We start from the raw sequence: 56,328 nt of genomic DNA on the forward strand, positions 1-56,328 counted from the left end.
TCGTCCTGAGCCAGGATCAAACTCTCCATAAAAGATGGAAGGTTCCTGCCACCCGAAGGCGGTAGGTTTTCCATTTGAAGTTAAGTTTGTGACTCATTTTGAATCTGACGAGATCGGAGCGAAATTCAAATCCACATGGATTTGAATTTCATCCCCAATGTATCTCATTTATTTCTCACTCGTTGTTCAGTTTTCAAAGATCAAACCAGCGATTTCACTCGCCTTTTATTCTTCACCGCATCTCAGCGGCGACTTTTATAATATATCACATTGCCGTCTAAATGGTCAAGCATTTTTTTGAGAAACTTTCCTGTCCAGAAGGCTAAACTCAAAAATTTAGGCTGCCCATTTTTAGCGGCGAGATATAATGTAACACATGCTTAATAACTAAGTCAACCGATTATTGAATCAATCCGCCCGAATCAAAATTCCTTCCATTTAGACCCCATGATTTAAGCCCAATATAAAATTCCTTGACCGGCAGCCTCCCTAATCTTGCTGCTTGTAGTTTGCTTAACAACCGAACGGCAAACCAGCTTACGCAGAACCATCGGCAGCTCCTCCCTTATCTCCTGCAGTTCTGCTCTATGCATAAGCTCCTGAAGGCTCCAGGGCTCCTTGCGGCTGCGTAGAATGCGAAGAAGCATGACGCAGCTGTCCGTCATTTTCGAGGTTGTCGAAAATTCAAAAGCAAGCAGGGCTAACTGAAGGCGCTGCTCCAGCGTCTCCATGCTGCAGCTCATTTCCGAATATAATTTATAAGAAGGCGTATTTAGCGCATGAAGCTGATCCCAGATCTGCTCTTCCGCGCGGATATTTTTCTCAAGAAGCTCTAAACGACCCAAGTGCTGCAGCCCCCGTACCACCGCTGCATAGGCGTCCAAGAAATGCCCGCTTTGATTTAAAGCTTTAGCTTCATTATAAAATCTCAAGAAACGGGCAAATTCTTTAAGTTTGCGTTTCTCGCGTACCGTTAGTTCAAAATCGATAATTCGTCCTCTCAATTGCTTCAGTTCCTCCCGCTCATCCCAAATAATCTCCCCCTGCAAAAAACAGCTTAGCAGCCAGGGATTCTCTCCGGAAATTACCCATCTCTCCAAATCATCGCTTGTTACATATACCAACTGATAATCAAGCAATCCGAATTGGGCATGCTCCGGGTCAGGTTTCTCTTCAATATCCTTGCATACAATCAAAATCAGAAAATCAAAATCCATCATAATTGCGTCATGGATGCCATTCGCGGATTGGCGAAAACCGACTGCCCCAAAGGTATGTTGACCTATTAACTCCTCGTTAATAAACAATGATTTCACGGTCCCCTCCATTACGGTCCGGCTTCGTATCGCAAAATCGTTAATATAAAAATTCTACAAACCGTGTAAGTTTCCTGCTTTCTTTCAAACAAAACCCCGCAAAGAAGGCGAATGTTTATTCGCCTTCTTGCAGGGTACAGATTAACCGCTATAAAAAAAGAACAACGTCAATTATTTAGAATTCACTTGGCCCAGGACCGTCCAGGCCTCGGCGGAGCCGAAGCTCCGGCTCCAGGAGGCGATCCCGGCCAGGTTCAAGCTTTTTACAAGAGCTACCCGGCGGGACAAGGAGTCCTCATCCTCCAGCCAGATCTTTTTCACAGCTCCGTCTTCTTGGTACTGTACATAGTTTTGACCGGTATCGGACGAAGCTTTGGGAGTTAAACCAAATTGTTTAATGATGCTCTGCGCTTTATTCATGCTGATCGCTTTCGAGCTGACCTTCGTTTTGCCGTCTTTCGTCGTTTCGCTCCAAACGCGCGTATAAAGAGGGACACCCAAAATCAGCTTGGACGGAGGAACCGCATCTTCAGTCAAAATCTTGTCCACGGCCGCTTCCGCCCACGGCAGCGAAGCAACCGATCCCGCGACCGGACTGGCCGCCCAATGCTCGTCATAAGCCATAAGCGCCATGTAGTCGATCAATCCGCTCAAAGCCCGGCGGTCGAGGAACTTCGACCAGAGCTCGCTATCCGATTTGGGCGTAACATCCATCGAAATGATCAGTCCCTGGGCGCGGGCCAGCGGCCTCAGCTCTCTGACGAACTGGGTGACGTTATCGCCGTCCGATGTTTTTACATTTTCAAAATCGAGGTTGATGCCGTCCAGCTTAAACTGCTTGGCATAACCCAATACCTGTTTAATGGCCTGTATTCTCGTTTCAAAAGTGGCAAATGCTTTGGTCGTCAGTTCGGGACTAAAGCTGTTGCTGTACGAACCCCATACCTCCACGCCCCGGCTGTGCGCGCTTGTTACGTAATCCGCATGAGCTTTGCTTGAGACATTGCCTTTGGCGTCCGCAAGCTGGAACCAGGTAGGGCTGACCACATTAACGCCCGGCAGTTTGCTGAGGGTATCCGGACTTGCCGGCACCTCATATACAGCTTCCCAAGTCATATTGATCCGTTTGCCCTGCCACGCCTTCACGGCCGGCAGAACTTCAGGTTCCTGCTTGGGAACGGAATCTTTTTCACCAGTGATGACTAAATTGGAACGGATGAAACCCGTATAACCGCTGTCCGTCTGGGCGTAATCCCATTCCCCTTCGCGGTTCAGAATACGCAGATTCGCTCCCGGCGGCACATCCTGCAGGATCGGTGAATGAATGGAGGCCCCCAGGCGCAGCGGAGAGGTCTTTCCCTTCTTGTCCGGTTTGACTTTAGCGCGCTGTATGCTCTCTCCCGGCAAAAATACCCTGACGGCACCAGAAGGTTTGTCCTCTTCCACCTGAATGCCGTAAGTCTGCTCAAGCAGGCCGGCGGGCACATAAACCACTCCGTTTTGTTCGGAAGGCGCGGTATCCAAGCTCAAGGAGGCATTGTTCAAAGATCCTTTGGTTTTGCCTACTTGTACACGGACCAGCTTGTCCGCCGTTGCCAGAATAACGGACTTCGTGCCTTCCTCATATCTCGCCGCTTCGTCGATTTTGGCCTGAACGACCGGCAGCGGGAGACTGAGAGACGGGCCTGTCCCTGATGCCGAGTATTTTTCCACTTCATCGGAGAAAAAGATCGGCTTCGCCATCCCTTTCCATTCGGGATCGATATGCTTATAGCTGGGAACAAAGAGACGATAAACGATAAAGGCGGATAATAGGAAAACAACCACCAGCCCCAGCTTGCGCCAAGGCTTCTTTCTGCTGGAAAATTGGTTTCTGCGGCTCATTTTGTGCTATAACCTCCGTTATTGACGCTAAACATACTAGCAAACTAGAGTGACTCTTCCAAAAGAACCAAATCTACTAATAGTTTATTCGGGTTATGTTACATGAATGCGTAAATTTTTAATTTATAAACTAGTTTATTTCCGTTACTAGAATTGTAATGCGTTTTAACCCTATAAAAAAGGAAAGACGCGAAGAACTCCCCCGGGAATTCCGCACGTCCTTGTTCACATCCAAAATATACCCTAATCTAAGGTTTTACTAAAATGAATGCTGCGTTCCGCCTAACTCATTTCGCCAGGCATTCCTGGCAAACGCCATACAGCTCAAGCCGATGGCCGTACACCTTAAACCCGGTGGCCCGCTCAGCAGCCTCCTCCACTTCGTGCAGGGAAGGATACATAAAATCTTTAATTTTGCCGCACTGCTGACAAACTACATGATAATGGTCGGAAACATCCGCATCGAACCGACTCGAGCTGTCGCCGTAAGTGAGTTCGCGTACCATTTTGGCTTCTATAAATACTTTAAGATTGTTATATACGGTGGCTACGCTCATGTTGGGAAACTTGGGTGATAGCGCGCGATATATTTCATCTGCCGTGGGATGCTCCATCGACTCCATTAAAAAAGCAAGTATGGCGTGGCGCTGCGGCGTAATGCGGACACCGTTCGTTTTAAGCTGCTCCAAGGCATGCTGCACCTCTGTAGACATGATGTCCACCGCCTTTTAAATAATTTGGAAAGTCAAAATCTGATTAATTTTATTGTACGTTTCCGTTAAATCTTTTGTCAACGCAAAGCCAAAACCCGCCTCAAAATGGAAATTATTCTTGAACCGGCAGCAGATCCGGGACATCGGCGGCCGTTTTGTAAATGAGCACGTTGCTGTTGCCGTCTAGATTCACTTTATATTCCCCCGTCCCCCACGTGCCTTTTATCGTTTTATCCTCGATCGGGAAAGGCAGGTTGGTTTCGATCCCCCCGTATCCACTGGAGCCTTCAAGCGTATAATCCGCCTGGTCGGGCAGCGTAATATCGAGTTCGCCAACCGCGCTGTAAACGTCCCAATCCCCGCCGATGACGTTTGATTGTATAGTGATCATACCGTTCAGGGTTTGAGCCGAAAGCTTTTTAAAAGGATCTTCAACGTTGAGGTCGCCGTTTTTGGTATAGACGTCGATGTCTCCCGTAGTCGTTTTAACGGCAATATTCCCGACCAGCGTGGATAACTTCAAATCCCCCTGGACGGCGTCAGCCGATAAGTTTCCCCCCTGGCTGTCAGCCGTAAGCTTGCCCTGCAGTCCCGAAACGTTAACGTCGCCGTTTAGCGTATCGGCTTCAAATTCGCCGGATAAATTTCTCAGCTCGATTTTGCCGTTACCCGTTTCAAGCAGAGCGTTGTCAGCGGCCAGGTTTTTCACGAGCAGATTCCCGTTGGTTGTATTAACCTTAAGCGTCAATCCGCTGTTAAAAGGAACAATGATGTTCATGTTGACCTTGGGATGCCGTTTGCCCGATGCCCCGTAGCTGGTGTCCTTGACCGTTATGCCCAGCGTTCCGCCTTCGCTGATCTCCACATTGGTTTTATCCGCTACTTCGCCTGCTTCCGCCGGATCGGCCTGATCTACAAACACTTTATATTGCACCTGAAGATCAAAAACAGCTTCCCTGCTGATCGTAATATTCCCGTTTATCCCGTCAATGGATAATTTGCGGGTTTGCGGGTCCAAAGGAACCTCGAGAGCGGGTTTGATCAGGGAATATCCCTTCTCTTCGCTGAATTCCATGCTGGCCGCCGTTAAATCGAGGCTGACTTTCTTCCAGAGCTGCACATAATGATCCTGCTGGGTAATCGCGAATACCGAAACGGTCGCCGCAAGCGTCAGCAGCAAACCTTTTAAATCGAACCGGATCCGCCTCATCGAGCCTTTACGCCGGCTCCTCCTTGTACGGAGAATGTTGAAAATGGCTTCGCAGCCCAGCAAAATAAGCAAAACCGGCCACCATCTCAGCAAAAGAAGCATGGCGTCCCTGTCCAGATAAAGATCCAGAATCAGCAAAACGCCTACACTGCCCGCGAACAACGCAGCCGTTAAACGGCCTGTACGTTTGAATGTTCTTCGGAATTCGAGGACTGCCAGAACTACCCCTACGGCCAGAAACAAAACAGCAACCGTATATCCGCCGTAATCACGGGTAAAGGTGCTTAACCAGGAAGGCATCTGCCTCAACAAAAAGAGGACCACGCCTCCCCCGATCAGCATCGCTCCAAGTCCGAGTCCCCGCCAAAAAGGGTGCGCGGCCGATCGATTCGCCTTTGGCGCATTTCCGGCCCGCCTGGCATTCCAAAAGTCCGTAGACTGAAGGACATTGTATATGCTGTAAAAATAAGCAACAGGAATCAGGACGGCAAGCAGGATCAATAAGGGAACATTAATATGCATCCTTACGGAGGAAAAATAAACAAGGGCGGCAGCATCGATCAAAATAAAATAGATAAGGGCGATCCCTTTTTCAAGCTGCCTCAAATAAAGATGTCCTAGTCCCGGAAAAAGTGCCGTAAGCAGCACCGAGATCCATTTGAGCTTGCGTCTCCTTGACTTGTAGCCGGTGCTTTTGGCGCTGCTGCTTGCATGCTGCTTTGAATCCATTGAAGCTTGCGTATGTGGGTTCCCGCCTTGCGGGAGAGAATGGTCTGTCATGCTGAACTCAACTCCTATACGTGGCCATGCCTTACCGTTATAATACCCGATTTCGCAAAAGTCCGTAACCAAAGGTTCCCGCAGGAGTTCGAAATAGAGTTGTCTCTTCATCAAAAACCAGGGGACTCAAAGGAGCGAGGGTGCGTTTCTTCACCATTCATTCGCTGAACTGATATTTGCGGGACCCTTAAACAAAGCTTTGAATGACCAAAGCAGCAGACATGATGATCCCGCACCACATCGAAGCTTTCAGCGAAGCGCCCATCAGCGGTAAATAAGCCACGGAAGGGTTTTGTACGGCAAGTCCCCGGTACACCCGGTAAAGAGGCAGCACCGAAAACAGCGCCACTACAGCATAAAAAGGAAGTGCGCGAGCGAAGATACAGACCAACAGCAGCACATAAGACATCAGGGTCATCACTCGGGAAAGCACAAGCGCTTTTTGCTCGCCCCATACGACGACCAAGGTCCGTTTGCCTACCTGCCGATCGCTTTGCCAATGCAAAAAATGATGGTTAAACAGCAGCAGCGTCGTCAAAAGCCCGACTGGCAGGGACAGCAATACGGAGCGCAAGCTGAATTCCCCGGTCTGTACGAAATAAGAGCCGGCAACCGGCATGATGCCAAAAGCGAACAAGATCGCCACTTCGCTGTAGCCTTTTCCGCGGTAACCGAACCGAAGCGGCGGCGCCACGTAAAAATAAGCGATAAGCGCCCCAGCCACCACGAAATAGAGCAGCTCCCAACCGCTGAACACGCACAGCAATACGCCGCAGGCCACGGCGAAAGCGAGGAAAAGCCAGGTAAGGGCCGCAAACGTTTTTTCCGACACAATACCGCCCGTCAGCAGCCCCGAGTGGGTGGATACCAAATCCGAGTTCTCCTGGGCCGCCGTATCCGTACCGTTGCGGTAATCCCACAAATCATTAATCATATTGGAAAAGAGATGGGCCGCTCCCGCTCCCAGAAACGCAAGAATAAATAAAACCGGATGAAACTCTTTCTCCCACACATAAGCTGCGGCCGTTCCCAGAACAACCGGAACCAGCATCACGGGAAGTGAGTAAAACCGGGTAGCTTTAAGAAATAACTGCCATTTGCTCATAGCCACCTCAGGTGCCTCCATTCTGATCTGAAATAAAAGAATCACAATATATGATTATACAACATGCCAGAGGGACGGGGACACGGAAAGGTTCTTCAAACTCCCCCAGCTACTGGAAAACCAAACGGAACAAACTGAACGCAACAACTCAAAATCCCCTGCCAAGCGGGTTTTATCTTACAGGAATGCTGGAATGAAAAAAGTGCCCCCGCTGCCGCGGAGACACTTAAAGTTTGCTGTCATGGGTTCAGCTCGCTCTGAGAGCGGCCTCTGAAGCTGGAGTCGAAAATAAAAAGCTAGCTTACGCTTCCTTCAAAGCCTCGACCAGCAATTTGTTGGCAAGGCCAGGGTTGGCTTTGCCTTTGCTTCGTTTCATGACCTGGCCGACCAGGAAGCCGATCGCTTTCTCCTTGCCGGCTTTATAATCGGCTACCGAAGCCGGGTTATCGGCAATGACCTCTTGAACGATCGCCAAAATAGCGCCTTCGTCGCTGATTTGTACCAATCCCTGCTCCTCGACGATCTGCTGCGGCAGCTTACCGCTCTGCAGCATTTCTTTGAAGACGGTTTTGGCGATTTTGGAGCTGATCGTGCCTTTCTCGATCAAGCCGATCATTTCGCCGAGACCTTGACCGGTGAGCTTGACGTCAGTCAGCTCAAGGTTATTGCTGTTCAGGTAGCCGAGCAGGTCGCCCATGATCCAGTTCGATACGGCTTTGGCGTCGGAAGTGAACTGCAGGCTGCTTTCGAACAGATCAGCCAGCAGCTTGGACGAGGTAATAACGCCGGCATCGTAGTCCGGCAGGCCAAGCTCCGAGGTGTAGCGGGCTTTGCGCGCATCCGGCAGCTCCGGAATGGAGGCGCGGATCCGCTCCTTCCACTCGGCGTCGATATGCAGCGTGACCAGGTCCGGGTCCGGGAAATAGCGATAGTCATGCGCTTCTTCTTTGCTGCGCATGGTCAGCGTTTTGCCCTGGGCTTCATCCCAGCGGCGCGTTTCCTGCACGACCTGACCGCCTTCGTCCAGGATTTCGGCCTGGCGGAGCTGTTCGTACTCCAGGCCGCGCTGTACGCCGCGGAAGGAGTTCATGTTTTTCAGCTCGGCTTTGGTGCCGAGTTCCTTCTGTCCGTGCGGGCGAAGGCTGATGTTCGCGTCGCAGCGCAGCGAGCCCTCCTCCATCTTTACGTCGGAGACATCGCAGTATTGCATGATGGCGCGCATCTTTTCCAGATAAGCCCGGGCTTCCTCAGGCGACGAGATATCCGGCTCGGACACGATTTCGACGAGCGGCGTGCCGACGCGGTTAAAGTCGACCAGGGAAGCGTAACCGCCGTCCACGTGGGTCAGTTTACCGGCGTCTTCCTCCAAATGAAGGCGGGTAATGCCGATGCGTTTGGTTTTGCCGTCCACTTCAATGTCGATATACCCGTTCAGGCCGATCGGCTGATCAAACTGGGAAATCTGATAAGCTTTGGGCGAATCGGGATAAAAATAGTTTTTGCGGTCGAATTTGCTGACGTCGCCGATCTCGCAGTTCAGGGCCATAGCCGCTTTCATTGCGTAATCGACGGCCTGGCGGTTCAGTACCGGCAGAACGCCGGGATGTCCGAGGCAGACTGGACAGGTATGGCTGTTGGGCGGCGCGCCGAATTCGGTGGAGCAGCCGCAGAAGATTTTACTCTTCGTGTGCAGCTCTACGTGCACTTCCAGCCCGATGACGGTTTCATATTTGGATGTTGACATAAGAACCTCCTACTTCACTTAAAGCGACGGGCGCCGCTTATGGTGCTCCGTATGAATTTCAAAGGCATGCGCGGTGCGCAGCACGGTGCTTTCGTCAAACGCTTTGCCGATGATTTGCAGGCCGACCGGAAGTCCGTCCGCAAAACCGCAAGGCACGCTCACGGCAGGTACGCCGGCAAGGCTGACGGGAATCGTCAGGATGTCGTTGAGATACATCGTGAGCGGGTCGTCTACCTGGGAGCCGATCGGGAAAGCCGTCGTCGGAGCTGTCGGCCCGATGATGACGTCGTATTTATCAAACGTTTGGTCGAAATCCTGCTTAATCAGCGTACGTACCTTCTGAGCCTTCAAATAATAAGCGTCGTAATAACCGGAACTGAGCGCATAGGTGCCCAGCATAATCCGGCGTTTCACTTCCGGACCGAAGCCCTGGCTTCTGGACTCATGGTACAGTTCCAGCAAATTGCCACTGTCCGCGCGCACGCCGTATCTCACGCCGTCAAAACGCGACAGGTTGGAAGACGCTTCGGAAGAGGCCAGCAAATAATAAGCGGCCACGGCATATTCCGTATGCGGCAAGGAAACTTCTTCCCATACTGCGCCAAGCGATTCCAGCACTTTCAGCGCTTCCAGCACGGATTCCTTGACCTTGGGATCGATGCCTTCCATGTATTCCTTCGGCACCGCAATACGCAGCCCTTTCACATCGCCGCTGAGCGCGCTGACAAAGTCAGGCAGCTCCACGTTCGCGGAGGTGGAATCTTTGGCGTCATAACCGGAGATCGCCTGCAGGACGTAAGCGGCGTCTTCAACGTTTTTAGTGATTGGGCCGATCTGGTCCAGAGAGGACGCAAACGCGACCAGCCCGTAACGGGAAACACGGCCGTATGTAGGCTTAAGTCCGACAACCCCGCAGTAAGAGGCCGGCTGGCGGATGGAACCCCCGGTATCCGAGCCCAGCGAAAAATAAGCTTGTCCGGAAGCGACCGCCGCCGCCGAGCCGCCGCTGCTGCCGCCCGGAACGCGGGACAGATCCCACGGATTGCGCGTTACCTGGAAGCTGGAATTCTCATTGGAGCCGCCCATGGCGAATTCATCCATGTTCAGCTTGCCGACCGTAACGGCGTCAGCCGCCTTCAGCTTGGAAACGACGGTGGCGTCGTAAATCGGATCGTAATTTCTCAGGAATTGGCTCGCGCAGGTGGTGCGCAGGCCTTCGGTCACCATATTATCTTTAATGCCGACCGGCAGTCCGAACAAAAGCCCGCGCGCCTCCCCCTTGGCCAGCTTCTCGTCCAGCTCGGCCGCCTTTTGTCTGGCGCCTTCTTCATTTAAAGTCAGGTAAGCCTGTATACGCTCGTCCCGTTCTTTAATCGCGGAGAAAGCTTCTCCCACAAGGTCGGCGACGGACAGCTCTTTGCCATGAAGCCGGTTATGCAGCTCCTGAAGCCTTAAATCAAATAACGTCAATGCCTTTCCCTCCTAATTGCTTCTAATATCTGATGGCTGCTATTCCAGTACCGCAGGCACTTTAAATTGTCCCTCTTCTTCCTCCGGCGCATTGCGGAACACTTTCTCCGCTGGAAGGCTTTCCTGCACTACGTCGTCCCTCATCACATTGCTAAGATGCAGCACATGGGTGGTCGGTTTTACGTTCTCCGTATCCAATTCGTTTAACTTCTCCGCATATTGTAAAATCGCGTTCAGTTGTTCCGTGAACATTTCCTGTTCTTCATTCGTCAAATTCAGACGGGCCAGCTTGGCGACATGCTGGACGTCTTTTGCCTGAATGGACATAGAGTCCGCCCCTTTCCTTCTTTGGGTAATAAATTCATTCTATCAGACCTTAAGACTGTTTAAAATTATATTGCAGAAAAATCCGCAATTCAATCCTGTAAAGCGAAAGAGCGCCGGACTCCGAAATTTGGAACTGCTCTGATTCCTCGCACAAAAAAAAGCCGGTCAGCGGCATTCTCCGCTGCTCCGGCCTTTACTTTTAAATCCAAGCCCGCAAATTTACCTGTTTGATAAAATCGGCTGTGGACATCGCTTCCTGTGTTGGTTCTTGTGCTTCGGGCTGCTCGGCATCACCGTTCATAATTTGAAAAAAAAGCTTCTCGTTATGAGTGGCCAAGGCGAAATCCAAAAGCGCTTCACGTTCTACCCGATCTACTTCCTGCTTAATCAGCTGCTCCTCGGATTCGATATCCCCCGCTGGAACAAAAAAATTCCGGCCCGCTTTAGGCAAACGGACAACGTAATCAAACGCGTTATCCGGATTACGGTCATAAGCAATGATGTAGCCGTATTCCCCAACAGGAAGATTCTGCTCGAAAGCATCATCGACGATAACAATTCTTTCTCCCAAACGAAGCATCGTCTACCTCCCTGAAACTATGACTTATTTATTTAATCTCTATCCTACTAAAAATAGTAGACCAAGGTCAAGGAAGCCTGCTATCATTTTTTCAGTTTGTGACAAATCCAAAGTATACCGCGATCCCCATAAAGGTTACTTTCGCTGCTTATGCTCGCTAAGCCGCCGGAACCAAGGCTGGTCGATGCCCTGATCACCAAGTCTCACGCGGCTCCAGAAATCGCCGGTTTGATTGGGTTTGTCCGTTCCTCCGCCGGTGCGCTGCTCCGAATTTCTCCGGACGATGGCCCTATCCATGCGTTCCCTCCTTCTCCGAAGCGGTCGCAGCGAACCGTAGAAATCGTGAAACTTTTCCATCCTCAAATCTCCTTTCCTTCTAAATAGTTCCCCGACAAAATAGTTCCCTGAAACAACTCTACTCTATTAGACAAAAAAAGAACGCAAACCGGGAGTAAACTCCAACAGCTTGCGTGCTTCGCAATGTTAACAAATTCAATTAAATACATCCTAACAAAAGACGACAGGCCTGTCTACCCTTTTTTACCGGATTCGTCATTTCGCGCGCCTAAATCTCCCGGACATACGGATTTCGGCTGCGTTCGTGGCCGATGGTCGTTCTCGGGCCGTGGCCGGGATAAACTTTGACATCATCCTCGAAGCGGTATAAGGTGCCGCGAATCGAGTCGAACAGATCCCTTTCGCGTCCGCCCGGCAGGTCGGTTCTTCCCACCCCTTCGCGGAACAGCACGTCCCCGGAAAATAAATGCTTGCCGCATAAAAAGCTAACGCTGCCCGGCGAATGCCCCGGCGTATGGTACACCTTAAACGTCTCTCCAAGCAAGGTCAAGGTCTGCCCCTGATCCAAATCGAATTCGGCCGGCTCCGTAACAACAGGGGCCGTCACATCGGGCCACATCAGGGAGCCGTTCAGCTTCGGCGAAGAAAGCCATTCGGCTTCCAGGGGATGAAGGTAAACCGGGCACCCTTTCAGTTTGCGGATTTCGTCGACGCCGGCGATATGGTCGAAGTGGGCATGCGTCAGTAAAATCGCCTCGACCTCCAGCTGCTCGATCCGCCGGATCAACGCCGCAGGATTAGAGCCCGGATCGATGATGACGACTTTCCCCTCCTCTTCGTTCTGCAGGAGATAAGCATTGGTTTGCAGGGCCCCAAGCGCAAAGGAGTCGATCTTCAACATCCCTTATACCCCCGACAACAGATCGCGGATTTCCGACACTACAAAGGGATGAACCGTTGTGCCTTGCCCGTAGGCTTCGCCCATTTTCCGGCGCGTTTCGGCCATGCCTTCCTGCCAGCCCGGAGCTTCCCTGTCCGGATTGGCGGTTTTGAACACCGCCATGATCTCCTGGACATGTTTCGGGCGCGGTCCCCAGAAACCAAGCACAGATCCGCCGGTGTCCGCCACGATCACGATCGGAATGGAGCGGCCCCCCAGCGTCATATATTCATCCATCACTTCGGGATGTTCTTCCAAAATCAGCACTTCGGACGGAATTTCGGCAGCTTCCAGCAACCGGAACACAACCGGAATGTTGCGGATTACGTCTCCGCACCAGTCGGCGGCTACGATTAAAACGCGCAGATCATCACGAAATTTCAGGCTTTCAAAAAATTCGCGGTCTTCCTCGCTTGGCCAGGCAAAGCTATCATAACCTTGGATAAACGTTTCCTTGTTTTGCGTCATAGCCTCAATAAACTGCTCGTGGCTGATTCCTTTGCCGAATTTATGGGCGACATTGCTTTTTTTGCTCATGGTCTGGGTCAGGCCCCTTTCTTCCTTTTATTTGAATAGAACCATTTAATCAACACGTAAGCGATCAGAAGCGCAAGCGCAACCAGCAGGATCGGCATGAGATAGGGCTGGGCCTTTTCGTCGATATTCTCCCACTGTTCACCCAGCACCGTTCCGAGATACACGAACAAAATGCTCCATGGAACGCTGGCGAGCGTGGTCAGCAAAATAAATTTGCCGAGATTCATCCGGGCAAGCCCAGCCGGAATCGAGATGGCCTGTCTCGCCACCGGCACAAACCGGGCGAAAAACACCATGCCGGAGCCGTATTTCAGGAACCAGGCCTCGGAGGCGTCGATATGTTTTTTGGTCATAAAAATATATTTTCCGTATTTATCCAGCACAGGTCTGCCCCCGTAACGGCCGATCCAGTAGAGGAAAATCTGGGCGATCAAAGCACCCAGCGTTCCGAAAACAACGGCCCCTGCAAAAGAGATTTCCCCCTGGTGAACCAGGTACCCTGCATAAGCCAGCACGATTTCGCTCGGTATGACCTCGACCATAAGACCCAGCATAATGCCGAAATACCCCAGCCCTTCAATCCAATGCAAAAGATTGCTTACAATGTCCGATAACACAGTTGGCCCTCGCTCTCCGTAATTATTCTTTTTTACCCTCTTTATAAACTCAATCTACCATACCATCAAGACGACGGGAAAACGAATGGTTCCGAAGAAGCGATCGTCTCGGTCCTGCTTCCCAATTTCATCCTTGGAAGGTTAATCCGATGCGTCATTGCGGGTCTTTGGACGCTCTGCGCCAATCTGTCCGCGAAGGGCATCAAACCTTCTATGAATAAAGCCAGCCGCCAATCTCCAGTCTATTCTAGCATAGGAGCGGACATGCATTCTACTTTGCGCCGGGCGGTACCGTTCAGGACAGCAGCGCATATGCTGTGGGAGTAGAAAGGAGTGAACGGCATGCCTTTGCAGGGACCCAAACCGAAACATCAAAACGCGCTGCCGACCGCGCGTAAAATCCGCCGAAGCTGCAGCAAAGAGCTGTACCGGACGGTAAAACGGATGAACCTTTATATTCCGGCCGAAAAAATAGCGGAGGGCGAAACCTTATATTATAAAAAGGTCATCGGCAATCTGGTCTGGATCGGGGAAAACCAATCCAACCGCAAGCTGCTTGCGGACTGGTGGGACGAAGCGGTCAGCGCGGAACTCGCCGAGCTCTGGGAGGTGGACCCGGAGAAGCTGAGGCAGGCTTTCCGGGCGGCTTTTTGCGGGGCATAGAAACCGCCAGGTCAAGTTAAGGCGAACGCGGCGGAGCCCTGCTGCATGGCCGTTCTGGGGCTGAGTTCCCTTCCAAATTGCCGTTCCAACACGGCGGCTTGCTCGCGGGCCTGCTCCGTCATGTAAAATCCGCGGTCGTTGCGGACCACGGCGGCTGAAAGGCTTTTATCCAAAGCAGTATAACGGCCATATAAAAAAAGCCCGGCTTTGGCGGCCTGCTCCGCCGCGGCCTCCTCACCCCTGCCGCGCTTTAGCTGCGCAAGCGCGGCCAGGCTGCGAAGCGCTTCCGTCTGCTTGACCCGGTCAAACCGGTCAAGCCGCAGCGCTTCGGCCCACAATGCGGCGGCCCGTAAATCTCCGCCGGAGGCGGATAAGACGGCCAGCCGGCTGTACAGCTCGGGACTGCGCGGCGTATAGCGCAGGCCCGAGCGCAGCAGCAGGACGGCTTCCGGTTGCGGAAGCCGGTCGGCCAGCGCCGTCCGCACCGCCGGACGGAGCGGGTTCAGCTGCAGCGATCTCTGCAGCTCAGAAACGGCTTCGCCCCGGTTTATGCTGCCGAGCGCCTGGCGGTACAGCCCGTCGGCCATAAACAGCCGCCAGCAGGTAAGGCCTTCCGCAAACAAACATGCGGTTAAAGCCAGTCCGGGGAGGCTGCGGAGAAAAAAGGCGGCTGAAGCCGAAAGGCCGGTCCTGGTTCGGGAATTAGGATTTTCCGCTTCCCTTTTGCGTCCACTTAAAGACTTGGACAAGCCTGGATAGAGATAGGCGTCTTCTTCGGGTATTCCGGCTTCCGCTTGGGCCATCATCCAAATCAGCAGCAGGCCATAGATACCGAAAGCGAAATCAAAATCTATGGCAGCGTGCAGAACCAAAAGCAAATAAGGCCAAAAGCTGTCGCTGCGGGCCTTGACCAGCACGTATCCCTGCCAGACCAGCCAGCCCAGCCAAACTACACTGCCGGTCAGTCCCAGATTCAGCAGCACATCAAACGGGCCGCTGTGCATCACCGAACCGACGTACGGCCCGCTCTGCACGCTCCGGTAAGCGGACCGCCAAACCTCGCCGCCCTGCCCCCACCAGGGTGCCTCTTTAAATAAGTTATAGGCGTCCCGGAACATCAGCAGCCTTGCAGCGGCCGTAGAAGGTCCGGTTCGCAGCAGCGCTTGGGCGCCGGTTTCGCCTAGGGGAACATAAACAGCAGCGAGGATTAAAACGGCCGTCGCAAAGCCGTGCAGCAAACCGCTGGAACCGAAAGGGACGGACGGAAGCGCTTGCCGCAGCAGCGGCAAGCCGCTGAGAAATCGGCCCGCTGCCTGGAGCAGCAGCGGCGCCAGCAGCGCTGCAAGCATGGCCGCCGCGAGTTCGGCCAGCCCGGGCAGCGCAGCGGGCGCAAGCTCCGCCTGGGCGAGGCGGCGGTAAAGCACGATGGCGCCGGCCAGCGTCCAGCCGGTGCCGGCAAGGAGCCGCCCGCGCGCCGCGCCGCGGGCGGTCAGCACGGCCGCCCCCCAGGCGGCCGCCGCGGCGAGCCAGGCGCCGCGGGATTCGCTCAGCAGCAGGCACAGCCCGTAGGGCAGTGCCTGGGCTGAGGCGGCAAGCCGCCCCGCCGGGCTGGCGGCTTGGGGCGGCCGGGCAAGGCGCAGCAGCTGCAGCACCAGGAAGGCGCCCATCAGGGCGCCGAACGTGTTCGGGTACTGCAGCAGCCCGCCGAGCCGCGCGCCAAACGCGGCTGTGCCGTTGTCCGCTGTCCGCAGCACCGCGTGCGGCAGCGGAAAAAGGCCGTACACCGCCGCCAGGGCGGTGTACGCCAGCACCGTGCCGATGAGGTCCCATCCGGCACGCAGGAGCAGACGGCCGCTGGGCCGGGCGGCCGTCCAGGCCAACGCGGCTGCCAGCACGGCCAGCCAGCTCCAGCGCAGCGCCGCCTCCAGGGTGGCCTGCATGGACAGCGGCGAGCCGCCCAGCCGCAGGGCGTACAACAAAGCTAGGGCGGCAGGGCCGGCCGCCGCCGCTGCCATTCGCCGCGGCACTCTTCCCCGCTGCTCCCTGCCTTCAGCCGGCTTTCCGCCTTCGGCCTGTTCCGCGAAGGCAGCCCCCGGTTGGCCCCATGCTCGTTGTCCACATAAGAATACTCGGCGCGCAAGAAGCGTCCGCCATAACCCTATCGCCGCCGCTCCCAACAACCAGCAGGCGGCAGGCACATAAAACGACCGGTTAAAATATAGTCCGGTCTGCAGACAAACCCACAATCCCGTAAGGATTAACAGACCCGCAGACCCCACTGTTCCAACCGTTTTCGCTTTTCCCTCTGTTGTCCGGCCTTTTTCCTGTTTCATCCTGCCTCCCCCGCTTCCCTTCATAACTTGAATAAACCAAAAAAGCCAACCTGCCCGGGAAACATTCCCCTAACAGTGTTGGCTTTTTTGAGACCCGTCAACCCTCGGCAGGCCATGGCTTCAGCTTGTTTGCAGTCTATTCTCCCTGCGGCAGCAGGTCCCGGCAGGCGTTCTCCAAATAAGGCGAAGCGCTGAGGAAGCTGCGAAACGCCGTATATTCCCGCCACAGGCGGTCCGTTTCGCCGGAGGAGCCTTTAACGGCGCGGATCATAATATTTTTAGGCGTATGCTCCATATCGATGAACTCCAGCAGCTGGGTTTTGTAGCCCAAAATGTCCAGCAGCTTGGCGCGGATCGCATCCGTCGCAAGCGCCGAGAAACGTTCCTTGAGAATACCGTGCGCCAGCAGCGGCGCCAGCTCCGGAGCTTCCACCTGGCCAAACAACTCGTGCTGGCAGCAGGGCACCGACAGAATTACCGATGCGTCCCAGCGAACCGCCTTTTCCAATGCGGCATCGGTGGCCGTATCGCACGCATGCAAGGTCACGACCATGTCCACCCGGCTTAATTCGTCATAGTCCGCAATGTCGCCGACAAGAAACCGCAGATTTTTATATTCGAGTTTGTTCGCCAGCATACTGCAGTGTTCGATCACGTCCGCCTTCAGATCCAATCCGACAACCTTCAGCTGCATGCCCCGTTCGATTGACAAATAGTGATATAAAGCGAAAGTGAGGTACGATTTACCGCAGCCAAAGTCGACGATGGTCACCGGACGGTCCTGGGGGAGTTCCCCAGCCACGTCTTCGATCATTTCGAGGAAACGGTTGATCTGCCTGTACTTATCGTACCGCTTAGCGAATACCTTGCCCTCCGGGCTCATGATGCCGAGCTCCACAAGGAAAGGAACCGGCTTTCCTTCCTCCAGGATATACTGCTTTTTCCGGTTGTGGCTGAGGGAAGCCGCCTGCTTCGAAGCCGCTTTTTTCAGGATCGAGACCTTAAATTTCTTGCTGATCAGCACCTGATAATCGGCTGCCGGGGTGTTAAACAATCCCTGCCGGAAGGTGGTTTCGAAATGCTCCATCAGCCGCTCCTCCAGCTGCCCGGGCAAAAGATTGTCGTGAAGAACTTTATTGGCGTAATGATAAGCCAGCTGATAATGAAGTTTGCCTTTCAGCTCAATCGGCTTTACCTGGACTTTCGTATATTCCTGTCCGTCCGCTTTGCTGCGGCGCTGGCTGATCGTAGCCGTAACGAGGCCGTCTTCGCCCGTTCCAGCCGCTACGATATCCTGAATGAGCTTTCGTATAGATTCCATTGCAATACCGCTACCTTTCATCAATCAAAGTGTATATAAGGAGCCTTAGAAGGAGGCCAGAAAAGAGGCGTCCAGCTTCCCGCGCAATACGGTGACGGCCGGACCGGCTATTTTGACCCGGTCTTCCTCCAGCTCAAGCTCCAGTTCCCCGCCTCTTGCTGAGGCCTGGAACGCTTTTAGTTTACTTTTTCCAAGTTTTGTTGACCAATACGGAGCGATTCCGCAATGGGCGGAACCGGTAACCGGATCTTCATTGACGCCCACGGCCGGGCAAAAAAAGCGGGATACGCAGTCAAAACCGGCGCCTTCCGCGGCAGCGGTGACGGTGACGCCGCGAACCTCGATATCCAGCAGAGCCCGGAAGTCAGGGGCCAGCTTCCGTACCGCCGCTTCCGAATCCAGTTCAGCCAGCATGTCTTCGCCGTAACGGTAAAGGGCGGTAAGGTTTTTTTCCTGGAGTCCCAAAGCGGCGGCAAGCCGCTGCTTCACTGCGGGGCTGCTTTCCTGGACGGGGCGATGCACGGGGAAATTGAGTTCGATCAGGCCGGCCCGTTTCCGGGCCGTAAGCAGGCCGCTTAACGTCAGAAAACGCGCTTCCTCGCCCGCTCCAAGCCGTCCTGTCTCCCACAAAATATGGGCGCTGGCCAGCGTAGCGTGACCGCATAGCCTTACTTCGGCCGCGGGCGTAAACCAGCGGAGACGGTACCCGTCTTCCACTTTGGTTAGAAAAGCGGTTTCCGACAGGTTCATTTCCTGTGCGATCTGCTGCATCATGGCCGATTCGAGCGGCTGCTCGCAAATACAGACGACAGCCGGATTGCCGCCGAAAGGACGGGAACTGAATGCATCCACAATATATAACTCCACCCTTATTCCTCCTTCAAGTCACCGCTTAACGGTCCTCAATCAAGCCTTATTAGACGCTTCATTCCCGTTCACCAGCCCGAGTCCTTCAAGCACCTCTTCCCTCGGAAGTCCACCCTGTTCAAGGGTTTCATCATCAAGCTCAAGCAATCTTCTGTAAAAGGCCGCACTTTCCTCGTCGCCGATCTCCCCGTCTTTACGCAGGCGGAACAGGCAGTCTTCGGCTTTGTCAAACCGTCCTTCCTGCTCTTCATAGCTCAGCAGCAGCTTTTCGGTATCGGCCGGCAGCCGGTAGCCTTTGACCGCGGCAAGCACCTCGCCCACCTCTTTGTCTACGCCCCAAAGCTCCTTGTCCGCTCCGTGAAAGACGGAGTAAATAAACAGATGGAGAGCCTTCATTAAACGTTTCAAGCCTTCATCCGTGTTGTTCAATTCTAGATAGATGAGTCCCTCTTCCTTCATCAGCCTGGCCATGCTTTGAAGCTTGTCCGCCTCCACTTTGTCGCCTAGCCGGAACATATCGATAATATCTTTAACGGACAACGAATTGAGCAGCTGGCTGTTCAGGCGGAAATGCCGTTTAAACAAGTCGTCCAGCTCCCACAAGGCTTCGGTGTGTTTCTTCTGCTGCTTCAAGCCGAACACGGACGCCACCGCTTCCGTCATATCTTCAATCATGCGAACCAAATAATCTCTTCTAAGCATGGTATGGCCTCCCGCAGCACTTTTTAAAATAGGTGATAAGTCGGATTTTGCTGATTTAAAAATAGTCTATGTACACAAATTGTAAGCCATTTAGTCCGAGTTTGCCATCCGTACGGCGGCGCGGCCTTTCCGATCCCCCGTTTTGAAGGTTACCGAAAAAAAGACAGGCTCCGCAAAAGCGAAGCCCATCCGGGGAAAGCTGTCTATTTCCGGTCCTGCCTCCCGGCAAAACCTGACCCTTTTTAACTTGGTAAAGATCCATTAAGGAGTTTATTGTTTGGCTTGCTCTTGCTGATGAATGCTGCGGCTGAAATCTTCAATAACTGCTAAAAGCTGCTCAGGCGCTTCGTACATGCTCATATGTCCAGCGCCTTTAAGCACCGACTTCGTCACGTTGCCGCCTTCGGCTGTGAAGGTGCGTTCCATCGGCACCACCTGGTCCTTCTCCCCTGCCACAAGCAGAACCGGCAGCGTGGTGGAGGACAACACATCCCGGCGGTCAATCCGCTCCCGCATCGCGAGGGCCGCACCCGCCGCTCCCTGCGGAGGCGTACGGTAACCGATCTCGCGAACGGCATTTACGGCAGCTGTCATCGTCTCCGCGTTGCCTGGCGCAAACAGCCCCGGCACCAGTCCGTCAATGAAGCTCGTAATGCCGGACTGCACGGCTGCCGCCGCCTTGAGGCGTTTCTCCTTGGCTTCCTCGCCATCCGGATAAGCCGTGGAATGAATAAGGCCAAAGCCGTTTAATTGGGCCGGGTAATGCTGGGCAAAAGCCAGGGTGACATAACCGCCCATCGAATGGCCAAGCATCGTGCAGGCGTTAATCTGCAGGTTATCAAGCAGTCCTTTTATATCGGCGGCCATTTGTTCAATGGTATAAGACCCCAGGGGCGCATCGCTGGAACCATGGCCGCGCAGATCAGGCACCACGCAACGGTAATGTTTGCTCAATTCCGGAATAATCGAGTCCCAGTATCCCGCACTGCCGCAAAAGCCGTGCAGCAAAACGATGACTTCACCTTCACCACGGTCCTCATAAGCTATATTTAAGCCATTAACCAATGTTTTCTCCATGCTTCCAACCTTCTTTCTTTATAAATGAAACATTAACTACTATTAAGCCATTTGCTTGCTGTCTGAAACGCTTCCGGGCTCAGATTCGTCCAAAAGCGGCGGCTGCAGCGGCGGCAATTTCTTCCGCCATCCGCATAACCAGATGCAGGGACGTGGTTTGCAGCGCATGATAAGGCTTCGGCCCCTTCCGGTTGACGACCCCCGCAATGCTGTAATCCCCCACGGGAGGAAACCTGAGACCCACCGATTCCGCGGGCTGAAGCGGAGAACGGGCGGCGAGATACGATCCGACGGACTGCTCCGCGCCCAGGCAGGCGTCTATGGCGATCCGGGTTTTGCCCTCCGGCAGCTGCTGAAGCTTCCGGTGAAGCGTGTCGGCATCGCACGGATCCGGCAGGGTTCCTACTACCGAGCTTATGCCATATGCAAGCAGCCTGCTGCCGGTCAGCGGACCTAAAGCATCTCCGGTCGATCTGTCCGTTCCGATGCAAATAAACTGGAGTTCATCAATAGAATGTTCTGCGGCAATCTCCCGAAAAAAAACCTCAAGCTCCGCCCGATTCATCCTGATCCGGGCCGCAGGCTCCGTTCTCTGCCCTTCCAAAAAGCGGTTTATGGCCATGCTTGGATACTCCTTCTTTCTTGTTGATCCGATTGTACCCCAAATCCGGAATGAGCACAAAATCCGCGTAAAAAGCGTGAATCCCTTGATCCGGCGTGGTACAATACGGAAAGATTACCCGAGCCGGGAAAGGATGTGCCTTATGGATTTAAGTCAAAAAACGCAGGAAAACGTGGAATATATGATTGAGGCAATTAAAAACAAACTGAGAATGGCCACCGGCGCTGCCATGCAGGCTTCGGCTTTTTCCGTGGAACGATATGAGGATATTCAAGAGGTTTACGAAATCGTTATGAGCAAGGAGCGGCTCAGCATTTCCGAGGTTGAAGCGCTAGCGTCCGAGCTGGGACAGCTTCGCAGCGACAAGTCCTGAATAAAGCAAAGCTAAAAAAGCTGTCCTTTCAAGGATCAGGCGTTGCAAACCACAACAGCCGATCCCTGAAGCGGGCAGCTTTATTTGTTAGCGGCGTTCCTCTTCTTTCATCTGTTAAGGGATTTTTCTCTCCCCTTCCTCCTCTCCCTTACGGGAGATCTACCACAAGCAGCTCTGTCAATCCTTTACTGGCGGTTCCCGTAATAGTGATCGGCAGCTGCTCATGAATTCTGGCGGAGTCACCCGACTGCAGGCCCAAGACCTCCTCCCCGCAGTTCACTTTGATGTTCCCCGAAACAACAAAAATATAAGTCCTGCGGTCATGCACCGCTATCTCAAGCTCGCTGCCAGTCTCCAATATGGAAGAATAAAGGGTCAAATCCTGGGCAATCGGGATGGAAAAAGGATCCTCCCCTCTTCCGGAAACCGCCGGGAATAACCGATTAAAACGCTGGTCCTTCTCCATGGTGAGGCTCTGCTGACGCGGCTCCAGTCCTTGCCGGGCCGGCAGGAACCAAAACTGTAAATACCGTGCGGGTACGCTGCTTGACGGGTTGGATTCCGCATGGGTAACCCCCGTTCCCGCCGTCAGCACATGAACGCTTCCTGCCGGAAGGTCCGCAGCCGTCCCTAAACTGTCCGTATACCGGAGGGTTCCCTCCACAACCATCGTGACGATCTCCAAATCATGATTGGGCCTGTCTTTTCCGTAATGGTCCGCCATAAGAACATGGTCATTATGCACCAGCATACAGCCAAAATGTTCATTCCCCGTATCCTCGTATTCCGAGAAAGAAAAGCTGTATTCGCTTTGGATGGGGCCCTTATTAGATGTATGGCGTTCAGCCGAAGTCTGTTTTTTAATCATAGGTCAACTCTCCTCCGCAGGATTTCCTTCTACAAAAAGGGGAACCCTGCTGTAATTGTCTATTTAATACCCTCCGGCCATTTTCCTTAATCAACTCTCCGCCTATAAAAAAGTCCCCTTTCCGCTAATGGATTCTCTCTATTTTGCTTCACCCTTCTTCCTTATTCTTCATCGCTCGCTTTGTTTCATGGCCTTTCATCAAGTTTATATACGAAGTAAGCACAGCTTGAAAGCCCAGCAAGACTAGGACAGGCCGCAGCAAGGGGGATACATCATGTGGGCAATTCCGATCAGCATCCTGATTGCCGTCCTTATCGGATTAATAGGAGAAGCACTGGCCGAAAGCGATCTGCGCGGCGGTGCCATCAGCGCAATCGCTGCCGGACTAGCCGGTGCCTGGCTTGGCTCCTGGCTGTTCGACGACTTTGGCCCGGTGGTTGACGGGTTTGCCGTCATTCCGGCCATCGTAGGGGCTGCATTGCTGGTTTGTATCATTGCCGCTGCCTCCAGGCTGCTCGCCCGAACCTTGTAAATAAATTTTGATAAGGAGTGATTCAATATGAATAACGCAGTGAAGGAACAAACGGTACAAAGCGGTTCTAAATTTGTTAAAGGTGCCGTCATCGGCGCATTGGTCGGCGCGGCTACAGCGCTTCTCTTTGCTCCAAAACCTGGACGTGAGCTGCGCAGCGACTTGGCCGACAAAATGAGCATGGCTGCGGACAAATCGAAAGATTTGTGCGGAACAGTCGGTGAAAAAGCCTCCACTCTTTATCAGAACGTGAGCGAAAAAGCCGGCTCCTTGGCCCAAACGATCAGCAGCAGCGCCGGCTCTGTCGTAAACAGCGTGAAAGAAGCCTCGGCAAACGTGGCGGAAGAAGCGAAAAAAGGCGCAGCCGACGTGATGGATGCTGAAGCGGACATGGCTAAAAACGTGAAGGATAAAACGGCTGAAGCTGCGGAAGATGTGAAGGATTCCTCCAAGGACGCGGCGAGGGACGTTGCCAATAAAGCACATTCCACTGCTACTTATTAATCCATTCCTTGTCCCTTGGGAAATAGCCAGCTGTCCTTACGGCTGGCTATTTCTGTCCTGCCGGAAATTGTTTAGGAAAGCGAGGGAGCCTGATGGCTAAAATTTACGACACCAAAGACCATCCATTCGAACTCAGGCACGAAGTGAAACGCCTGAACACCCGTCTCGACGATATTGCGACAGCGCTGGAAAAGTCGGACTTTCTGGATATGATCGAAAATTACACCAATCCGAAAAAAAGGCTTATTTCCAACTTTACGGCCGGTTTATCGCGCGGCCTGGGATTGACGCTAGGTACGGCGGTCGTGCTTGCCCTGTTAGGCTGGATGATCAGCCTATTCGTCAACCTTCCATTAATTGGAGAATATATCGGGCAGCTTCAGCAGTATATTGATGCCTATAAGCAGCAATAGTAATTTATGGACAAGCTTATCCTTAGGTTTTATAACCCTTAATCGCAGAGGAGGCGTTTAGGCATGCCGCATGTTAATCCCGAAGGTGAACAAGAGCAGTATGTGGAGAAACAAATCGAGGAGGCCCGGGAAGGCGAATATCCGAAGCATAAAAATCTCCATGAAGCGCAGAACGGGTCCATGGTCAACGATATGGAGGACCTGAAGCAGCTGGGCGAGGATATGGATGAAATGCGAACCAACAGTGAAGACGAAAAACAGGGTCTGGTTTCGGATCCGGAGCAATAAGCATCAGCGGGAATAACACGCTCAGGCTTCTTAGCGGATTTCCGGTTTTCCGTAACAACCCCGTTCGGCGGATTCCTTACGGGTCCGCTTTTACCTTTGTCTAAAACCGATTTATATTTATAAAAACCTAAGCCGTGCGGCTTAGGTTTTTTATAAATTGGAATTTTTCCGCCGTACTCTGAGCAGATCTCCCGTCCATCCTTTCACCCACATCCAGGCATACAACCCGAAAGTACTGAGCAAAACAATGGCTATAATAACGGCGAACCCCCAAGCCCCCTTTTTTATCCACGGCAAATAGTCGAAGTTCATGCCCCAAATAGCGCCGATCACCGTCGCCGGCGTAAAAATCGCCGTAATGATTGTCAAGGTCTTCATGATCTCATTGCCCCTGAAGGCGGAAACCGCGTCATCGATCATAATGAGGGTATCGATTTCTTTTTCATAGTGGCTGAATAAAGTCTCCATCCGGTCCGCGCGGTAGTAGAAACGCTGAAAATAAACGCTTTTATCGAGCTTGTCCATGTAGGCTTCCCGTGCGGCGGTAATCAGCTCCAAATAAGGAATAAACAAATTGCTCCAATACAGCAGCTCAAACCTAGCGTTCAGAATCTGGTCCATAATATCCTTTTCATTCCGTTTCCGCATCGTTTCTTCTACCCGGCGCAAATTGATTTCGAATTTATCCATGCCCTCGTGAAAATAATGAAGGATCGTCCGGGACAGCACAAACATGCCGTCGATCGGCATGGGGCAGTCCGCCAACATGCTGATCCTTTCCCTCGAATTCATGATAAACCGCGTATGTTCATCCAGGTTAATCGTCACCAGCTCGGTCCGGCTTACAAAAAACAGGAAACGTTCGCATTCCGCCTCCGAATTGATTTCCTGTTTGACGGAGTAGGGCATAGCTCCGAAAATGATCGGCTCTTCCCCTTCGGGAAATCGGACGGACAAATAGTTGGTGTTCAAGTCCGGGATCCCGACGATCCATTCCTCCGTCACGGGTTTGTCCAACAAAAGACGTTTGATTTCCGGACTGTTCCAGTCTTCGATCTGCAGATCCGTCCAGGTCCAGCCCTTATCCATCTTCCAAATCCGTTCCCTGCCTAACCCTTCCCTCATCCGCTTTAGTCTCCTAAACAGCCAGATTTCCAAAAAGACACGTCCATGATTGTTAAAATCACGACGTGTCTTCAGGATTTTACATGATGTAATTGTCCCATTCTCATCACATGCCCGAGTTTGACATAATCTGCTTCAGCTTTTCTGTCGCTCTCTTCTGTATGCGTGAGACGCTCATTTGCGAAACGCCCAACTTCTGGGCAATAGCCCGCTGGGATTGTCCTTCCTGGAAAGCGAGCAGCAGAACCTTCTGCTCCTGCTCCTTCAGTTGGCTCATCGCCTGCTGAAGGTCCATTCTTTTCTCCACTGTATCGTAATCATTGGCATCATGACTGATCAATTCACCAAGCGTTGCGGCACTTTCGTCCTGAGAAAGCGGGGAATCGAGGGACACATAATGATAACATTCCCGTCCCGCCAGCACTTCAACCGTTTCTTCCACGGAAAGCTCCAAAAATTCCGCAATTTCCTTGACGTCCGGGGAACGTTCTAGCTTCACGGTCAATTCATCGATCGCCTGCTGGACCAAAGCGCCTTTTTCCTTGATGCGGCGCGGAACCTGAATGTACCAGGACTTGTCCCGCAGGAAATTTTTCATATGACCGATCATGCTCTTCATCGCGTAAGGCTCGAAAGGGATACCCAGCGCTATGTCGTACTGCTGAAGCAGGCGAATCAGCGCCATTTGTCCAACCTGATACAAATCTTCGTATAAATCGGGACGATTGCGGGCAATCTTGCCAGCAGCCATCTTCACCATAGGCTCGTACTTCTGAATCAGCACCGTAGCAATTTCATTATCTTTGGTCTGCTGGTATTCCCATATCAATCCCGTTGATTCGTTAAGAGCTTCGGGGGGAGTCAGCTTATCCGTCATACTCTCTCCTCGCTTCGGGTGAGTTTACGGGTTAAGACGACCTTCGTCCCCTTCCCTGATTCATTCACAACGCTGACATCATCCATCAGCGCCTGCATCAGATAGAAACCGAGCCCCCCGATTTGCGCTTCGCCCAATTCCTTGTCATGGAGCGTAGCCGATTCATCGTCCTTATAGGATTCAAAGCTTTCGCCGTTATCCTTGACGGTGATGACAAGCTCGTCCGGCCGCACATCGAACACAACCTCGACGATGCCGTTATCGTGATTATAGGCGTACAGAACCGAGTTGTTACACGCCTCCGATACGGCAACTTTCATATCTTCGATATCTTCATAGGAGAATCCCATTTTAGAAGCGATCCCGTAAAGATTCAACCTTACGATATCCACATAATCCGCAGTAGCCGGCAAAGTTAATTGTACTTGTTGTACTTCATCTTTCATACTTTCTTCGATCCTTTCCTTATTGGGAATTCTCTTGTGAGGCAAAAAACTTCGCAATACCGGTCATGTCAAACAGTTTCTGAATTTGGGCCGGCACTTCACGGACATAAAACTGAGCGTTCATTCCATGTCTCACTTTAAGAATAGAAAGCAGAATTCCGATTCCTGTACTATCGATGTACTTTAATTGACTCAGGTTCAAAACAAGATCCTGCTCGCTATTCTCGACCAGCGGTTCCATGACCTGCCGAAAGTCGGGAGCAACGGACAAATCCAATTCGCCTTGTAAGAATACGGTGCAAGTGCCATTATCCATTTGCGTCGTAGCGGAAAATTTCTCATTTTTATTTGTATTCATAGACAATCTCTCCCGAATGTTGGTTTCTATAATCTATACCCTCTAGCCGCCCTCTATGAAACATAACATGTTCATCCATTTAGTTCCAGTCTTCTCTGCGAAAAGGCGGGCACCCCGGTCTCTACCTCGTATTTAGCCAAAATCTCTTTAACCGCCCCTAGATTCACCGGTTTGCTGATATAATCATCCATTCCCGCTTCCAGGCAGCGTCCCTTGATCCCTTCCATCACATTGGCCGTCATCGCAAAAATGTATGGCGGTCTGCCCCCATGGTGGCTGGCGCGGATTTGTTTCGTTGCCTCCAAACCGTCCATCACCGGCATCTGCAGATCCATAAAAATATAAGAGTAATGCTGCTTGGCGGCCATCTGGACGGCTTCCCTGCCGTTCTCCGCGATATCGGTCCCATATCCGAGTTTGGCCAGCATGCTGCTCATCAGCTTCTGGTTGATCGGGTGATCATCCACAATCAAAGCCCGCTCCTGGATATAAGCGGAAGGATGTTTCTCCCGGATCTCTCCCTCCAGCTTGCCGACCTCGATCTCTTCTTCGCACTTGCGGGTAACGATGCTGAAAGAGAAAGTAGCCCCGCGGTCTTCCGTGGATTCGGCTACGATATCCCCGCCCATCATCTGAACCAGCGTCCGGCAGATGGCAAGCCCAAGCCCCGTGCCCCCATACTTTCGCGTCATCGAAGAATCCAGCTGGGAAAACGGCTGGAACAGCCGCTCGCGTTTCTCTTCGGCAATACCGATCCCCGTATCTTTTACCGTAAACTCCAGCGTAATTTCGTCTTCATTCTCTTCCTTGGGCAGCACGACCACATAAATCCCGCCTTGGTCGGTGAATTTGACCGCATTGGAGATCAGGTTGATCAGCACCTGTCTTAAACGTCCCATATCGCCATAAAGCACTGCAGGGATATTTTCATCAATAAAATAAGCCAGCTCCAGCTGTTTGCGCCCCGCCTCGACCGAAAAGAGATTAAAGACCTCCTGGACGCCCGAACGCAGCTCGAAAGGACTTTCCTCCAGCTCCATTTTCCCGGATTCCATCTTGGTGAAATCCAGAATGTCATTGATGACCGAAATCAGCGTATCCGCACTGTTCCGGATAATTTCAGTATATTCCTTCTGCTCTTCCTTCAGATCGGTTTCCATGAGCAGGTCAATCATGCCGATTACGCCGTTCATAGGGGTACGAATTTCATGGCTCATCATGGCCAGAAATTCCGTTTTGGCTTTGGCGGCAATTTCCGCCGCTTCCTTGGCTTCGACGAGTTCCCGGTTGATTTGCTCGAGCTCTTTCGTTTTTTGATGCAGCAGAGTCGTTTGGGTTTTGAGCTTCTGGTTGGTTTTGAACATGCTGACGAAACCGTCGATTTTGGATTTCAGAATCTGCGGGATGAAAGGTTTGACCATATAATCGATCGCACCGGCGGAATAACCGGCAAAAAGATGCTCCGCCTGCTTGCTGTTCGCCGAAATAAAGATGATCGGAATATCTTTGGTTTTGTCCCTGGCCTTGATCAGCTTGGCCGTTTCAATCCCATCCATCCCCGGCATCTGCACGTCCAGGACGATCACGGCGAACTCGTCTTTCAAAAGGCAGCGCAGCGCCTCCTCGCCGGAGGTAGCTTTGACGAGATTATATTCCTCGCTATCCAATACGGCTTCCAGGGCAAGCAAATTTTCTGGACGGTCATCGACCAGCAAGATGTGTATCGGTTCTTCTACCCCCATGAGATCCTCCTAACCAAAGCTGACGCATCCCCCGCCAGCTCTTACTCATTTGATTTTACGGTATATCTTCTCTACCCGGTCGAGCGGCTCAAAACAGTGGGAAAAATCCGTGAAATGGATCGACTCCTTTGAGCCGAGCACCAGCACGCCAAAATGGCTCAAGCTTTCATAGAACAGCTCATGCACCCGGTTCCTTAAGGTTTCGTTGAAATAGATCATGACGTTCCGGCAAAAGATCACGTTAAACTCGTTAAAAGAGCGGTCTGTCGCCAGATTGTGCTCGGCAAAAATCATATTTTTCCTGAGAAAAGGATGAAACATGACGGAATTATATTTTGCCGTATAGTATTCGGAGAAGGAACGGGTGCCTCCCGCCTCGATATAGTTTTTCGTGTACAGCTTCATTTTCTGTATACCGTAAATGCCTTCTTTGGCCTGCTCCAAGGAGCGGGCATTCATGTCCGTGGCATAAATTCTGGCCTTATCGTACAACCCTTCCTCATGGAGCAAAATGGCCATGGAATAAACCTCTTCGCCGGTGGAGCAGCCCGCATGCCAAATCCGGATGTAAGGATAGGTCCGCAGAATCGGCACCACTTTTTCGCGGAAAGTTTTAAACAAGCTGGGATCCCGAAACATCTCCGTAACCGGAATGGATAGATTGTGAACCAGCCGGTCGAACGAATCCCGGTTATGCAGCACCTTCTCCTGAAGGCCGGAAATTGTTTTGAGACTCTCGCTGTGCACCGAATGCCAAATTCTCCTCTTCAAAGAAGGAATCGCGTAATTCCTAAAGTCGTAACCGTACATCCGGTGAACCCCTTCAAGCAGCAGTTCGATCTCGATCGTTTCACGCTCGTTCATCTCCGCCGCGGAAGAAAAGTCAACGTCCATCTCTTCATTATTGGATTCTCTGGATGACATTTGTCTTACCTCAATTCTATCTAAACTTGACTCCTATGTCTTACATTTAAGTTCCATTACCCAGTTTCGGGCTTTACGAATACAACCATACCCGCATCAGCGACAGCAGCTGGTCGGTCTGAATCGGTTTCTTCATATAATCCGAAGCTCCCGCCTCAATGCATTTAACCCGGTCTTCCTTCATGGCTTTAGCCGTCAGCGCGATAATCGGCAGTTTCTCAAACTCCTTTATTGCCCGGATTCTCCGCATGGCTTCATAGCCGTCCATCTCCGGCATCATCATATCCATCAGAATCAGGTCAAAGTCACGATGCTGCTCCAGCAGCTCGATGGCCTCGCGGCCGTTCTCGGCGAAGACGACTTCCATCCGGTAGCCTTCAAGCACGCTGGATAAAGCAAATACGTTGCGCACATCATCATCGACGAGCAAAATCTTTTTGCCTTCAAACAAGGTTTCTTTATTATGAAGCTTCCGCAAAATGCGCCGTTTCTCCTCAGGCAAATCGGCCTCAACGCGGTGCAGGAACAAGGTAGTTTCGTCCAGCAGCCGTTCCGGCGATTTAACGTCCTTGATGATGATAGATTCCGCATATTTGCGGAGTTTGGTTTCTTCCTGCTTGTCCAGCTCCTTGCCCGTATAAATAATGATCGGCAGGTCATTTAGCTGCTCGTCATCGCGGATCTGGTCAAGCAATTCAAAGCCGGTCATGTCGGTCAGCATCAAATCGAGCACCATGCAGTCAAAGTGCTGATTGCGAAGCTCCTGTAGGGCCTCTTCGCCGGTGGATACCGCTTTGATCACGACATCGTCGTGGCCAATCAGCTCGATGATGGCCTGCCGCTGCGTTTCATTATCCTCTACCACCAGCAGGTGCTTCAAGCTTTTCTCCATGTAAGACTCGATATGGGAAAAGGCGCCTTCCAGATCCTCGCGGCTTGAAGGTTTTTTCAGGAAGGCGATCGCCCCCATCATCAGCCCGTGTTTCACATCATCTACCACCGATATGACATGAACCGGAATATGGCGTGTTTCCGCGCTGCTCTTCAATTCATTCAGGATGGACCAGCCGTCCATGACCGGAAGCTGAATGTCCAAAATGATCGCGTCAGGCAGGTAGCTGCGCGCCATGTGCAGCCCTACGTCGCCTTGCATGGCGGTAATGACTTTATAACCATAATTTCTTGCCATATCGACGAGGATTTTAGCGAAATGAATATCGTCTTCCACGACCAGAAGCACGCGGTCCTTCGCACCGATCTTCTCCCGGTCGTCTTCGATTAACTGCGTCGCCAGCTCGGCTTCCGCCTGCTGTTTCAATAGCGAGGCTGCGGAGGCAGGCGCGAGGAGGTTATGCGGTTCTTCGTTAGCTGCAGCCGCTTCCGCGCGGGCATCCTGCGCTTTTCTCTGCTCGCTGGTTTCCTTCGGCAGATACAGCGTAAAGGTGCTGCCTTCCCCTTCGGCGGTCTTGAGGCCGATACCTCCGCCAAGCAGCGAAGCCAGTCCCCGGCTGATCGACAGTCCCAGTCCGGTACCTCCATATTGCCGGCTGGTTGTGCCGTCCACTTGCTGGAAGGCCTCAAAGATCAGATCGGTTTTATCCTGCGGAATGCCGATACCCGTATCCTTAACCGAAATAGCCAGATATTCCACGGCAGGGTCGACGTAGGCAGGCAGTTCTTTCGGATCGGCTTCTGTGATCGAGAAGGTTACGGATCCTTCCTGTGTAAACTTGAAGGCGTTGGAGAGCAGATTCCGGACGATCTGCTTGAGCCGATGTCCGTCCGTCATAACGCGTTCCGGCAAGTCCGGATCCACTTTGACCTCCAGCCCTACCTGTTTCTTCTGGGCAACCGGCCCGAAGTTTTGTTTGACGAATTTCTCCAGGTCCTGCATGCTGACAAGTTCGCGGTTAATTTCCATTTTGCCCGCATCCACCTTCGAAAGGTCCAGAATTTCGTCAATCATTTTCAGCAGATCCGATCCCGACATATAAATCGTTTGTGCGTATTCAATTTGTTTATCGGTCAGATTATGCTCTTTATTTTCAGAAAGCAGTTGGGACAAAATGAGCAAGCTGTTCAGCGGCGTCCGCAATTCATGCGACATATTCGCCAAAAACTCTGATTTGTATCGGCTTGTCATATTGAGCTGAACGGCCTGTTGTTCCAATTTGTTTTTGGTTTTTTCGATTTCCTGGTTTTTCTCTTCGACCTCCTGGACCTGTTCTTCCAATGCCCGGGTTTTGGCCACCAGCTCCGTATTGTAATGCTCCAGCTCTTCCTGCTGGCGCTGCAGCTGGTCCTCGGAGCGTTTGAGCGCGCTGGCCTGCTTCTCCAGATTTTCGTTGGAACGGCGGAGCTCCTCCTGCTGGCTTTGCAGTTCTTCCGATTGAACCTGAAGTTCTTCGGTAAGCGCCTGGGATTCGCGCAGCAGCTCCTCGATCCGTAGACGGCCGGAAATATTGTTCAGAATAACTCCCAAGTGGCTCACCAGCTCGGTAAGCAGCTGCTCTTCAAGCGCTGTGAAATGGTCCAGGCTTGCGATCTCCACCACGCCCAGCAGCTCGTCTTCAAAAACAACCGGCTGAATCATGATGACGCGGGGATCGCTTTCCCCGGAAGCGGAACGTATGGAGACGTAACCTTCAGGCACCTGATCCAGCATAATCGGTTTTTTATCCGCGGCGCTTTGACCGACCAATCCTTCGCCGATCTTGAATTTTTTACGAGGCCGGGAATCTTCATCCATCCCGTAAGCGCCGGCCAGGAAAAGCTCATCAGGGGTTTTGCCGTCATCCCGGATGTACAGCGCCCCGAATTTACCGCCCAGCAGCGGCGTAAATTCGCTGATAAACATTTGCGAGACCTGCTCCAGGGAGCTGATGCCGTGAAACAAATCCGTAATCCGGGCAAGATTGGAGCTGATCCAGGCCTGCTCCTTCTGAGCCTGCGTATATTTCCGTTCGAGCTCCTGCTTCGCGTCAAGATCCTCCGACATCTGCTGGAACACCTTGGCCACGTTGCCGATCTCATCGGTCGAGGTGACCCTGATCCGCCGGATCGCTTTATATTTGCCTTTGCCGAAGCTGTTAATCATCATGGAGACGGTGTTCAAGCCCTTCGTAATGCTCGGCAGCACCCACAAGATGATGCTCAGCGCCAGCAGCAGGCCGGCGGTCATGATGCCGATCGACAACTGCAGCGATTGTTGGTAGGAAGCATTTGCGGACTTAATTTCTTCATCAACCTTCATATCCTGATAAGACGATAAGGAGAGCAGATTTTGCAGCAGGCTATTCTGCAGAGGGGTGCCGACCGAATTCCGGTTGGCTTTGGCTCCTTCTATGTCCCCCTTGCCTACCAAAAGGAACTGCTTATCAATAAAATCGGAATAAGAAGTCCAGTCGTTAATGACCCTCTGAATGATCGCTTGTTCATTGGCGTCCATCTGGGTGTTTTGGAGCAGCTTGTAATTTTGGACCGCGCTCTCAAACTGGCGATTGACTTCTGTTTTGGTTTCGCTGACCGATGCCGACGGATCAAGCAGCAAGCTCATCATGTCTTTCGTAATTTCGTTAACCGGCGTACGGATATTGCCGGAGTAACGCACCTTCAAATATCTGTCCTGATAAACCTTCTCAAGTCTGTCATTCATGTATTTCATGCGGTCATAGCTCACAAACGTAAGCACGAGCAAAATAGCCATAAGCAGGCTGAATCCGATCAGCAGCTTGTTTCTAATCTTCATCGACTGATTCCCCTTCTTTTAGCGATACCCAAACCAGGCATTTGTCGTCTTCTCTTTCCTGCACCAGCCCATCGTCAAAGAACAGCTTTTCTAACTTCACTTTATCCATTTTGTGGCTGCCTTTGAGCTGTTCGGTCAAATACTCCAGTTGGGCGTCCTGATCGCCTTCCACGGCTTCGAGCAACCCGTCGGTATATAGTACGATGTGCCCTTCACCGCTGTAAGTCAGCGTCCGGGGGGTCACCTCGATCTTGTCAAACAGGCCGACCGGCGCGCAAACGGTGGTCAGCTGCTCAACCGTTCCGTCTTCATGATAAAACAGTCCCGGAGGGTGGCCGGCATTTACATAATCGATCCGCTTGAATTTGGTATCCACGACCATATAAATCGCGGTGAAATAATATTGGACAAGACGGTTTTCAATATGCAGCTGGCTGAACCGCCGATTCAGTTCCTGGATCACTTTCTCAGGATCGACATAGGTATTTACGGTATCTTTCAGCACGGAAGCAATAAACATGCAGAATAAAGAAGAAGAGATGCCATGTCCCATCATATCCAGCAAAATAATGCCGTAACGGTCCTCCCCCAGCGGGTACCAAGCGTACAAATCGCCGGCCAGTTCAAACGACGGCTTGTACAAGGCGTCGACTCCAAACGCTTGTTCATCGAGCGGCAGGCTTAAGACCGCATTCTGAACCAGGGCAGCAAGCTTTAATTCCTCCTGGATCCGCTGGTCCCGCTCCTTATGCCAATCCTTCTCCTGCTTCAAACGCAGCGCAAGACGGATACGCGCCATCAGTTCAACCTTGTTGATCGGTTTCGTGACATAGTCCACCGCTCCGGCGTCAAGGGCTTCCGCCAGTTTCTTGGAATCCCCGACTGCCGTTACCATGATGATGGGGATGTCTTTTAAATGCTCATATTGCTGAACGATCCGGCAGGCCTCTATCCCGTCCATTTCCGGCATCATCATATCGAGCAGAATTAAATCGATTTGGGAAGCCGTATGTTTATGCAAGGAAGTCTGCTCCCCCACCCCAAGCTCCTGCAGCATATCATGAGCCGAGGAAACGGATGTCACGTTGCGGTAATTTTCTTTCTTCAATATTTCTCGAATTATAATAAGGTTAGTCGGATTGTCGTCTACGATTAAAATTTTCATATACCTCTCCTTTGGCCGGTCGGGGAATCTTTGTGTACTCCTTGCATAAAACGTTATATATAAATATAACATTAGCTCTGATATTCCCGCATAAATTATTCCGGATATATCCTGAATTGTCACTTAGTTCAAAATGTATCCAAAACATAGATAAGGAATGGGAATTTATCCTCCCATTCCTTATCTATGTTTTGCAATTATAAAAGAAACAGAATTATTTTACGGATTTTGCTTGGCGATAACCAGCACCTTGCCCATGTCCAATTCTTTCTCGTAAAAGTCGGCTTCATTTTCCGTGAATCCCAAAGAAGTAATTTTGGCCCGAAGCTCATCGCCGCGAGAACGGAACAAGTTCGCCACCGAACTCATCACGCCTTCTTCCTTCATGCCAATCTCCGAAGCCGCCGCAGTTTCGGCAATCCGATCCGTACGGTCTTCATCATGGGCCAGCACGAAAATCTGCTCTTCGCTATATCCGGTGCGACGCAATTCCTCTACTTCCTGAACGGCTTGGACGCCATTAGTAACTACTTTGGCATAAGATTTTGCATTAATGGAACTCATGATACTCATCCTCTCCATATTATAATCAACAGGATCGACAGGATCATAGGTCAACGAGCTTTCCTTTTTGTCATTAACCCGCTGAACAGAAATTGAAACACTGGTCAGAAAATTTTTATCAGGAAGTTATCTCATTAAATAAATCGGCGCCTGTCGGCCGGCCCTTCTCATCCCGGAAAACCTTAATAACATCAGGCTCCCGGCTGTAAACTTCCCCGTCTTCGGCCACGCTATCCGGCGCTCCGAAATAAGCTGCCAGCCCGTTCCTATTTAATGGAACAAACCGTCCATTAACGTTAATCCCTCCGTCGATGTTTTCGGCATGCACATAATAAACTGTATTCTCGTACAAAGCGGCCGTTACTCCGGGATAACGGTATTCCGTGTAACCTGTAATCTCATCTTTAACGATTTTGTCCGGCATGCCTTTTGCTTTTAACAGCTCTTCCCGGCTCCAGTCCAGGGAAATGCCGTTCAAGGTTTGAAAAGCATCCATCCGAACGTCGGCGGGCTTGCGGATTTGCAGCTCCAAAGACGAGGTTTGAGGCGGCTGAGTCCATAGCGCCGCCGTCTGCAGCTGCCCGCTGACTGCGGGGATCGCTGCCCCGAGATCAGGAGCCGCAACATCCGGTTGGCCTGCAGGAGCAATCAGTCCCAGCAGCAGTATCCATAAACTCAGCATCGTCCTCATCCTTTCTTTTTCATAAGTCCTAAGAGCGGTATTTCTGCCAAAGCCCGGCTGCCACGTCTACCCACTTGATCCAGCTGCCCTGTTTTTTATCAGGGTGCGTGGAAGCGTAAGCATCGATCGTCCGATCGGACGGGGTCTGAACCGCAGCCCTGGCGGCCGCCGTTCTGGTTTCATCCGGCTGATCCGCGGATTTCTTGAAACGTTCGATCAGCGTCGTCGAAACCTGCTTGGCTGCAAGCGACACTTCGCTAAGCACTTCGCCTACATTTTTTACCGTATCCAGCACGGGGTCGATTTGCTTCATTTTCTGCTGCACATCTTCGGTTATGCCGTTTGCGTGCCGGAGCACATGTTTCACTTCATAGCCCAGCTCGTCTATGGTCTTCTGTACCTCTTGCAAGGTTTGTGAGGTTTTGTCGAGCGACTTTTCGGCCGCCTTCAAAGTTTTGATCAAATAAATGACAAGCCCTGTAAATGCCAACGCGATTAGAGCCACGCTGAGCTGCCAAATCAGTGACATAGCGTTCCCTCGCTTTCTGTGATGTTTGGGTTAGTGTTTAGTTACCCTAACCTTTTTTTTGCGAAACAAAGCCTGCAGACAGAGATAAACAAGACTTTGGTCCCTTGATTCAACCTTTTTCCCTCCGGTTAATGGAGCATACCATCGCCTCAATCGGCAGATGATGCGGACGACCTTGACGGAAGCTGTCGGACGCTGACAAAAACATAATGCTCTACCACTTACTTATGAAAGAAGGTTGGATTTCATGTTGAAATGGTCGCTTATCTTTCTTGTCATTGCCGTTATCGCAGGCATCTTCGGATTTTTTAATATCGTAGCCGCAGCGGCTGCCGTGGCTAAAGTACTGTTCTTTATCTTTATCGTGCTGTTTATCATCATGCTCTTTACCGGACGCGGCAGAAATTCGATGTAGGTGCGGTCCGGAACGGCCCTCGTAAATAAACAGCATCCTGATCTTGAAAAAGTAAATAAAAAGGCCGTCCCCAAAAATGGGACGGCCTTTTTATGATATGTTTTTGTCCGGATCGAGAGCTTTCGGTAGAAATCTGTCGGATAACCCAACCAAACCCTCTGTCCAATAGTCCGGTTCCGTTATCTGAACAAGTCGGGAAGCTGCATCCAATTTACCGAAAATTCGATGCTCAGTTCATGTTCCCCGAAGTTTACGCCGGTGACCTGGACAAGCTCGGGCAGATACAGTCCCGGATCGACCACGATCGTTTGCAGCTTGAACAGCGATGGCGGCAGGGTTACGCCGCGGATGTCAATCCCCTGGGGCTCGAGAAGCAGCTTTCCATCAGCAAAGGACAAATCGTAGACGGCTATGCCCTCGGCACGTACGGGCCCCCGCTTCACAATGACGTCCGCCGTAAGCTCCTGTCCGTTCAGGCTGAAATCCGCTCCTTCAATTTGATAGGCCGAACCGGCAGCCGCGGTACGTTCTGCAATCCCTTTTTTCGCCAGATTGTTGATCTCCTCTTCATTCAGCGTCAAAGCGGTCTCCCTCGTTTGAACGATGTTGACCAGCTTGGCCTTCCAGTCCACTTCCTCATAATTCAGGTCCAGCTGATGGGTAGGTCTGATGTAGGCGAGGATTCCTATGACCGCAATGACCAGCAATAACAGAATAAAGAGAGGAATTCCCCAGAGCCATTTTTTCTTCATGTTTATCCCCTCCTTATCGGCAGTGAATTGTAAGCGTTAACTTTTAATACAGGATTTTTTTGCCACGTATGATTCTAGTCCTATCTTCATGGTTATTTAATTATTGCGAGAGACGCAAACTTAAATCAAATAGAGGAGGAACTCATTTATGAAAAAAATCGCGGCACTCACGGCTTCATTTGCTTTAAGCGCAGCGTTGGCGACAGCTGCTTCCGCAGCTTCGACAGACACGACATCAACTTCCACGACTGACAACGGCGTCGTCACGGGCGAAGTGGTTTCCACGACTACAGCATCAGGAACTACATACGACGGAACCATGTCCGAACCTATCATCGTGCCGGAATTGATGACTGTTTCGCCTGCCCCGCTCGAACTGAATGAAATGACTTATTTCTACGACGTCCCTCAGGGCACATCTATAGGCGGACTTGCTCCACAGATCGTTACTCCAACCGGCAACATGGTGGGTGACTGGGTGGAAATTTACACTTGGTTAGGCAAAGCATGGGTCTATGCCCCCGGCTATATTGCTTACCCATAATAACATAAGCTAAACGACATAGGCGAACAGCCAAAGTGGAACCCCATATATCATAGCAGACTCTCCCGGTTCCGGGTGGAGCAAACTAAAAACGGATAATCTCCGCATGGAGACTATCCGTTTTTCCTGTTGATTTTTGTTAATTATAACCACTGGTCCTATTGCTGCAACATCTGCGCCTGGAAACTCGTTATCAGAGTTACAATACGCTTCCGCCGAACAGGAACCGTCTTTGCCACGAAGCGGACAAGCTATCGATGCGGACGCCGCCCGATTTAACGGAATAAGTCTGCATAATTTGACCATTGCCCATATAGATGCCTACGTGCGTAATCCGTTCCGTCGCTTTGTTGATGCCTTGATAAGCCGCGTCGCTGGAACCTTTATAGTCCATAAAGAACATTAAATCTCCCGGCTTTAAGCTATTGATGTCATAAACAGCCGTGCTGTTCTGCTTGACCCAATCTCCCTGCTGGCGGGAATCAGCCGGCAAAGTAATGCCTGTCGCTTGCCGGTAAACCGTACGGACAAAATCTGAGCAGTCGAAAGTGGTGGTCGTGTTGCGGTCGGAGCCGAATTCATAAGGCGTTCCAAGATAACTTTTGCCGACTTCGAACACTTTTTGAATCAGCTGGTCCCGGGACGAAGTGCTGCCGTTATTTCCGCCGGAGCCGCTGCCTCCATTGCCGTTGTTATTTCCGCTGTTGTTGGACCCGCTGCCACTGCCAACCTGGACGTATTTAGAGGAGTTGCTGATATACCCGGACTGCCCATTAGAGGTTTTAACCTGGTACCAATAATCGCTTTCTCCGAGAATTTGTACGTTTTCGCCTTTCTTGATCAGCCGGATGACCTGGCTGGACGTAGAGGGAGCCGTGCGGAGATTCACTCCGTAAATAACGACCCCGGTTTGGGTTGAACCTGCAGGAGCACTGCCGCTGACTGAGGTAACCTGTATGTACTCAGGCGAAGAACTGGCATAACCCGTCACGCCGGAAGAAGTTGTTACCTTGTACCAATAGCTTCCGCTTTCCGTAACGCTGGTCAGCGTTTCTCCCTTTTTCAATAATGTAATTACGCTGCCGGATGTAGAGGGTGCGGTGCGTAAGTTGACGCTTTTTTTCACAACACCTGTATAGGTCTGATTTTGCACGGATGCCGCATGGGTAGTGGCTGCAGGGAATGCCGGCAATCCCATCAGCATCGCTGCGCTTAGCAGAGCCGCCGCTGTCCATTTTGTTTTCCTCATGTGTATTGATCGCCTCCAGATGTGGTTATATTCTTGCTCGTCCCCCATTATATCGGCGTCCCTTCAGCCAAGCATATAAGGCCAATTGAGCAATTCTCTTCCGCCTACTACTTTAGAACCATGAAAAAATGACAATTTTGTAATCCTATAGTCACGAAAAGTGGGCAATTATCCAATAGAGGATACAATTACCAAAGTTGGTCCAAAGAAACTTTTCCTGAATCTGCTACTTTTTATAACAAAAAAAGACTCCACGCTTTAGCGTGAAGCCTTCCTTCAAAAAAACGGTATTCATTTTATGGGGCTGGGCTTTCGGGAGACTGGCCCGATTCACCGGTTTCCGGTTCCACGTGAACGTTCGTGAACATGACCTTTTCGTTTAAAGAGGTCTGCTGCTGCACCCTTTCGCTGATTTCATGCCCTTCCGTCACGCTAAGCGCCGGATCCACCGTAATTACCACATCTACAAATGCCCTGCTTCCGTAAAACCTTCCTTTTACGTCCCTGATGCTTTTTACGCCGGAAACGGCCGAAATCTCCTCTTTCAGTTCCTGAAGCTCTTTCTCATCCATTCCGTCTGTAAGCCGGTAGGTAGCTTCGCGGAAAATATCCCAAGCCGTCTTTAAAATCAATAAACCGACCCCTACCGCCGCTGCCGGGTCCATCCAGGGCATGCCCAGCTCCGAGCCCAATATCCCGATGCACGCGCCAAAACTCACCATGGCATCCGAAAAACAATCCTTGGCCGTAGCCGTCAAAGCCTGGCTGTTAGCGCGTTTGGCCAGCCGCCGGTTGTAAAAATAAATGATTAGCAGCACCACGCCGCAAATCCCTGCAATCAAAGCCGATATGGGCTCGGGCGCCGCTTTATGACCCGAAAACAGCGAGATAATGCTGTCCTTCAATACTTGCAGGCCGACCAGCGCCATAATGAAGGAAGACATCAGCACGGCCACGGTTTCCGCCCGGAAATGGCCGTAGGTATGCTGGGAGTCCGGCGGTTTGCGGGCAATCCTCAGACCGACGATAATGGCCGCAGAAGCAAAGATGTCCGTCAAATTATTAAAACCGTCCGCCATAAGCGCATTGGAATGAAAAAAATAACCGCTGGCCAGCTTGCCGGCGGATAAGATCAGAAAAGCGGTAAGACCGATCCAAGCCCCGCGTTCCCCCTGTTTGATCTCCTCATAAGGATTCAAATAATCTTCCTCCTTCTCTAAGCCAAAACTGCGGAATCCGGCAGGGTTGATCTTTGTATTATTCCCATTGTTAGCTGATTTAAAAACGTTTAAAATAAGGACAGCCCTTAAAGCAAGGAGATGAAAGACATGAGCGAAAACGAAAACCAGCAGGATAACCTGCAGCCTAAAAAAGTTGATCTCGCTGAAGCGATCCGCCAAAAGCTGCAGCAGAAAAAACAGCAGCAGGCATCGGGCGGCAAATCCGCTTCGGCACCCGGAAGCCAAACCACCAAAGCACTGCGTTCCCAAAATAACAAAAAACCGAACAACCAGCGCCGCCGGACTGGCGGATCATAAGAGAGGACAAACAAGCAGGCCGCATTGGGGCCTGCTTGTTATTAAAAGGAGGAGACAGAACGGCTCGTCATATGACTTCAAGTCATATATCGCTGTTGTCGCCGAAATTACATTGAAGTGATAACTGGGTAGTTGAGCCTCTCAGCATTAACAGCCGATTTAAAACAAACGGGAAGCAGGCCGAGTTCTGGCTGCTTCCCGTTTGTTTGCTATTTTTTTAAGCCTCGAACATCTCGGCGGGATACAGCTCCTTGCGCAGGTTCTGGATCTCTTCGTTTTCGAGGTATTCGTCGTAGCTCATCACGCGGTCGATTACGCCATTCGGCGTAATTTCGATGATGCGGTTGGCGACGGTTTGCACGAACTGATGGTCATGGGACGTAAACAGGATCGTGCCGTCGAAGTCGATCAAACCGTTGTTCAGCGCCGTAATGGACTCGAGGTCCAAGTGGTTGGTAGGCTCGTCGAAGATCAAGACGTTGGCGCCGTTCAGCATCATTTTGGCCAGCATGCAGCGAACTTTCTCGCCCCCGGACAAAACGCTTGCTTTCTTGAGAGCTTCTTCACCCGCGAACAGCATCCGTCCAAGGAAGCCGCGCAGGAACGTTTCGTCCTGGTCGTTGGAGTATTGACGCAGCCATTCCACGAGGTTTAGGTCCACCCCGTCGAAATAAGCCGAGTTGTCTTTCGGGAAATAAGCCTGGGAAGTCGTTACGCCCCAGCTGTAAGTTCCCGCATCCGGCTCCAGCTCGCCCATGATCGTTTGGTAAAGCGTCGTTTTGGCGAACCCGTTTGGTCCGACAAACGCGATTTTGTCGCCTTTGTTGACTACGATGTTCACGTTGTTCAGCACTTGTTCGCCTTCCAGGCTCTTCGTCAAACCTTCAACGGTCAGCAGCTGCTTGCCTGCTTCACGCTCCGCTTTAAAGTGCAGGAACGGATATTTACGGTTGGAAGGACGGATGTCCTCCAGCGTAATTTTATCGAGCTGCTTCTTCCGGGAAGTCGCCTGCTTCGATTTCGAAGCGTTCGCGGAGAAACGTTGAATAAACGCCTGCAGCTCTTTGATCTTCTCTTCTTTTTTCTTGTTCGATTCCCGGGTAAGCTTCAGCGCCAGCTGGCTGGATTCATACCAGAAGTCGTAGTTGCCGACGTACAGCTGGATTTTGCCGAAGTCGATATCCGCGATGTGCGTACAAACCTTGTTCAGGAAGTGACGATCGTGAGAGACGACGATAACGGTGCCTTCGTAATCCATCAGGAAGTTCTCCAGCCAAGCGATGGATTCCATGTCCAGATGGTTCGTAGGTTCGTCAAGCAGCAGGTTGTTCGGGGTACCGAACAAAGCCTGAGCGAGCAGGACGCGGACTTTTTCGTTGCCGCTCAGTTCGCGCATTTGCTTGTCGTGCAGATCGCGGGGAATCCCGAGGCCGATCAGCAGGGAAGCCGCGTCGGATTCGGCATTCCAGCCGTCCATTTCCGCAAATTCGCCTTCAAGCTCGCCGGCACGCATGCCGTCTTCTTCGGAGAAGTCCGGTTTGGCGTACAGGGCATCCTTCTCTTTCATTACGCTATACAGACGCTCGTGGCCCATAATAACCGTTTCCAGCACCGGAAAATCATCATATTCGTAATGGTTCTGCTTCAGCACGGCCATACGTTCGCCAGGCGTCATAAACACCTCGCCGCTGTTGGCTTCAATTTCACCGGACAAAATTTTCAGGAAAGTCGATTTGCCCGCCCCGTTGGCGCCGATCAAACCGTAACAGTTGCCGGCTGTGAATTTTATATTTACATCTTCAAAAAGTGCCCGTTTTCCATAGCGGAGCGTTACACCACTAGTACTTATCATTTGGTTGATTACCGTCCTTTATTTTTAATCACACTGCTGACTCAATATTATAGCATAACAGCGGCTTCAATCGAACCCATTTCCGAATATATGCAAAAATGTTTTCGGCCGCGCTAGAGCAGCAGAGTTTCGCCGTGAATCATAACCCGGATATCCTCCTCCGGAATCCCCCGCTTCATCCGGTCTTGCTCCAGTCGGTCCAACGCTTCCCGCGCCGTATCGTCGGCCAGCCGGAAAGTTCCGTAATGCATGGGCACCATGACCTTCGCTTTCACGTCCAGAAAAGCCTGAATGCCTTCTTCCGGCGTCGTGTGCTGCGGCGTCATAAACCATTCGGGCTCGTAAGCACCGATCGGGATCAAGGCCAGATCAATCTCAAAACGGTCTCCGATTTCCGTAAACCCTTTAAAATAACCGCTATCCCCGGCAAAATAAATAACCGGAGGATCCGCCAAACCTTTGGCCTGCAGCGCCGACAGCGGCGGCATCACGGCCTGATCCCGGCCGGAATCGTTTCCCAGCCCTGACTGCCCGGCAGCGCGGAGATTTACCCGCGGGCCCTCCAGGCTCTTTTCCGTGGAAGGTTTCTCCCGTTTGCGTTTATCCCCGGGTTCAAGCACATACCCGCCCCAGTGGGACGAGTTGGTGTCAAACGGAGTACGGCGCGTCCAATGCTGGGTCGGCACAAAAGAAAGCTCGATGCCTTTGATGGGCAGACGCTCCCACCAGTTCATCTCATGGCACCGTTTAAAGCCCTTGCGTTCCAGCTTCCGCTTCAGGCCGGCAGGCACGATAATATCCGTTTCGGGGCCGTACAAACGCCTGATGGAGGAAACGTGCATATGATCATAATGGGAATGCGAAATGAGGATCAGGTCGATGTCCGGTACTTCCTGTATCGCTACGCCAGGGGAGCCGATCCGGCGCTGAAACCCCATTCTCAGTGCCCATACCGGATCCGTCACGATATTTAAACCTTCATATTGAATTAGAAAAGTTGAATGCCCAATCCACGTCAAAGTTGTTTCCTTGCGATTGCGGCGCAAAAATTCAAGGTCCGCCTGCATGTTGGGAACGACGAAGGAGTAGTCCTTTTTCTTCTTCCGGCGCTCTTCCCGCCACTGACGGAACTGCTTGAGCGTTTTGTCTGTACTTACATTGTCCAGGTTGTTAAACCGGTTTTTAGCCATGAAAAGGGATCCTCCCTTCCAATATTTGAACACCGTAAAATGCGTAAGCATTCTTCATTATTTTAACCAATAACAACGGCATTTCCAAACTGCGTCCGCCCATTTTTCCCGGCTTGTGCCCGGCATCCGCCTCCTTGCCTCCCGAACCGCACGCCTGCAGCATACGGTTATCGGTTTATAATTTAACGCCAAGCTTGGGACTTGCCGATTCTTGTTGTAAAATAGAACTGATATAAAGGAAGGATGTGAACATCTTATGAAAATTACGTTTATCGAGCCGACACCAAGCCCCAATTCGATGAAACTTCATCTGGACGAAACGCTGGCCCCTGGTGTCCGCAAAACATATACAACCGATAACGAGCGCTCCGCCCCGCCTTTTATTGTAAATCTGCTTCATATTCCCGGTGTAAAAAGCGTGTTCCATACCGCGGATTTCATTGCGCTGGACCGGATCGGCAGTGCGGACTGGCAGGCGATTCTTTCCGCCGTGCAGGAGCAGTTCGGGCAGGAAGGCGTCAATTCCGCCTGGTCGCCCGAGGATCCTGAAGCGGCTGCCGGCCATTACGGCGAAGCGGAGGTGTTCGTGCAGTTCTTCCGGGGCATTCCGATGCAAATCCGGGTAAAAGCCCGCGGCGAGGAAGAACGGATCGGCCTGGCGGAACGGTTTGTTCAAGCCGTTACCGAGGTAGCCAGCGCTACGCTCATTAAAGAGCGCAAGCTGGTGGATTACGGCGTCCGGTATGGTGAACTGCCGGAAATTGCCCGTGAGGTGGAGCAGGAGCTGGAGGCCGCTTTCACCCCCGAACGCGTAGCGGACATCGTGAAGCAGGCCATTGCCCACGGGCAAAACCAAAGCGAATTCGTGGAAGAACGCCGCACCTTCACGCTTGAAGAAGCAACTGCGCAAATGGAAAACCCGGACTGGCGCGTACGTTACGCCGCGCTGGACGGCCTGCAGCCGGACGAAACGGCGATGCCGCTGCTGGCCAAAGCTTTGGCAGATCCGCAGATGCAAATCCGGCGCCTGGCAGTCGTTTATCTCGGCGACCTCCGGACGCCGGAAGCGATGGAGCTGCTGTACAAAGCGCTCCGCGACCACTCGGCAGCCGTGCGCAGAACCGCCGGCGATACCCTTTCGGATATCGGCGACCCTGCCGCAACTGAGCCGATGATCGAAGCGCTGCGCGACAAAAGCAAGCTGGTCCGCTGGCGTGCCGCCCGGTTCCTGTACGAAGTCGGCACGGACAGCGCCCGCGAGGCGCTGCTGGAGGCCGCGCAGGATCCAGAGTTTGAAGTCAGCCTCCAGGCCCGCATGGCGCTTGAGCGGATCGAAGCCGGCGAAGAAGCCGCCGGTACGGTTTGGCAGCAAATGGCGAAGCGGAACCAAAGCTGAACCTGGCCTGCCCGGATTACTTGTTAAAAATATACGAAACGAGCCGCAGGGGTGCTCCCTGCGGCTCGTTTTTTTTCTAAATGTAACAAAGACCCCGCCTACCCGGCAGGGCCCTTCTTTTAATATTTTAAGCTACCTGGGATTTACCTGCCTGCTTTTATGGATTTTGCCCGCTTTCGCTTCTCGGAGCCGATCCGCTCTCCCATTCGATCCGCACCTTCAGGTCATTCGTTCCTTCCAACGGTTTCGCCGAATAAGTAATATTGCGAATATTTAATCCGTACAGCGAACCCAAGTCGTTCAAAAGCTCCGATTCCCGGCCCGAATAACGCACGGTGGTCAAGGTGTCTCCCGCCTCTACCGCATGCCGGGCTTTATCCATTAATCCCGCACTGTCCGAAACCGCCTGGCCTGCATCGTACAGCGTATAATCCAGCTCTTGTTCCAGGGCCTGATATACAGAACGGTTGGATGCGTCCGCGGCCTTCAGCTCCTCCAAAGCAGAGCGGTAGGTTTCCCCCGCCGCCGGGTAAGACTTTGTCCAGCTGTGATCCTTTTTCATCTCGTCATCCGAGAGCAGATAATAGTCGTAGCTTACGGTTCCCGCTTCTGCCTCTACTGGATCGTCCCAGGTGGTATCGAGATGGTACCAATGCCCGCCAAGAGAAACCAGGTTCCAGGCATGAGGTTCGCCGCCGGCCGTTCCTTCCACGATCAAATTTTGAATGCCCGCTTCGGAAAGCAGCTTGTAAGCCAGGAGCGTATAGCCCTGGCAGACGGCTTCCCCCGTCACAAGCCCCGAATAAGCCGTATAATTCTGGAGCTGCTGATCATATTTCAAATCCCGGACGATCCAGTCATGGATGGCCTTTACCTTCTCATGGCTGTTCATGTCCGGCTTGAGGATCCGGCCGGTAATTTCCTTTACGCGGCGGTCCACGTAAGCCGTCTCTTCAGGCGTCTCCCGGTATGTAAACGTCACGGTCACATTAACCGCGGTGCTGCTGCCTCGCCAGGCATAATGATAACGGTCGATAATGTACCGCATGTAAGGCGACTCGTCCATCGCCGTCAGCAAGGCATGATCCAGCAAGGCTTCGAAGTCTTTAACGCTGCCTTCGTATTTAAACTTAACCGTACTCTGATGATCCCGGACAGCTTCCTCGAGCCGCTGCTCGACCTCAAACTTGGAAACCAGCGCCGTTTCCGCGGACTGATAAACAGTCGGACTGCCGACTGCTCCCGCCGGAGACGCCACTACTGCAAAAGAACCGATAACAACCGCTTTCCAAACCATGTTTCGGAGCTTTCTCATGTTTTCCTCCTCTTGGGCAGTCTAAGCTTTTGGAATGATCTTGGACGCCTCTCCGGAATCTCCTGACAAACCTTGCCTGTACCTCGATTGTAGCACAAGCTTTCCAACGCGTGAGGTTCTAGTTTTGTCGAGCCAGCCCCTAATTTTGTCTACATTTTGGCCGCAAAATTCTTCATCTTCCGCGGGGCCGGCTTCAAACTCCCGGCAACATAGAAAAACAGATTTTCCGGAGGTCTATCCGGAAAATCTGTTTTAGGTTAAAGCCGTGTACAGCTCATGCCGGCATGAAACAAACGCGGCTTCTTATTAAGCCAGTTCAGCCAGAGCTTTTTCAATCTTGAGTTTGTTGTTGCCCAAAATTTTCTGCTCTCCGATCACGGTTACCGGTACGGCGCGCATACCCATATCCCACACTTGTTGAGCAAATTCATCGTTGGTTTCGATGTTGCGCTCTTCGTAGGAAATTCCCTTTTCGGAAAGCAGGCTTTTGACCTGACGGCAGTTCGGGCAGTTAGTGCTGGTATATACGATTACGTTTTCCATCGGTTAATCTCTCCTTTGAATAAAGTTTTTTGATTGTAACACCTTCTAAACGCTGTAAATCTTACCCATATCTATCTTAACCGAAATTGCTTTCTTAACTCAAAAACCTTAACCCAAAACCGCGGATTGTTCATGCTCCGTAGCTTCGATAAATTTCTCGGCGTCAAGGGCGGCCATACATCCGCTGCCTGCAGCCGTAATCGCCTGGCGGTAACGGGTATCCTGAACGTCGCCGCAAGCGAAAATACCCGGAACGTTGGTTTCCGAAGTGCCCGGTTTAACCACGATGTATCCGTTCGCATCGGTTGTGATTTGTCCGCCCAGGAAAGCCGTGTTCGGATGGTGGCCGATGGCCACGAAAACGCCGTTGGTTTCAATCAGTTCCTCTTGACCTGTAGCGTTGTTAAGGACTTTCAGGCCGGTTACGCCTGCATCGTCGGTAACCACTTCAAGCGGCGTACGGTTCAATGCCCACTCTACTTTCTCGTTGGAGCGGACGCGGTCCTGCATGATTTTCGAAGCGCGAAGCTCTTCTCTGCGGTGAACCAGGGTAACTTTCGAAGCAAAGCGGGTCAGGAACCCAGCTTCTTCAAGCGCGGAGTCGCCGCCGCCGATCACTACGATTTCTTTGCCGCGAAAGAAAAATCCGTCGCAAGTCGCGCAGGTGCTGACCCCGCGGCCCACGTTGTCCTGCTCGCCCGGGATGCCCAGGTATTTGGCCGTTGCGCCTGTGGAGATGATCAGCGTTTCGGCTACCAGTTCGCCCATGCCGTCAACCTGAAGTTTGAACGGTCTGCTGCTGGTATCAACGCTGTTCACCCAGCCGGTGCGGAATTCCGCGCCAAAACGTTCAGCCTGCTTGCGCATGTTGTCCATCAAATCCGGACCCATGATGCCTTCAGGGAAACCCGGGAAGTTTTCCACTTCCGTCGTTGTTGTCAGCTGGCCGCCTGGCTGCGGTCCTTCGATAACCAGCGGGCTCAGGTTGGCACGCGCCAAATAGATAGCTGCCGTAAGGCCGGCAGGACCTGTTCCGATAATAATGGATTTATACATCATAAATACCCCCATGTGCTGAAAATATGAAATCGAATCCGGAGCCTTGGGAAATCAAGGCCGCCGTCCTAAACACGGATCGAAAAACTTCGCGGTCATCCGCATCTTTTCTTCGTGTCCAAGTACCAAATCATCTATAAATCATTATCTGGCACCCTCAAAATGAAGTCAACATACGTACCGGGAGTATACTATGAAAGTTAAATGAAGAAATCATGAAGATGCAGAGCCATACCGCAAAAGTCTGAGTCCGTTCAAAATGACAAGAATTGTGCTTCCCTCATGCCCGATTACGCCTAGCGGAAGCGGAATTCCCGCTCCAAAATTGCTGGCCACAAGCAAAGTAATTACGGCGACGGCAAACACGATATTCTGTTTGACGATTTTCCGGCTGCGCCGGGCCAGCGCAATCGCCCCGGCGATACGGTCGATGTCGTCGTTCATAAGCACGACGTCCGCCGCATCGAGCGCGGCCCCGCTTCCGGCGCCCATGCCGATGCCGACATTTGCAGCCGCCAGCGCCGGCGCGTCGTTCACGCCGTCGCCGACCATTACCACGCCGCCGAACTCCTCGCGCAGCCGCTGGATCTCGCCGGCTTTATCCTGCGGCAGCAGGCCGCTCAGCACCAGGTCGATGCCGGCTTCCGCCGCAATTGCTTGGGCTGTCGCTTCATTGTCGCCGGTCAGCATCGCTGCTCGGATTCCCATTTTATGCAGACGGCTGATCGCGGCTTTGGCTACCGGTCGAACTTCATCCCTAAGCGCCAGCAAACCGACCGGCACGCCGTCCCGGCTTATGACGGATACCGTCTTCCCGGCGATTTCAAGCTTGCGGACCTGTTCTGCCCACCAAATCTGCTCCGGAAGCGGGTCTTCACCAAGCCCACTCTCTGCCGGATCGGCTTTCCCTATGCTCCAGGCCTCTCCTAGGATCACGGCTTCAACTCCCCAGCCTGTGACGGCTTTCATTTCGTTAATCGGCAGAAGTTCCAGCCCACGCCGCGCGGCCTCCGCTACCACGGCCTTAGCCAGCGGGTGCGAGGAAAGCTGCTCCGCCGATGCGGCCATTTGCAGCAAACGGTTTTTGTCTTCGCCTTCTTTAACGATCAAATCCGTCACAACCGGTTTGCCCAGGGTCAGCGTGCCGGTTTTGTCGAAGGCGACAATCCGCGTTTCCGCCAAATTCTGAACGTGTACGCTGCCCTTGAACAAGATGCCTTTTCTTGCGCTGCTGGAGATGGCCGACAGCATAGCGGGCATAATGGAGGCCACAAGCGCACAAGGCGAGGCGACAACCAGGAATACCATAGCCTTGTAAAAGGCTTCGCCCCACGACCAGCCGAACAGCAGCGGCGACAACCCTATAAGCAGTACGGTGGCTCCAACCACCGTTCGGGCGTAAATCCCCTCAAACTTCTCGATAAAACGCTGGGAAGCGGGCACCGCTTCCTCGGCTTCTTCGACGAGAGCGATGATTTTGGCGAACAACGTGCCTTCTGCCGGCCCCGACACTTCCACATAAAGTGCGTTTTCCCCATTCAGCGTGCCTGCATAAACCTGATCGCCGACCGTTTTGTCGACCGGGAGGGACTCCCCCGTAATCGAGGCCTGATTCACTGCGGACGAACCGCTTTGCACGATCCCGTCCGCCGGAATAATTTCTCCGGGCCGGACAAGCACCAGGTCCTCTGCGGCCAGCTCGCCTACCGGCACCATTTCCATCCCTCCGCCGCTGACCCGGACCGCTTTCTCCGGTCTGAGCGCCATCAGCGACGAGATGCTTTTGCGGCTCTGATCACTGGCAAACGACTCCAGCGCGCCGCTAAGCGCAAAAATAAAAATCAGCATGGCCCCTTCATTCCAGTAGCCGATAGAGGCTGCTCCCAGCGCTGCCGCGATCATCAGCAGATTGACGTCGAGATCCCGGTCCTTGATCAGCGTCACCGCTCCTTCTTTGGCTTTGGTCCAGCCTCCTACCCCGTAGGCCGTCACGTATAACAGGATAGAAAGCACATGCGACCAATGGTCCGCACCCCACCCCGCCAGCATGAGAAGGCCGCTGCCAAGCGCTTGCAGCATTTCCGTATGCCGCAGCAGCGCAAGAAGCGGCAGTTTGCGTCTATTTCTCGGGTCCCTTCCTCCAATCGCCTCGCTGACCGTTATTGCCCGTTTTTCCAATGCCTGCATCCAATAACCCTTCTTTCCTTAAATTGGGTAGTACTCCCTCTTGCCACAGCTCCCTTTAAAAAAACTCAAATGAGAATGAGAAGCATTTTTAGTCCCCTTAAAATGACACATGCTGCTCCGGGCAAGCCCGAAGCAGCATCTTATTGAGAATGATAATCATTTTTGCAATTATACAAATTTGTTTCCTTCATGAAACTTAAATTTATTATAATAGCCTCCGGTCAGGAAGTAAATAGGCGCAATAAAGGAAATAGGAGCAGATCACAATTTACCCAAGGAAACTGTCAAGCTCCCTTCATCCTATAAAAACTTTCTGCCCAAATATAAAAAACCTTCCGCCAAAATGACGGAAGGTTTCGGGTTTGCTTATCCAGCTATTGCTAATCCTATAAACCGCTGAAGCCCGGCTTAGTAATCCGCGCTGCTCTTAAGTCCTTGGGCAATCGCCACGCCGCCGCTGGAGCCCAATCTAGATGCACCGGCTTCGACCATAGCCCGCGCGTCTTCAAGCGTTCTGACGCCGCCGGAAGCTTTGACCCCGATATCCGGGCCAACGGTTTTGCGCATCAAGGTCACATCTTCCACCGTTGCTCCGCCTTTGGAGAAGCCGGTGGAGGTTTTGACGAAATGAGCGCCTCCAGCCACGGACAGACGGCTTGCGCGTTCGATTTCTTCCTTGGTCAGCAGGCAGGTTTCCAAAATCACCTTGACCAGCTTGCCGCCGGCCGCTTCAACTACACCTTGAATATCGCGTTTTACAAACTCGTCGTCCCCGTCCTTCAAGGCTCCGACATTAATCACCATGTCGATTTCTCCGGCTCCGTCTTTGACGGCCTGGGACGTTTCAAAGGCTTTAACAGCCGGATGGGAAGCACCCAGCGGGAACCCGATCACGGTGCAAACCTTCACGTTTGGACTGTCTTTAAGCGCTTCGGCAGCCGTAGCTACCCATACCGGGTTGACGCAGACAGATGCAAAGCCGTATTCCGCAGCTTCAGCCGCCAGCTTGAGGATTTCTTCCCTGCGGGCTTCCGGCTTGAGAAGCGTATGATCGATAATTGATGCGATTGAAGAGTTGTTCATCAGTAAAGCCTCCATTGTCGTGTAACGCAGCTTCCGCTGCTGCTCCTTATCATAGCAAAGCTTGTCTTCTTTTGCACCTGAAGAGCCTTATAGGCAGCCTAGTATAAACTTGAAATCCGTACGTTAGCAGGCAGCTTGAACGGATTCTCCTTGTTAATGTGATCGTAGAACATAATCCCGTTTAAATGATCGATCTCATGCTGCATCACAATCGCGGCAAATCCCCGGAAGCGCAGCAGCATTTCCTTGCCGTCCCGATCCCAGGCTTTGATCTGCACCCTCTCGTAACGGGGGACAAAACCCTGCACAGCCCGGTCGACGGATAGGCAGCCTTCGCTTTCGGGCAAATAGGTCATGGCTTCGGAGTGGCTGATAATCTTCGGATTAAAAAAAACCAGCTCTCTTAGATTTCCGGCATCGTCCGCAAAATAAGCGGCAAACATTCTTTTGTTCAGGCCGATCTGGTTGGCGGACAGCCCTACGCCTGCCCGGAGTTTGTATTTCTTGGCTATCTCTTCGTCCTGGCTGTTCTTCAGAAACAGCAGCATGGCATCCATTTCCGCAAGGTCCTCAGCCGTAGGCGGAATGCTTACGGGTTCTGTTACGGTTCTTAGAATCGGGTCTCCTTCACGGACAATATCATCCATGGTTATGATTGAATCGCTTGAAAATTTCATATGTAAAATCGTCATCCACCTTTGTTTTCTTATGCGGTTTATTCTTCTAAATAGGACTTATTATCATTTCGGAACGCTTATAAATTAGCATTACCATGCCCCTTTTGTCAAAAAATGCTACAATCTTTTCATAAAGGGCTTCTTTAAAGGACCCGACCTTTCCGGCAGGATAAGTTTTCCTTGGATTAAGCGTTTTCAGCTTGCTTCATTGCCCAAATTATGGTATACAGATTAAACTAACGCTTTATTCAGCTAAACTTCCTCAGCCGGCTCCGCCGTGATTTTTCCCGGCCGTTCCTGCACTTTTTTTCTTCCTATTGTTTAATATGCCTGCTAATGCGTGTACAAATAATCATACTCTATTTTAGACACATAAGATCGAGTACAAACCGAGCAAGCTTACTATATAAGATGAGCGATACAGGAGGACCTATGAGCGAAGACGGACATGTAACTTCACCCAAACGTGTTCCGGTCCAGCGAGACCGGTATGCAAGACTTAAGAAGCTGAAAGAGGAGCAGATCCTGAAGTGGAAACCTGTAAAAATCCAGCTGGCCCACTATTGGATCGACAATGAGAAAACGCAAATGAGCCGAAAAATGACAAGAGGTGCGGTGCACTTCTGCAATTTTGGCGAAAATATAGGATGCGAACAAAACGAAGAACGGCCGGTTATCATTATCTCCAATAATACGGTTAATTCGACTTCAGGAAACGTGCTGGTCATCCCGCTGACCAAAAACTTGAAAGCCAAAACCAACTTCAAAACCGGACAAGCCGTATTAACTAAAGACGGGCTGCCGGTACCCAGATTTCAAAGCCATTATTTCCTTTTTAAACATAAATACGACTTTCTGGCCTTTGATTCTGCTGCCAAAACCGAAGAAACGACATCTGTCAGCAAGGTTCGACTCAAGGAACACCTCGGCAATTTGGACGAAGAAGACATCAACCGGCTTGAAAACCGTGTCAAATGGACGTTTGGGCTTTAAAAAAAAGCGCAGAATTACTGTTGACAATAACCTACGAAAAGGTTACTATTATGCCAAGAAGTTTTTTGTGCATACATGTAGTTTATATGTCATCCGCCTTGTCGTGGATAAAATCACACGTTATACGTGTCTTGAGTCTGAAATAGGAGCCTAGTGCTCCTTTTTCCATTTCTGCGTTGTTTTTTTGCTTGGATCAGGCATAAAATTCCTGTTTGTAGATAGGATTATAATATGTCGCTCACCGGGTCGTGGGCAAAGTCACCCCGCCAACTTTATGACGGGGATTATTTGTGCCCGGATGTACCCTAACCCTGCCGCTCCCGGAAAGCTTCCTTGTTGTTTTTTTACCCCTCTGGTTTAAAGTTAATCAAGGTTTTCCCTTTTTATTTCGGCACTTCAGTTTTAGCCCCCGCTGCGGATCCGTTTGGCTCAAGCCCTTTCAGAAACGCCTTCAAAGCGTATTGCAGACTTTCTTTCCAGGCGTAAGGCAGGCCAAAGGCTTCTTCCCGGGAGAGCGAAACAAATCCGTGCAGGAGGCTGCGGAGCCCGCGCACCGCATGAATGGCCTCGTCTCCGTAAATGCCCCGCCGCTTCATTTGCTCCAGCATGATTTCAACAACAGGTTCTCCCGCCGCTTGGATCGCCGGATCCTGCGGACGTTGGGCGAGCGCATACAAGCCCGGGTGGTCCTGGGCAAAATTCAAATAGGCTTCTACCATCGGATAAAATCCTTCCTGCTCTTTATCTTTATTCTCCAACGCTTCTTTCATCCCCCTGTACAGCTCGTGCAGGCCGTATACGGCCAGCTTGGAGCGCAGGTCAGGCAACCCTTTTATATGGTTATACAGCGACGGCGGCCGGACATTCAGCTGTTTCGCCAGCAAAGCGAGCGTTACCGCCTCCGCGCCCAACGTATCGGCCAGTCCGGCCGCAGTTTGAAGCACATAGGACTCATCCAATCCGGCTCTAGGCATCCAGCTTCCCTCCATTTGGGGTATGGCCCCGTTTGTACAGCGCTTGCTCGGCATCCGCCAAAGCCTGTTTCATCGCGGCCGCCGGCTCTTTCAGCATACGCCCGTGCCCGACTCCCAGCAGGGTCGGTTTTAACTCGATCAGCCTGCAGGCGGACCGTACCGCCTCTTCGGCATTCCAGGTGGCGATTGCCGGGAACGGGAACAGCGGCTTCAACCGTCCGGATACCGCCACGCCTCCCCGCACCTGAAAAGCATCCCCCGCGATCAGACTTCCGTTCCGTTCATCATAAAAGGCCATGGAGCCCGGCGTATGGCCGGGGCTGCCGACGGCCAGCAGCGGACCCAGCTTATCCCCGTCCCGGAGCAAAAGGTCTGCCCGGGTTGTGATTCCGGATGGAACCGAGCCGCGGATCGGCATCTGAGGTTCCCCCGGATCCAGCGACCGGTCCCCGGCCAGCAGCCGCGAATCCCGCTCGGAAATCGCGACCTTGACGCCGGGGACGGCGTTTTTTAATCCATCCAACGCTCCGACATGGTCGTCATGCGCGTGCGTAAGCACGATCGTGCCCAGCGGTTTTCCCGTTTTCTCCACTGCCCGCAAGATCCCCTTTACGCTGAAAGGCAAAGCCGCGTCAATCAGCACTACTTCGTCCTCCAGCTCCACCAGATAACAATTTACCGGAAACAGACGGGGCAAAAAGCTGAGCTGGGTAACCTGCCTGCAGGTTGTCATTTTCATCTCTCCATACTCCTCCCAAAAAATAAAACTAATGATATTAGTTAATATAAACTAATATCATTAGTTTTGTAAAGCCCTTTTAAGAATGGCGTACGTTATGCAGCTTTCCGGAGAGCAAACTTCGGTTAGATACCGGAGCACCTGCCAGCCCCAGCCCCCCCTCTTTCCGTTTGGCCTGTTTATAAGCATACATTTGTTGGTCTGCCTCTTGAAACAGGCTTTCCGCCTGTCCAAAAGCGCATTCGGCATAAGCGTATCCGATAGAGATGCTCATCCAGGTGCCTGGCTCTACGCCAGGCGTTGCATCCGCGGTTTCTTTCATCGTCCGGATCAGCGCCTCGCTCTCTTCAAGCGTATGGCCCAGAATCAGCAGGGCGAATTCGTCGCCCCCGATTCGGCTGATCCGCACACATTCAGAGGCGAACTGCTTTAGCATCTCTGCCGCTGCTCGGATGTATTCGTCGCCCTTCTTATGTCCCAGCGAGTCATTGATCAGCTTCAGGTTGTCCATGTCACAAATAACAAGCGTAAGGGAGATATCCTCCCTTTTGTCCAGGAGAAGCAGCTGCTCCTCAAAATACTCCCGGCTGTGGACGCCGGTCATGAGGTCATGGTCGATCCGGTACTTCAGCTTCTCCTGCAGCTCCATTTTGGATTGCACATTCCTTAAGATCCCCTGGACCGCAACCACCTTATCCTTTTTGTACACGGGACTCAGGTTATCCTCAAACCAGGCGTACTCTTCTTCGGGCAGCTTCAGCCGGCACAACAGCGTCTCTTCAAACCCGGTTGTCTCCCTGAACCTGCGGATAAAAGGTTCATAGTCCTCGGGGTGCAGCAAGGAAAACAGCAGCTCAGGCCGTTTGTACGCCCGTTTCCCCTGCTCCGGACCGAGGATTTTCTCAAGCGGAGGACAAGTAAAGCAGATTTGGGGCTCCGGCTTTAATTCCAGATAATAAATAAAGTCGTTCGATTGTTCAGGAAATCGGAGCTGGCCAAGCTTCCTCCCGACCATACCTATAGATTTTGTAGGATTCTGTCTGCTAAATATCCATAACAAAACCGTTAACAGTCCTAACGCAAAAAAACAGCCGCTAACAAAAGCCCAACCCAGCAAAGGATCACCTTCTTACCAAGTTCCTTGACACACAGCCCGTCAGCCCTCAGTTATACATTTAAATACTATTCGTCATCTATGTCTGAATTCCTAGCGAAAATCCAAATCTCTATGAAATAAGTACCATTTTTTATAAAAATAACATCTGGCTCCGTTTAAAGACAGGCCCCGCCATCGTTCAATCTATCACCTGCCAGGCAGGCAGCGCGGATAAAATCCCATCACCAGAGAGATATCTCCCTCGGGATAAAAAAACGGGCGACTCCGTCACCCGTTTTCTTCTGCTGCGTTATTTAGCTGTTTACTTAAATTTCTTCCAATCCTGCGGGCTATTGTTCAGCAAATATTCAAAGCTGCTTTCCAGCCGCTTCTGCTCTTCCTTCCGGGCTTCCTCTACCCGCTTCCGCTCCTGTTCCTTGCGGTTTTCTTCCTCGCGTTTCATGTCCGCCGCCTGTTCCTTCAGCT

The 56,328-nt window shown here is 52.0% G+C and carries 57 protein-coding genes (1 of these 57 only partly in view); 11 read left to right on the forward strand and 46 right to left on the reverse strand.

The features are described from left to right. Positions 1–452: 452 nt before the first annotated feature. From AC3ZPD_RS17425 to uptA, 13 genes are all read right to left on the reverse strand, one after another. Positions 453–1,316 carry a nucleotidyltransferase-like protein gene (locus AC3ZPD_RS17425; RefSeq protein ID WP_490985555.1) on the reverse strand — a complete coding sequence of 288 codons (864 nt, stop codon included), beginning with the start codon at positions 1,314–1,316 and terminating at the stop codon, positions 453–455. A gap of 171 nt (positions 1,317–1,487) precedes the next feature. Then, entirely contained in the window at positions 1,488–3,200 is a 1,713-nt protein-coding gene (locus tag AC3ZPD_RS17430; protein ID WP_490985556.1) for a glycosyl hydrolase family 18 protein, read from the reverse strand. A 287-nt stretch (positions 3,201–3,487) separates the two neighbouring features. Further along, positions 3,488–3,913 (reverse strand): peroxide-responsive transcriptional repressor PerR, encoded by a 426-nt coding sequence (gene perR, locus AC3ZPD_RS17435; RefSeq protein WP_490985557.1) that lies wholly within the window; start codon positions 3,911–3,913, stop codon positions 3,488–3,490. Positions 3,914–4,025: 112 nt separating this feature from the next. Further along, positions 4,026–5,903: a DUF4097 family beta strand repeat-containing protein gene (locus AC3ZPD_RS17440; RefSeq protein ID WP_490985558.1), complete on the reverse strand. Its 1,878-nt coding sequence runs from the start codon at positions 5,901–5,903 to the stop codon at positions 4,026–4,028. Positions 5,904–6,090: 187 nt separating this feature from the next. Continuing rightward, a complete protein-coding gene (locus AC3ZPD_RS17445; RefSeq protein ID WP_490985689.1) occupies positions 6,091–7,008 on the reverse strand; it encodes a prenyltransferase in 918 nt (305 codons plus the stop codon). A 301-nt stretch (positions 7,009–7,309) separates the two neighbouring features. Further along, positions 7,310–8,752: an Asp-tRNA(Asn)/Glu-tRNA(Gln) amidotransferase subunit GatB gene (gene gatB, locus AC3ZPD_RS17450; RefSeq protein WP_490985559.1), complete on the reverse strand. Its 1,443-nt coding sequence runs from the start codon at positions 8,750–8,752 to the stop codon at positions 7,310–7,312. 18 nt (positions 8,753–8,770) lie between these two features. After that, complete coding sequence (gene gatA, locus AC3ZPD_RS17455) at positions 8,771–10,222, reverse strand: Asp-tRNA(Asn)/Glu-tRNA(Gln) amidotransferase subunit GatA (RefSeq protein ID WP_490985560.1); 1,452 nt, start codon at positions 10,220–10,222, stop codon at positions 8,771–8,773. Positions 10,223–10,261: 39 nt separating this feature from the next. Then, positions 10,262–10,549: an Asp-tRNA(Asn)/Glu-tRNA(Gln) amidotransferase subunit GatC gene (gene gatC / locus AC3ZPD_RS17460; RefSeq protein WP_490985561.1), complete on the reverse strand. Its 288-nt coding sequence runs from the start codon at positions 10,547–10,549 to the stop codon at positions 10,262–10,264. Positions 10,550–10,748: 199 nt separating this feature from the next. Beyond that, a complete protein-coding gene (locus AC3ZPD_RS17465) occupies positions 10,749–11,129 on the reverse strand; it encodes an ATPase (protein WP_490985562.1) in 381 nt (126 codons plus the stop codon). Positions 11,130–11,264: 135 nt separating this feature from the next. Next, positions 11,265–11,486, reverse strand: coding sequence for a hypothetical protein (locus AC3ZPD_RS17470; protein WP_490985563.1), 222 nt, complete (start codon positions 11,484–11,486; stop codon positions 11,265–11,267). A gap of 208 nt (positions 11,487–11,694) precedes the next feature. Next, positions 11,695–12,327 (reverse strand): MBL fold metallo-hydrolase, encoded by a 633-nt coding sequence (locus tag AC3ZPD_RS17475; RefSeq protein WP_490985564.1) that lies wholly within the window; start codon positions 12,325–12,327, stop codon positions 11,695–11,697. A 3-nt stretch (positions 12,328–12,330) separates the two neighbouring features. Then, positions 12,331–12,903: a thioredoxin family protein gene (locus AC3ZPD_RS17480; RefSeq protein ID WP_490985565.1), complete on the reverse strand. Its 573-nt coding sequence runs from the start codon at positions 12,901–12,903 to the stop codon at positions 12,331–12,333. 8 nt (positions 12,904–12,911) lie between these two features. Then, positions 12,912–13,520: an undecaprenyl phosphate transporter UptA gene (uptA, locus tag AC3ZPD_RS17485; protein WP_490985566.1), complete on the reverse strand. Its 609-nt coding sequence runs from the start codon at positions 13,518–13,520 to the stop codon at positions 12,912–12,914. A gap of 342 nt (positions 13,521–13,862) precedes the next feature. On the opposite strand from uptA, the gene AC3ZPD_RS17490 reads away from it, so the two are divergent. Further along, the gene (locus AC3ZPD_RS17490; protein ID WP_490985567.1) at positions 13,863–14,183 is read left to right on the forward strand and encodes a dehydrogenase; all 321 of its coding nucleotides are present in this window, start codon (positions 13,863–13,865) and stop codon (positions 14,181–14,183) included. Positions 14,184–14,194: 11 nt separating this feature from the next. On the opposite strand, the gene AC3ZPD_RS17495 is transcribed toward AC3ZPD_RS17490, so the two are convergent. The 6 genes from AC3ZPD_RS17495 to yyaC form a co-directional block, all read right to left on the reverse strand. Continuing rightward, entirely contained in the window at positions 14,195–16,516 is a 2,322-nt protein-coding gene (locus tag AC3ZPD_RS17495; protein WP_490985568.1) for a hypothetical protein, read from the reverse strand. A 136-nt stretch (positions 16,517–16,652) separates the two neighbouring features. Then, complete coding sequence (locus AC3ZPD_RS17500) at positions 16,653–17,837, reverse strand: class I SAM-dependent methyltransferase (RefSeq protein ID WP_490985569.1); 1,185 nt, start codon at positions 17,835–17,837, stop codon at positions 16,653–16,655. Between the two features lie 45 nt (positions 17,838–17,882). Further along, on the reverse strand, positions 17,883–18,704 hold the full coding sequence (locus AC3ZPD_RS17505) for a PhzF family phenazine biosynthesis protein (RefSeq protein WP_490985570.1): 822 nt from the start codon (positions 18,702–18,704) through the stop codon (positions 17,883–17,885). Positions 18,705–18,743: 39 nt separating this feature from the next. Beyond that, positions 18,744–19,406: a DUF6483 family protein gene (locus tag AC3ZPD_RS17510; protein ID WP_490985571.1), complete on the reverse strand. Its 663-nt coding sequence runs from the start codon at positions 19,404–19,406 to the stop codon at positions 18,744–18,746. 270 nt (positions 19,407–19,676) lie between these two features. Next, positions 19,677–20,483 (reverse strand): alpha/beta fold hydrolase, encoded by an 807-nt coding sequence (locus AC3ZPD_RS17515; RefSeq protein WP_490985572.1) that lies wholly within the window; start codon positions 20,481–20,483, stop codon positions 19,677–19,679. A 79-nt stretch (positions 20,484–20,562) separates the two neighbouring features. Beyond that, a complete protein-coding gene (gene yyaC / locus AC3ZPD_RS17520; protein WP_490985573.1) occupies positions 20,563–21,105 on the reverse strand; it encodes a spore protease YyaC in 543 nt (180 codons plus the stop codon). A gap of 142 nt (positions 21,106–21,247) precedes the next feature. Between yyaC and AC3ZPD_RS17525 the strand changes: the two genes are divergently transcribed. Continuing rightward, entirely contained in the window at positions 21,248–21,478 is a 231-nt protein-coding gene (locus AC3ZPD_RS17525) for a DUF1128 domain-containing protein (RefSeq protein ID WP_490985574.1), read from the forward strand. 148 nt (positions 21,479–21,626) lie between these two features. Here the strand turns inward: AC3ZPD_RS17525 and AC3ZPD_RS17530 are convergent, their stop codons facing one another. Continuing rightward, positions 21,627–22,346, reverse strand: a complete 720-nt coding sequence (locus tag AC3ZPD_RS17530; RefSeq protein ID WP_490985575.1) for a pirin family protein — start codon at positions 22,344–22,346, stop codon at positions 21,627–21,629. A gap of 274 nt (positions 22,347–22,620) precedes the next feature. Here AC3ZPD_RS17530 and AC3ZPD_RS17535 point away from each other — a divergent pair, with 274 nt between their 5' ends. From AC3ZPD_RS17535 to AC3ZPD_RS17550, 4 genes are all read left to right on the forward strand, one after another. Further along, positions 22,621–22,878 (forward strand): GlsB/YeaQ/YmgE family stress response membrane protein, encoded by a 258-nt coding sequence (locus AC3ZPD_RS17535; RefSeq protein WP_490985576.1) that lies wholly within the window; start codon positions 22,621–22,623, stop codon positions 22,876–22,878. Between the two features lie 27 nt (positions 22,879–22,905). Then, a complete protein-coding gene (locus AC3ZPD_RS17540) occupies positions 22,906–23,382 on the forward strand; it encodes a YtxH domain-containing protein (RefSeq protein ID WP_490985577.1) in 477 nt (158 codons plus the stop codon). Between the two features lie 92 nt (positions 23,383–23,474). Further along, entirely contained in the window at positions 23,475–23,795 is a 321-nt protein-coding gene (locus tag AC3ZPD_RS17545; protein WP_490985578.1) for a DUF5665 domain-containing protein, read from the forward strand. Between the two features lie 63 nt (positions 23,796–23,858). Then, positions 23,859–24,083, forward strand: a complete 225-nt coding sequence (locus AC3ZPD_RS17550; RefSeq protein WP_490985579.1) for a hypothetical protein — start codon at positions 23,859–23,861, stop codon at positions 24,081–24,083. Between the two features lie 150 nt (positions 24,084–24,233). Here AC3ZPD_RS17550 and AC3ZPD_RS17555 read toward each other — a convergent pair whose 3' ends face one another. The 11 genes from AC3ZPD_RS17555 to AC3ZPD_RS17605 all read right to left on the reverse strand — a co-directional run bounded on the left by AC3ZPD_RS17555 (position 24,234) and on the right by AC3ZPD_RS17605 (position 36,243). Then, positions 24,234–25,208 carry a magnesium transporter CorA family protein gene (locus AC3ZPD_RS17555; protein ID WP_490985580.1) on the reverse strand — a complete coding sequence of 325 codons (975 nt, stop codon included), beginning with the start codon at positions 25,206–25,208 and terminating at the stop codon, positions 24,234–24,236. A 106-nt stretch (positions 25,209–25,314) separates the two neighbouring features. After that, on the reverse strand, positions 25,315–26,085 hold the full coding sequence (locus AC3ZPD_RS17560; protein WP_490985581.1) for a sigma-70 family RNA polymerase sigma factor: 771 nt from the start codon (positions 26,083–26,085) through the stop codon (positions 25,315–25,317). Continuing rightward, a complete protein-coding gene (rsbW, locus tag AC3ZPD_RS17565) occupies positions 26,082–26,531 on the reverse strand; it encodes an anti-sigma B factor RsbW (protein ID WP_490985582.1) in 450 nt (149 codons plus the stop codon). The genes AC3ZPD_RS17560 and rsbW overlap by 4 nt, the downstream gene beginning before the upstream one ends. Before the next feature lie 19 nt (positions 26,532–26,550). After that, positions 26,551–26,889 carry an STAS domain-containing protein gene (locus AC3ZPD_RS17570; protein WP_490985583.1) on the reverse strand — a complete coding sequence of 113 codons (339 nt, stop codon included), beginning with the start codon at positions 26,887–26,889 and terminating at the stop codon, positions 26,551–26,553. A 71-nt stretch (positions 26,890–26,960) separates the two neighbouring features. Beyond that, complete coding sequence (locus tag AC3ZPD_RS17575) at positions 26,961–28,631, reverse strand: response regulator (protein ID WP_490985584.1); 1,671 nt, start codon at positions 28,629–28,631, stop codon at positions 26,961–26,963. Between the two features lie 45 nt (positions 28,632–28,676). Then, a complete protein-coding gene (locus AC3ZPD_RS17580) occupies positions 28,677–29,525 on the reverse strand; it encodes a CheR family methyltransferase (protein WP_490985690.1) in 849 nt (282 codons plus the stop codon). A gap of 103 nt (positions 29,526–29,628) precedes the next feature. Continuing rightward, positions 29,629–33,303 carry a response regulator gene (locus tag AC3ZPD_RS17585; RefSeq protein WP_490985585.1) on the reverse strand — a complete coding sequence of 1,225 codons (3,675 nt, stop codon included), beginning with the start codon at positions 33,301–33,303 and terminating at the stop codon, positions 29,629–29,631. Continuing rightward, positions 33,293–34,468, reverse strand: coding sequence for a SpoIIE family protein phosphatase (locus AC3ZPD_RS17590; protein ID WP_490985586.1), 1,176 nt, complete (start codon positions 34,466–34,468; stop codon positions 33,293–33,295). The genes AC3ZPD_RS17585 and AC3ZPD_RS17590 overlap by 11 nt, the downstream gene beginning before the upstream one ends. Positions 34,469–34,687: 219 nt before the next feature. Then, positions 34,688–35,032: a YflT domain-containing protein gene (locus AC3ZPD_RS17595; RefSeq protein ID WP_490985587.1), complete on the reverse strand. Its 345-nt coding sequence runs from the start codon at positions 35,030–35,032 to the stop codon at positions 34,688–34,690. 118 nt (positions 35,033–35,150) lie between these two features. Continuing rightward, positions 35,151–35,714, reverse strand: coding sequence for a hypothetical protein (locus AC3ZPD_RS17600; RefSeq protein ID WP_490985588.1), 564 nt, complete (start codon positions 35,712–35,714; stop codon positions 35,151–35,153). A 28-nt stretch (positions 35,715–35,742) separates the two neighbouring features. Beyond that, a complete protein-coding gene (locus AC3ZPD_RS17605; RefSeq protein WP_490985589.1) occupies positions 35,743–36,243 on the reverse strand; it encodes a DUF948 domain-containing protein in 501 nt (166 codons plus the stop codon). A gap of 247 nt (positions 36,244–36,490) precedes the next feature. Here AC3ZPD_RS17605 and AC3ZPD_RS17610 point away from each other — a divergent pair, with 247 nt between their 5' ends. Beyond that, positions 36,491–36,658, forward strand: a complete 168-nt coding sequence (locus AC3ZPD_RS17610) for a DUF1328 family protein (RefSeq protein ID WP_490985590.1) — start codon at positions 36,491–36,493, stop codon at positions 36,656–36,658. A gap of 179 nt (positions 36,659–36,837) precedes the next feature. Here the strand turns inward: AC3ZPD_RS17610 and AC3ZPD_RS17615 are convergent, their stop codons facing one another. Beyond that, positions 36,838–37,410 carry a hypothetical protein gene (locus AC3ZPD_RS17615; RefSeq protein ID WP_490985591.1) on the reverse strand — a complete coding sequence of 191 codons (573 nt, stop codon included), beginning with the start codon at positions 37,408–37,410 and terminating at the stop codon, positions 36,838–36,840. A 148-nt stretch (positions 37,411–37,558) separates the two neighbouring features. Here AC3ZPD_RS17615 and AC3ZPD_RS17620 point away from each other — a divergent pair, with 148 nt between their 5' ends. After that, positions 37,559–37,954: a hypothetical protein gene (locus AC3ZPD_RS17620; RefSeq protein WP_490985592.1), complete on the forward strand. Its 396-nt coding sequence runs from the start codon at positions 37,559–37,561 to the stop codon at positions 37,952–37,954. Positions 37,955–38,153: 199 nt separating this feature from the next. On the opposite strand, the gene AC3ZPD_RS17625 is transcribed toward AC3ZPD_RS17620, so the two are convergent. Both AC3ZPD_RS17625 and AC3ZPD_RS17630 read right to left on the reverse strand, forming a co-directional pair. After that, positions 38,154–39,203 (reverse strand): C40 family peptidase, encoded by a 1,050-nt coding sequence (locus AC3ZPD_RS17625; RefSeq protein WP_490985593.1) that lies wholly within the window; start codon positions 39,201–39,203, stop codon positions 38,154–38,156. Between the two features lie 296 nt (positions 39,204–39,499). Continuing rightward, a complete protein-coding gene (locus AC3ZPD_RS17630) occupies positions 39,500–40,402 on the reverse strand; it encodes a cation diffusion facilitator family transporter (RefSeq protein ID WP_490985594.1) in 903 nt (300 codons plus the stop codon). 129 nt (positions 40,403–40,531) lie between these two features. Between AC3ZPD_RS17630 and AC3ZPD_RS17635 the strand changes: the two genes are divergently transcribed. After that, entirely contained in the window at positions 40,532–40,741 is a 210-nt protein-coding gene (locus tag AC3ZPD_RS17635; RefSeq protein WP_490985595.1) for a hypothetical protein, read from the forward strand. A 217-nt stretch (positions 40,742–40,958) separates the two neighbouring features. Here the strand turns inward: AC3ZPD_RS17635 and AC3ZPD_RS17640 are convergent, their stop codons facing one another. Both AC3ZPD_RS17640 and AC3ZPD_RS17645 read right to left on the reverse strand, forming a co-directional pair. After that, positions 40,959–42,593, reverse strand: coding sequence for an ABC-F family ATP-binding cassette domain-containing protein (locus AC3ZPD_RS17640; RefSeq protein WP_490985596.1), 1,635 nt, complete (start codon positions 42,591–42,593; stop codon positions 40,959–40,961). Between the two features lie 113 nt (positions 42,594–42,706). Beyond that, positions 42,707–43,783, reverse strand: a complete 1,077-nt coding sequence (locus AC3ZPD_RS17645) for an MBL fold metallo-hydrolase (protein WP_490985597.1) — start codon at positions 43,781–43,783, stop codon at positions 42,707–42,709. A gap of 256 nt (positions 43,784–44,039) precedes the next feature. Between AC3ZPD_RS17645 and AC3ZPD_RS17650 the strand changes: the two genes are divergently transcribed. Then, positions 44,040–45,179, forward strand: coding sequence for a virulence factor (locus tag AC3ZPD_RS17650; RefSeq protein WP_490985598.1), 1,140 nt, complete (start codon positions 44,040–44,042; stop codon positions 45,177–45,179). 157 nt (positions 45,180–45,336) lie between these two features. Here AC3ZPD_RS17650 and AC3ZPD_RS17655 read toward each other — a convergent pair whose 3' ends face one another. The 6 genes from AC3ZPD_RS17655 to def form a co-directional block, all read right to left on the reverse strand. Next, positions 45,337–46,494 carry a transglutaminase domain-containing protein gene (locus tag AC3ZPD_RS17655; RefSeq protein WP_490985599.1) on the reverse strand — a complete coding sequence of 386 codons (1,158 nt, stop codon included), beginning with the start codon at positions 46,492–46,494 and terminating at the stop codon, positions 45,337–45,339. Between the two features lie 306 nt (positions 46,495–46,800). Then, positions 46,801–47,037, reverse strand: a complete 237-nt coding sequence (locus AC3ZPD_RS17660; RefSeq protein ID WP_490985600.1) for a glutaredoxin family protein — start codon at positions 47,035–47,037, stop codon at positions 46,801–46,803. Positions 47,038–47,145: 108 nt separating this feature from the next. After that, a complete protein-coding gene (trxB, locus tag AC3ZPD_RS17665) occupies positions 47,146–48,093 on the reverse strand; it encodes a thioredoxin-disulfide reductase (protein WP_490985691.1) in 948 nt (315 codons plus the stop codon). Positions 48,094–48,306: 213 nt separating this feature from the next. Further along, entirely contained in the window at positions 48,307–50,280 is a 1,974-nt protein-coding gene (locus AC3ZPD_RS17670) for a heavy metal translocating P-type ATPase (RefSeq protein ID WP_490985601.1), read from the reverse strand. Positions 50,281–50,688: 408 nt separating this feature from the next. Then, entirely contained in the window at positions 50,689–51,363 is a 675-nt protein-coding gene (deoC, locus tag AC3ZPD_RS17675) for a deoxyribose-phosphate aldolase (RefSeq protein ID WP_490985602.1), read from the reverse strand. Positions 51,364–51,461: 98 nt separating this feature from the next. Beyond that, on the reverse strand, positions 51,462–52,055 hold the full coding sequence (def, locus tag AC3ZPD_RS17680) for a peptide deformylase (protein WP_490985603.1): 594 nt from the start codon (positions 52,053–52,055) through the stop codon (positions 51,462–51,464). A gap of 417 nt (positions 52,056–52,472) precedes the next feature. Here def and AC3ZPD_RS17685 point away from each other — a divergent pair, with 417 nt between their 5' ends. Then, complete coding sequence (locus AC3ZPD_RS17685; RefSeq protein WP_490985604.1) at positions 52,473–53,033, forward strand: type II toxin-antitoxin system PemK/MazF family toxin; 561 nt, start codon at positions 52,473–52,475, stop codon at positions 53,031–53,033. Between the two features lie 383 nt (positions 53,034–53,416). Here the strand turns inward: AC3ZPD_RS17685 and AC3ZPD_RS17690 are convergent, their stop codons facing one another. The 4 genes from AC3ZPD_RS17690 to AC3ZPD_RS17705 form a co-directional block, all read right to left on the reverse strand. Beyond that, positions 53,417–54,007, reverse strand: coding sequence for a TetR-like C-terminal domain-containing protein (locus tag AC3ZPD_RS17690; RefSeq protein ID WP_490985605.1), 591 nt, complete (start codon positions 54,005–54,007; stop codon positions 53,417–53,419). Continuing rightward, positions 54,000–54,746: an MBL fold metallo-hydrolase gene (locus AC3ZPD_RS17695; RefSeq protein WP_490985606.1), complete on the reverse strand. Its 747-nt coding sequence runs from the start codon at positions 54,744–54,746 to the stop codon at positions 54,000–54,002. The genes AC3ZPD_RS17690 and AC3ZPD_RS17695 overlap by 8 nt, the downstream gene beginning before the upstream one ends. Positions 54,747–54,825: 79 nt before the next feature. Continuing rightward, positions 54,826–55,806: a GGDEF domain-containing protein gene (locus AC3ZPD_RS17700; RefSeq protein WP_490985607.1), complete on the reverse strand. Its 981-nt coding sequence runs from the start codon at positions 55,804–55,806 to the stop codon at positions 54,826–54,828. A gap of 358 nt (positions 55,807–56,164) precedes the next feature. Continuing rightward, positions 56,165–56,328, reverse strand: the 3' portion of a protein-coding gene (locus AC3ZPD_RS17705; protein ID WP_490985608.1) for a YqkE family protein. 97 nt of this gene lie beyond the right edge of the window; only the last 164 of its 261 coding nucleotides appear in the window; its start codon lies off the right edge, out of view; its stop codon occupies positions 56,165–56,167.

The sequence above is a fragment of the Paenibacillus mobilis genome (assembly GCF_058267595.1).

What these genes read in the sequence shown, in the direction of transcription:
- AC3ZPD_RS17430 (WP_490985556.1), bottom strand. Translation starts at nt 3,200, where the DNA reads ATGAGCCGCAGAAACCAATTTTCCAGCAGAAAGAAGCCTTGGCGCAAG.
- AC3ZPD_RS17510 (WP_490985571.1), bottom strand. Translation starts at nt 19,406, where the DNA reads ATGCTTAGAAGAGATTATTTGGTTCGCATGATTGAAGATATGACGGAA.
- AC3ZPD_RS17545 (WP_490985578.1), top strand. Translation starts at nt 23,475, where the DNA reads ATGGCTAAAATTTACGACACCAAAGACCATCCATTCGAACTCAGGCAC.
- gatC (WP_490985561.1), bottom strand. Translation starts at nt 10,549, where the DNA reads ATGTCCATTCAGGCAAAAGACGTCCAGCATGTCGCCAAGCTGGCCCGT.
- def (WP_490985603.1), bottom strand. Translation starts at nt 52,055, where the DNA reads ATGACGATTTTACATATGAAATTTTCAAGCGATTCAATCATAACCATG.
- AC3ZPD_RS17695 (WP_490985606.1), bottom strand. Translation starts at nt 54,746, where the DNA reads ATGAAAATGACAACCTGCAGGCAGGTTACCCAGCTCAGCTTTTTGCCC.
- AC3ZPD_RS17635 (WP_490985595.1), top strand. Translation starts at nt 40,532, where the DNA reads ATGAGCGAAAACGAAAACCAGCAGGATAACCTGCAGCCTAAAAAAGTT.
- AC3ZPD_RS17650 (WP_490985598.1), top strand. Translation starts at nt 44,040, where the DNA reads ATGAAAATTACGTTTATCGAGCCGACACCAAGCCCCAATTCGATGAAA.
- deoC (WP_490985602.1), bottom strand. Translation starts at nt 51,363, where the DNA reads ATGAACAACTCTTCAATCGCATCAATTATCGATCATACGCTTCTCAAG.
- AC3ZPD_RS17620 (WP_490985592.1), top strand. Translation starts at nt 37,559, where the DNA reads ATGAAAAAAATCGCGGCACTCACGGCTTCATTTGCTTTAAGCGCAGCG.
- AC3ZPD_RS17515 (WP_490985572.1), bottom strand. Translation starts at nt 20,483, where the DNA reads ATGGAGAAAACATTGGTTAATGGCTTAAATATAGCTTATGAGGACCGT.
- yyaC (WP_490985573.1), bottom strand. Translation starts at nt 21,105, where the DNA reads ATGGCCATAAACCGCTTTTTGGAAGGGCAGAGAACGGAGCCTGCGGCC.
- AC3ZPD_RS17670 (WP_490985601.1), bottom strand. Translation starts at nt 50,280, where the DNA reads ATGCAGGCATTGGAAAAACGGGCAATAACGGTCAGCGAGGCGATTGGA.
- AC3ZPD_RS17575 (WP_490985584.1), bottom strand. Translation starts at nt 28,631, where the DNA reads ATGGGGGTAGAAGAACCGATACACATCTTGCTGGTCGATGACCGTCCA.
- AC3ZPD_RS17595 (WP_490985587.1), bottom strand. Translation starts at nt 35,032, where the DNA reads ATGAGTTCCATTAATGCAAAATCTTATGCCAAAGTAGTTACTAATGGC.
- AC3ZPD_RS17490 (WP_490985567.1), top strand. Translation starts at nt 13,863, where the DNA reads ATGCCTTTGCAGGGACCCAAACCGAAACATCAAAACGCGCTGCCGACC.
- AC3ZPD_RS17525 (WP_490985574.1), top strand. Translation starts at nt 21,248, where the DNA reads ATGGATTTAAGTCAAAAAACGCAGGAAAACGTGGAATATATGATTGAG.
- AC3ZPD_RS17540 (WP_490985577.1), top strand. Translation starts at nt 22,906, where the DNA reads ATGAATAACGCAGTGAAGGAACAAACGGTACAAAGCGGTTCTAAATTT.
- AC3ZPD_RS17615 (WP_490985591.1), bottom strand. Translation starts at nt 37,410, where the DNA reads ATGAAGAAAAAATGGCTCTGGGGAATTCCTCTCTTTATTCTGTTATTG.
- rsbW (WP_490985582.1), bottom strand. Translation starts at nt 26,531, where the DNA reads ATGAAAGATGAAGTACAACAAGTACAATTAACTTTGCCGGCTACTGCG.
- AC3ZPD_RS17625 (WP_490985593.1), bottom strand. Translation starts at nt 39,203, where the DNA reads ATGAGGAAAACAAAATGGACAGCGGCGGCTCTGCTAAGCGCAGCGATG.
- AC3ZPD_RS17685 (WP_490985604.1), top strand. Translation starts at nt 52,473, where the DNA reads ATGAGCGAAGACGGACATGTAACTTCACCCAAACGTGTTCCGGTCCAG.
- AC3ZPD_RS17590 (WP_490985586.1), bottom strand. Translation starts at nt 34,468, where the DNA reads ATGAAAATTTTAATCGTAGACGACAATCCGACTAACCTTATTATAATT.
- AC3ZPD_RS17640 (WP_490985596.1), bottom strand. Translation starts at nt 42,593, where the DNA reads ATGATAAGTACTAGTGGTGTAACGCTCCGCTATGGAAAACGGGCACTT.
- AC3ZPD_RS17475 (WP_490985564.1), bottom strand. Translation starts at nt 12,327, where the DNA reads ATGTTGAAGATCGACTCCTTTGCGCTTGGGGCCCTGCAAACCAATGCT.
- AC3ZPD_RS17600 (WP_490985588.1), bottom strand. Translation starts at nt 35,714, where the DNA reads ATGCTGAGTTTATGGATACTGCTGCTGGGACTGATTGCTCCTGCAGGC.
- gatB (WP_490985559.1), bottom strand. Translation starts at nt 8,752, where the DNA reads ATGTCAACATCCAAATATGAAACCGTCATCGGGCTGGAAGTGCACGTA.
- AC3ZPD_RS17470 (WP_490985563.1), bottom strand. Translation starts at nt 11,486, where the DNA reads ATGGAAAAGTTTCACGATTTCTACGGTTCGCTGCGACCGCTTCGGAGA.
- AC3ZPD_RS17535 (WP_490985576.1), top strand. Translation starts at nt 22,621, where the DNA reads ATGTGGGCAATTCCGATCAGCATCCTGATTGCCGTCCTTATCGGATTA.
- AC3ZPD_RS17495 (WP_490985568.1), bottom strand. Translation starts at nt 16,516, where the DNA reads ATGAAACAGGAAAAAGGCCGGACAACAGAGGGAAAAGCGAAAACGGTT.
- AC3ZPD_RS17550 (WP_490985579.1), top strand. Translation starts at nt 23,859, where the DNA reads ATGCCGCATGTTAATCCCGAAGGTGAACAAGAGCAGTATGTGGAGAAA.
- AC3ZPD_RS17465 (WP_490985562.1), bottom strand. Translation starts at nt 11,129, where the DNA reads ATGCTTCGTTTGGGAGAAAGAATTGTTATCGTCGATGATGCTTTCGAG.
- AC3ZPD_RS17570 (WP_490985583.1), bottom strand. Translation starts at nt 26,889, where the DNA reads ATGAATACAAATAAAAATGAGAAATTTTCCGCTACGACGCAAATGGAT.
- AC3ZPD_RS17555 (WP_490985580.1), bottom strand. Translation starts at nt 25,208, where the DNA reads ATGAGGGAAGGGTTAGGCAGGGAACGGATTTGGAAGATGGATAAGGGC.
- AC3ZPD_RS17560 (WP_490985581.1), bottom strand. Translation starts at nt 26,085, where the DNA reads ATGACGGATAAGCTGACTCCCCCCGAAGCTCTTAACGAATCAACGGGA.
- AC3ZPD_RS17605 (WP_490985589.1), bottom strand. Translation starts at nt 36,243, where the DNA reads ATGTCACTGATTTGGCAGCTCAGCGTGGCTCTAATCGCGTTGGCATTT.
- AC3ZPD_RS17440 (WP_490985558.1), bottom strand. Translation starts at nt 5,903, where the DNA reads ATGACAGACCATTCTCTCCCGCAAGGCGGGAACCCACATACGCAAGCT.
- AC3ZPD_RS17645 (WP_490985597.1), bottom strand. Translation starts at nt 43,783, where the DNA reads ATGGCTAAAAACCGGTTTAACAACCTGGACAATGTAAGTACAGACAAA.
- AC3ZPD_RS17585 (WP_490985585.1), bottom strand. Translation starts at nt 33,303, where the DNA reads ATGAAGATTAGAAACAAGCTGCTGATCGGATTCAGCCTGCTTATGGCT.
- AC3ZPD_RS17530 (WP_490985575.1), bottom strand. Translation starts at nt 22,346, where the DNA reads ATGATTAAAAAACAGACTTCGGCTGAACGCCATACATCTAATAAGGGC.
- AC3ZPD_RS17655 (WP_490985599.1), bottom strand. Translation starts at nt 46,494, where the DNA reads ATGAGAAAGCTCCGAAACATGGTTTGGAAAGCGGTTGTTATCGGTTCT.
- AC3ZPD_RS17445 (WP_490985689.1), bottom strand. Translation starts at nt 7,008, where the DNA reads ATGAGCAAATGGCAGTTATTTCTTAAAGCTACCCGGTTTTACTCACTT.
- AC3ZPD_RS17480 (WP_490985565.1), bottom strand. Translation starts at nt 12,903, where the DNA reads ATGAGCAAAAAAAGCAATGTCGCCCATAAATTCGGCAAAGGAATCAGC.
- AC3ZPD_RS17500 (WP_490985569.1), bottom strand. Translation starts at nt 17,837, where the DNA reads ATGGAATCTATACGAAAGCTCATTCAGGATATCGTAGCGGCTGGAACG.
- AC3ZPD_RS17690 (WP_490985605.1), bottom strand. Translation starts at nt 54,007, where the DNA reads ATGCCTAGAGCCGGATTGGATGAGTCCTATGTGCTTCAAACTGCGGCC.
- AC3ZPD_RS17610 (WP_490985590.1), top strand. Translation starts at nt 36,491, where the DNA reads ATGTTGAAATGGTCGCTTATCTTTCTTGTCATTGCCGTTATCGCAGGC.
- AC3ZPD_RS17580 (WP_490985690.1), bottom strand. Translation starts at nt 29,525, where the DNA reads ATGGACGTTGACTTTTCTTCCGCGGCGGAGATGAACGAGCGTGAAACG.
- perR (WP_490985557.1), bottom strand. Translation starts at nt 3,913, where the DNA reads ATGTCTACAGAGGTGCAGCATGCCTTGGAGCAGCTTAAAACGAACGGT.
- AC3ZPD_RS17660 (WP_490985600.1), bottom strand. Translation starts at nt 47,037, where the DNA reads ATGGAAAACGTAATCGTATATACCAGCACTAACTGCCCGAACTGCCGT.
- trxB (WP_490985691.1), bottom strand. Translation starts at nt 48,093, where the DNA reads ATGTATAAATCCATTATTATCGGAACAGGTCCTGCCGGCCTTACGGCA.